Source organism: Pseudomonas sp. NPDC086251, from assembly GCF_044746405.1.
Classification (GTDB): Bacteria; Pseudomonadota; Gammaproteobacteria; order Pseudomonadales; family Pseudomonadaceae; genus Aquipseudomonas.
Genome location: NZ_JBIVBY010000008.1, coordinates 169,945 through 225,987, shown reverse-complemented (window position 1 = coordinate 225,987; position 56,043 = coordinate 169,945). Strand labels below are relative to the sequence as shown.

Sequence of the window (56,043 nt, the reverse complement as noted above, 5' to 3'; positions counted from 1 at the left end):
GCCGAGCCACAGCGAGGCACCGAACGAAAGGGGCAAAAGCCCTTGGTTACTTGGGGCTTTTCCAAGTGACACGCCGTAAGGGCGTAACCCATAGCCGCCGTTACCGCAGAAATGGATATGTACACCTGAAAGAGAATGGTCGGCTATCAGGCCGCCAAGACCTGTCCAAACCCTGAACACACACCCGGAAATATCGCCTACCATTGAAACCACCCCCCACCTGCCCCATCTAAGACCCATACCCCATTGCGCAGGTGCCCCATGAGCGACCAGCAAGAATTCCCTGAAGACCCGAGCGAATACGCCGACCCAGAGAACGCCGAACACCACTCCACCGGCAAAGGCCTCGCCCTGCCAGGCCAGAACCTGCCGGACAAGGTCTACATCATCCCGATCCACAACCGCCCATTCTTCCCGGCCCAAGTGCTGCCGGTCATCGTCAACGAAGAACCCTGGGCCGAAACCCTCGACCTGGTGAGCAAATCCGACCACCACTCCCTGGCCCTGTTCTACATGGACACGCCCCAGGAAGACCCGCGCCACTTCGACACCTCGGCCCTGCCGCTCTACGGCACGCTGGTCAAGGTCCACCACGCCAGCCGCGAAAACGGCAAACTGCAATTCGTCGCCCAGGGCCTGACCCGCGTGCGCATCCGCACCTGGCTCAAACACCACCGCCCGCCGTACCTGGTCGAAGTCGAATACCCGCACCAGCCCACCGAGCCGACCGACGAGGTCAAGGCCTACGGCATGGCGCTGATCAACGCGATCAAAGAATTGCTGCCGCTCAACCCGCTGTACAGCGAAGAGCTGAAAAACTACCTCAACCGCTTCAGCCCCAACGACCCGTCGCCGCTGACCGACTTCGCCGCCGCCCTGACCTCCGCCACCGGCAACGAACTGCAGGAAGTGCTCGACTGCGTGCCCATGCTCAAGCGCATGGAAAAAGTCCTGCCGATGCTGCGCAAGGAAGTTGAAGTCGCGCGCCTGCAAAAAGAGATTTCCGCCGAAGTTAACCGCAAGATCGGCGAGCATCAGCGCGAGTTCTTCCTCAAGGAACAACTCAAGGTCATCCAGCAGGAGCTGGGCCTGACCAAGGACGACCGCAGCGCCGACATCGAACAATTCGAACAACGTCTGGAAGGCAAAGTGTTGCCCGCCCAGGCGCAAAAACGCATCGAAGAGGAAATGAACAAGCTGTCGATCCTCGAGACCGGTTCGCCGGAGTACGCGGTCACCCGCAACTACCTCGACTGGGCGACCTCGGTGCCGTGGGGCGTGTACGGCGAGGACAAGCTCGACCTCAAACACGCGCGCAAGGTGCTGGACAAACACCACGCCGGCCTCGACGACATCAAGGACCGCATCCTCGAATTCCTCGCGGTCGGTGCCTACAAAGGCGAAATCAGCGGTTCCATCGTGCTGCTCGTGGGTCCGCCGGGCGTGGGTAAAACCAGCGTCGGTAAATCCATCGCAGAATCGTTGGGCCGGCCGTTCTACCGCTTCAGCCTCGGCGGCATGCGCGACGAAGCCGAGATCAAGGGCCACCGCCGCACCTACATCGGCGCGCAGCCGGGCAAACTGGTGCATGCGTTGAAAGACGTCGAAGTGATGAACCCGGTGATCATGCTCGACGAGATCGACAAGATGGGCCAGAGCTATCAGGGCGACCCGGCCTCGGCGCTGCTGGAAACCCTCGACCCGGAACAGAACGTCGAATTCCTCGACCACTACCTGGACCTGCGTCTGGACCTGTCGAAAGTGCTGTTCATCTGCACCGCCAACACCCTGGACTCGATCCCCGGCCCGTTGCTGGACCGGATGGAAGTGATCCGCCTGTCGGGTTACATCACCGAAGAAAAAATCGCCATCGCCAAGCGTCACCTGTGGCCCAAGCAACTGGAAAAGGCCGGTGTGTCGAAAGGCAGCCTGAGCATCAGCGACAGCGCCCTCAAAGCGTTGATCGACGGTTACGCTCGTGAAGCCGGCGTGCGCCAATTGGAAAAACAACTGGGCAAACTGGTGCGCAAAGCGGTGGTCAAGCTGATCGACGAACCGAAAGCCGTGATCAAACTCGGCCCGAAAGACCTCGAAGCCTCACTCGGGCATCCGGTGTTCCGTAACGAGCAAGTGCTGTCCGGCACTGGCGTGATCACTGGCCTGGCCTGGACCAGCATGGGCGGCGCGACCCTGCCGATTGAAGCGACGCGCATCCACACGTTGAACCGTGGCTTCAAACTCACCGGGCAACTGGGTGATGTGATGAAGGAATCGGCGGAAATCGCCTACAGCTACGTCAGCTCCAACCTGAAGTCGTTTGGCGGTGATCCGAAGTTCTTCGACGAAGCCTTCGTGCACCTGCACGTACCGGAAGGCGCGACGCCGAAAGACGGCCCGAGCGCCGGCGTGACCATGGCCAGCGCCCTGCTGTCCCTGGCGCGCAACCAGCCGCCGAAAAAAGGCGTGGCGATGACCGGCGAATTGACCCTGACCGGGCATGTCCTGCCGATTGGCGGGGTGCGCGAGAAAGTGATCGCGGCGCGGCGGCAGAAGATCTTCGAGTTGATCTTGCCGGAGCCTAACCGTGGGAGCTTTGAAGAACTGCCGGACTACCTGAAAGAAGGCATTACCGTGCACTTCGCCAAGCGTTTTGCGGATGTGGCGAAGATTCTTTTCTGAAAATGATGTAGCGCCTGCACGATTGCCTTCGCGAGCAAGCCCGCTCCCACATTTGACCGCGTATTTAGCGAGTCACGCGGTCAAATGTGGGTGCGGGCTTGCTCGCGAAGGCGTCGGCACTCACGACACTAATCCCGCCTCGTCACAATTTGTCGCATCTTCGGTTATGCTCGCCGTTCGTCGTGAATGCCGGAGCCGCTGATCTTATGTCCCCCACCCGCCTGTTCGTCCCCCTCAGCCTCGCGTTGCTGGCCGCCTGCGCCACGCAACCGAAACAGAACGTGACCGTGGAAAAACAAAGCGAATGCCCGGCGAAACTGCACAACGGGCAAAACCTGATACTGACGCTGCCGAGCAACCCGACCACGGGTTACCGCTGGGCGATCCAGGATTCGGCCGGCGGCGTGTTGCGCGCGCTCAGCCCCGAGGTCTACAGCAACCCTGAAGATGCCGGCGTGGTCGGTGCTGCGGGGATCTCGACCTGGCGCTTCCAGGCCTTCGCCACCGGTTCGGGGCGCTTGCGCTTGACCTCCCAGCAACCTTGGGCACCGGAAGTCCCGGCGGTGGAAACCTTCGACTGCGCGATCTCGGTCAACTGATCGTGGGCTGGCTGATTCTGGCGCTGATGGGCGCAGTGACCTTCCTTTACGGCCTCAGCGTGCACGCCACGCTGCTGTGCCTGATGGTGAAGCCGCTGCCGGTTCTGGCGCTGCTCGGCTGGATGCACGACGCACCGCCCAGCGAATACCGGCGCTGGATCAGCCTTGGATTGATGTTCTCCCTGCTGGGCGACGTGCTACTGGCGTTTCCGCAAGATTTGTTCGTGTTCGGTCTCGGGGCGTTTCTGGTCGCCCACCTGGCGTATCTGAAGGCGTATTTGAGCGATTGTCGGCGATTGGCGGTGTTGCCGCTGATGCTCGCGCTCGGCGTCGGAGCCCTGCTGCTGGGGATCCTGATTTCCCACGGGCTGGGGCCGTTGCTGATTCCGGTGATCGTCTACGGTCTGGCGATCAGCGCGATGCTCTGGCGGGCTCTGGCCCGGCTTGGCACCGACGTGCCCAAGCGCTCGGCGCTGCTGGCGGCGGCCGGTGCGGTGGCGTTTGTGTTTTCCGACAGCGTGATTGGCATCAGCCGCTTTGTCGTGCCGTTCGAGGCTGCGCCCTATGTGATTATCCTCAGCTACTGGCTGGGGCAATGGGGCATCACGGCGTCGGCGTTCGGTCCGAAACCGCGCTGAGCCCTTCGCGAGCAAGCCCGCTCCCACATTTGACCGCCTATTTAGCGAGTCACTCGGTCAAATGTGGGAGCGGGCTTGCTCGCGAAAGCGGTATCACTAATTACGCAATCCTCACAGCCTGGCCCGGCGGTTTATCAGACAACCCGCGCATCCACGCGCCAAGTTGGCTAAAATGCCGGCCTTTTCAACCGAAGCCGCTGGAACTGCCGTGAGCAAAGAACCCGATCGCCTTTTCGCCCAGCCTCTGGCCCAGGTGCCCGACTTCGCCTTTAACGAGGACGTGGTGCGGGTGTTCCCGGACATGATCAAGCGCTCGGTGCCCGGTTATCCGACCATCGTCGAAAACCTCGGCGTGCTCGCCGCGCAGTTCGCCCAGCCCAACAGCGTGCTCTACGACCTCGGTTCGTCGCTGGGCGCCGTGACCCAGGCCTTGCGCCGTCACGTGCGCACAGACGGTTGTCGCGTCATCGCTGTGGATAACTCGGCGGCGATGGTTGAACGCTGCCGCGAGTACCTCAACGGTCAGGATTCGATGTTCCAGGAGTTGCTGCCGGTCGACGTGATCGAAGGCGACATCCTCGCCCTCGAATTCCAGCCGGCCTCGGTGGTCGCGCTGAACTTCACCTTGCAATTCATCGCCCCGGAGCAGCGCACCGCGTTGCTCAGCCGCATCCGCCAGTCGTTGCTGCCCGGCGGCGCGTTGATCCTCTCGGAGAAGCTGCGCTTCAACGACCCTGAAGAACACGCGCTGCTCACCGACTTGCACGTGGCCTTCAAACGCGCCAACGGCTACAGCGAACTGGAAATCGCCCAGAAGCGCAGCGCCATCGAAAACGTCATGAAGCCCGACAGCCTCGAAGAACACCGCGAGCGCCTGTTGGCGGCCGGGTTCTCGAAAGTCGTGCCGTGGTTCCAGTGTCTTAACTTTGCCTCGTTGATTGCCTTGCCATGATTGATCTGTCCCCCCTCGCCCGCCGTCTGGCCGGTACTCCGCTGGCCGACTGGGCCAACACCCTGCAAGCGCAACTCGACAAGAAAATGGAAAAGGGTCACGGCGACCTGGAGCGCTGGCAGAGTGCGCTGGACGCCTTGCCGAAGATTCAGCCGAGCGAAGTCGATCTGCTCAACGGCCTGACGCTCGACACCGATTGCGACGCTGAAACCCGCGTGCAGATGCGTGCCGCGCTGATGGGATTGTCGCCTTGGCGCAAGGGGCCGTTCGACCTGTTCGGCGTGCATGTCGACACCGAATGGCGTTCGGACTGGAAGTGGTCGCGGGTCGCGCCGCACCTGGATTTGAAGGGCAAACGCATCCTCGATGTCGGCTGCGGCAACGGCTACTACATGTGGCGCATGCTCGGCGCCGGTGCCGACAGCGTGATCGGCGTCGACCCGAACTGGCTGTTTTTCTGCCAGTTCCAGGCGGTCCAGCGTTACCTGCCCGAGCCGAATGCCTGGCACCTGCCGTTCCCTTTCGAAGACTTGCCGCCGAACATGGAAGGCTTCGACACGGTGTTTTCCATGGGCGTTTTTTATCACCGCCGCTCGCCGATCGAGCATTTGCTGGCGCTGAAGGATTGCCTGGTCAAGGGCGGGGAACTGGTGCTGGAGACGCTGGTGATCGAAGGCGATCAGCAGCAGGTTCTGGTGCCGGAAGACCGCTACGCGCAGATGCGCAACGTGTGGTTCCTACCGTCGGTGCCCGCCCTGGAATTGTGGCTGCGCCGCGCCGGGTTCAGCGATGTTCGCTGCGTGGATGTCAGCGTGACCACCGTCGAGGAACAACGCGGGACGGAGTGGATGAAGTATCAATCGCTGAGCGATTTCCTTGATCCCGAGGACCACAGCAAAACGATTGAAGGCCTGCCAGCACCGATGCGCGCAGTGATCGTGGCCCGCAAATAAACCCCCTGATCTCCGCCACACAGAAGATCAAAATGTGGGAGCGGGCTTGCTCGCGAAAGCGGTTTAACATTCAACGGAAATGTTGACTGATCTACCGCTTTCGCGAGCAAGCCCGCTCCCACATTTGATTTGCATTTAGTCTGTGGGCTTGGCGCGTCGGGCTTTGAAGAACTCGCTCAGCACCGCGCCGCACTCTTCCGCCAACACCCCGCCTTCAAACAACACCCGGTGATTCAGAAAGCCTTGGGTAAAGAACTGCCCCTGACTCTGCACAATCCCCGCTTTCGGCTCCAGCGCGCCATACACCACCCGCGCAATCCGCGAATGCACGATCAACCCGGCGCACATGCTGCACGGCTCAAGCGTCACGTACAGCGTACTGCCGGGCAGCCGATAATTGCTGACGGCTTGCGAAGCAGCGCGGATCGCGACCATCTCGGCATGGGCGCTCGGGTCATTGCCGCTGATCGGGCAATTAAAGCCCCGGCCGATGATTTCTCCATCCTGCACCAGCACCGCGCCCACCGGCACTTCGCCAAGTGCCGCACCTTGGGCGGCGAGGGCCAGCGCCTCGCGCATAAAGTCGCGATCGCGGCTGCGGTCGATGATTGCCGTCGGGCGTATCTGCCGCATCACGCCACCTCGATAGCGGCCATCAGGCCGGTTTCCATGTGGTCGATCACATGGCAATGGAACATCCAGATTCCCGGGTTATCCGCCACCAGCGCCACTTGCGCGCGCTCGTTCTTGCCCAGCAGGTAGGTGTCGGTGAAGTACGGAATGACCTTGTGCCGGTTCGAAGCGATGACCTTGAAGCTCATGCCGTGCAAGTGGATCGGGTGCTGGTATTGAGTCATGTTCTTCAATTCGAAAATGTAACTCTTGCCCTTCTCAAGCTTGGCAATCGGGCGGTCGGCGCAGGTCTTGTCGGTGATGTCCCAGGCCTTGCCGTTGATCTGCCACAGGCTCGGCGGCTTGCCGTTGTCGACGTTGACCGACACCGAGCCCACCCATTCGAAATTGAAGTTGAGTTTCTCCGCGTTGGCCAGGTCCGGCTCGGCCACCGGGTTGGCGGGCAGCGCGGGTGGCCACTGGGTCGGCGCGTCGCTGTTGGCCACCGAGCGGAACGTGCCCACGCGCACCGGGCCGTTGCGCAAGGATAGCTCCTCACCGGCCGGCGGGGCCTTGATCGCCAGGCAGATGCGCATGCCGGGGCCGAGCCAGTATTCCTTGCCCAGTGGGCGGGGTTCGATGGGGTTGCCGTCCAGCGCGTAGATCTGCGCTTCGACGCCGGGGATGTTCAGGCGATAGGTCAGGGTGTTGTCGAGGTTGAGCAGGCGCACACGGGTGATCTGCCCGGCGGGCAAGTCGATCACCGCTTGCGCGACGCCATTGATGGTCGACAGTCGTCCCGCTGTACCGCCACGAGCCGCTTCACGCGGAATGCTGAACGCGACGAACGCGCCCTCTTCATCGACGTGCCAGCTCTTCAGGCTCAGAGTTTTTTCGTACTTGAAACCGGTCGGCTCGCGCTCTTCGATGATCAGCGGGCCGACCAGGCCACGGCCGAGTTCTTCGCTGCTGTTCACGTGCGGGTGATACCAGTAGCTGCCGGCATCGGGCACGCGGAACTTGTAGTCGAAGTATTCGCCCGGCAACACCGGAAGCTGCGAGACGTAGGGCACGCCGTCCATTTCCAGTGGCAGGCGAATGCCGTGCCAGTGGATGGTGGTGGCGACCGGCAGGTGATTGATGAAGCGCACCCGCAGCCATTCGCCCTGCCGCACGCGCAACTCGGTGCCGGGTGCCGAGGGGCCGAAGGCCCAGGCTTCGGTCTTGTGCCCGGCCACCAGTTCGACGTCCAGCGGCGCGGCGATCAGTTCGTAGTCGTGACCGGCGTCCGCGTCGGCCTTCTTGCCCAGCCAGTAACGCGACGCGCCACCGGCCCCCACGCCAACCACCACAAGACCGGCCAGACCACCGAGTATTTGTCGACGGGTAAAGGACATGAACTCAACTACCTCACGTATCAGCACCAGGCACGGGGCCTGCAAAAGGCGAATACGATACACCTGCGGTTGAGAAACAGTAAGGGCGGCGCGGCGACTGGTCACAGTCGATTCGTGGTCGATGATGCCCTGTAGGAGCGAGCTCGCTCGCGAAGGTCTGGAAAGCAACGCTCTCATTCAGGATGAACGCGTTATCGTTAACGTCTTTCGCGAGCGAGCTCGCTCCTACAGGCCGGTGATCAGGTGCACCACACCATCGTTGAGCATCATGACGCCTGGTACTCCCGCCATCATCAACGCTTGCCGATCCATCCGCGCCACATCGCGCAATTCCACCCGTACACGGGTCAGCGCCACTGGCTGCTGCGACTTGAGGTTATCCACTCCGCCCAGCGCCGCCACGACATTCGCTGGCAATCCGGAAACCGCCTGAGCAGCCACCTTCGGCTCATCCACCACCAGATCCGGCGTCAACGCTTTCCAGAACGCTCGCTGCATTTTTTCGAACATGGACAAGTTCTACTTTTCCGATGTGGCCAGACGCTGACACTACACCCCGGCGGAGCGCCAAACAGCATAACTATATAGTGCACCTTCCTTCAGCAAACGGGCCAATCTCGATAGTCCATACCTCAAGGATAGAGCGTGCATGAACACGATAGAAACCCGCCCATTGCCCAATGCCGCCGACAAGGCAGCGCTCAAGGCAATCGCCACCACCGTTATCCAGACCTGCCCCAGCCTGCAAGACACGGCGCATGAAGTCGCCAGCGACTTGCTGAAGAAATACGCCATCACCGGCCTCGACCCGGACCGGGTGTATTTCCACCGCTTCGATGCCTCGCAAAGCAGCTCGAAAGCCTTCACCGGCTGGGAGCATGTCCATGCGACGCCAACGTCGACCATGACCCTGACGCAACTGGTGATCCAGCGCTTTCGGGTCGGCGACCAGGACAATGCCGATTTACTGGACGTGTACGGAGGCTTCTACACCACAGGCCCGAACGCCGGCACCTTCAACGAAACCAACCAAGTGCGCCTGCACGGAAACGAGGTGCTGAAGGACTTTTGGAGTATCGATTTCAGCTCGTTGTACACCGAAAGGCTGACGGCCTTCTGGAACGATTCCGGCACCGATTTCCGCACCCTGGCCAAGTGCAATTTCTTGATCAAAGCCGTTCAGGCACGGGACAAACGCCAGCTAAGTGACGAGGATTTCCAGTTCGTCACCCATGCCGTCATCGGCCCGCTGACCTGGCCCGTCAGCCTGCCGATACTGCAAGCACAACACCCTTGCACGGGCAGCGTTCGTACCCTGGATGTCGCGGGCTACGTCGCGATCAACGCGCTTCGATTTGTCGCTGCCAACGGCCGGCAGATTGTCTACCTGCCCGGCGAAGCCGATGCCTTCCAGGTCATGGAAACCGCAACGGACATGCACTACTGGATGTTGTTGCAAATGAACAAGGCGCCTGCGCGCCAAGCGTTCATGACGCATTTTTCTCTGGCAGACCGTCAAGCTATCAGTGAGAACATCAACGATCTCCTGAGCCAGCTCGTCAGCACCTGGAGCCAATACGACCATCACCTGATCAACCCGCAAAACCAGCCCGTCACCGGCGACGCGTTCAGCTGGTTGCGCGACTCGACCAAGGACGCGATGTTCGCCGAGGCCGCACTCTCGCTGACCTCCAATGGTGATCTGCGCAAACAACTCTGGATCGGTTACCTCAGCGCTGGCGTCAAGGTCTTTGGCCCGATGGCGGTCGTCGGCTGGCCGGTCGCCTTGCCCGTGATCGGCGCCAGCATCGCCAACCTGGGCTTGAACATCGATCAGGCGGTCAATGCAAAAACGGCCGAAAAACGTAAGGCCGGCGTCCTGGGCGCGGTGCTCAGCGGCATTGATGTGCTGTTCAATTTGCTCGTTCTCAAGGGACCGGGTTCGCTGGCAGACGTCGGCCCCGAGGTTGACGCCGCTGAAGCCAGGGAGATGGCCGATCTGCTTGGATCGACGCAACCGGCAGAAGGCGCCGGGGCGGGGGCCGTTGAGCAAACACCGATCACAACCGGGTTACCCTCCGACAGTACCCCATCCGTCCCGGACAACTTCAAGATCGACGTACCGTTGAGTGATGACACGCTGATCCGTGAACCCGGCAAACTCCAGGGCATTCACCCACTCGCCTCCAACCCTTCCACCGCGATCAAGCTCAACGGCAGCGCCTATTACGTGCGTTACGAGAGCGACCTCAACGGCCGCGGAAACTGGGCCATTATCGACCCGGCCAACCCCAACGCGTTCACCGGTTCGATTCCTGTGCGCTTGAGCGCCGAAGGCAAGTGGGAAGTCATCCCGCGCCTGGGGTTGCAGGGCGGTATGGACGTGCCGCCCGCAGCCGGGCCCGTCATCCAGGAATGGGCGCGGTCGCCCGGCACACACATACCAGCCATCGAAAACACCGAGATGAGGGCATGGGCCCTCGGTGGCGCAGACGACGTCAGACCGGTGGCGGGCGCCGATGGCAGGACGACCAGCATGAGCCGCTTCGACCTGAGTCAGGAAACCGCTCGCAACAACCTGATTCGCGATGCCAACGCCTGGTATCAACTGAATCCACCGACGCCCCGCCTTCCGGTGTCTCCAGCGGCGCAGTTCACGACCTCCACCGAGCTGCTCGAAACCGCATTCGCGGAAAAACCGGGGCTGATCGTCGGTGAAAGCCGCGGCAGTATCGGCAGTAAACAGTTCCTGATCGAAAACATGCCTGAACTGGCGCGGCGCGGGGTCAAGACGCTGTACGTGCAGGAGCTGTTGGCGAACGTTAATCAGCTCGACCTGGACACCTTCGCCCGTACCGGTGAAATGCCCGAAGAGCTGGAAAGCTATCTGCGCAAACTCGACATCAAGGCCGGCAACGATCCCGACGGCCGATTCAACCTGACGCAACTGGTAAAGGTGGCCAATGCCCAGCGAATCCGGGTTCAGGCCATCGACATGTCGACGACCTATAACGTCAACAAAGCCGCCCTCGATCCGGAACCGGATCAGCAAATGGCCAGGAGCTTTTTCGCCAGCCAGGTCATCCGCTTCAATGAAGCAATAAAAGGCCCCGCCAACTGGGTGGCGTTGGTCGACCGGGAAAACATGACGACGTTCAGAGGCTACCGTGGCATCGGCGAACAAACCGATGCCCTGAGCATCCGCGTCGATGATGTAAAACCCGGCGTCGCACAACCCATCGCCGCCGATCCCGGACTGGCGATGGAGTACGCCGACTATCCGCAGGCCCCCGCCTATGAAGTCGAAGGACTGGCCGATCCGGACAGCCTCCAGGTGTTGATCAAAGGTGACTGGCGTGTGCAGATGGAAACGCCGTGGGCGTACCGAACCTCGCATGAGTTGCGAGCGTTGTTGCCAGAACCGGGGATGTTCACCTTCCAGCGCTACCGCAGCAGCGTGCTGGTGGTCTATCGCAACGCCGAAGGGCGCATGGCCGACAGTGTCATCCGCTCGACACCGGGTGGACGGTTCAATCTGGAGACCCCGCTCGCGCCAGCCTACGACTCCATGACGGTGGATAACTTCGAGGAACTGAAACAGGCATTGAGTGCACAAGGCATGCGGCCAATGGGCTGGCCGGCACTTCCAGACCTGGCGCAGACGAACCAGCTCCCCACCATCCCGGCCAGCTGGCAAGCCAACGAAGTGCTTGAAGGCGAAACACAGGTGACCGAACCCGGAAAATTCCAGGGCATCTATCGGCTCAATGCCAACCCTTCAACCGCCATCATGCTGGACCACGCCCCGTACTACGTGCGTTGGGAAGCCGACCTCAACGGCGGCGGGCACTGGGCCGTCATCGACCCGGAAAGCCCCCACGCGTTCTCCAACTCGATCCCCGTGCGCCTGAACGCCGAGGGTGAGTGGCAAACCCTGCCCCGGGTTGGGCTCAATGGCGGTGGCAAGACACCTCTGCTGCGCTTGCCCGCCTCGGAGTACGACATGCCCGAGCCGTTGAAGGCCGAACTGAAAAGCGGTGCGAACGGCCAGGACGACGAGTCGTTGCGCGACTTCTACGACAGCCTCAACGAGCACGATCCCTATCGGGATTTCAAGGCGATCAGAAAACGCCTGCACCTCGATGCCGTGCGCTTTTACGCCGAGCTTCAATTGCCCGCGCGTCCGCCGATCCCGACGCTTGCTCCCGAGGCCAGTGCCAAAGACATCATCGCGAAAACCCTCGAACATGCCCGAGGCCTGGTCATCGGCGAAAGCCATAGCTCCATCGCCAGCAAACAGTGGCTGATCGAGAACATGGAGTTGCTGGCCAACAAGAACGTGAAGACCCTGTACATGGAACATCTGCTGACCGACTTCCATCAAGCGACGCTGGATACGTTTTTCGAAACAGGGACGTTGGCGAAAGATCTGGAGAGCTACCTCAACGCGCTCGATGTCGGCAACATGACCGACCCGCTGGGGCGCGATACGTTTCTGCAACTGGTCAAACAGACGCGCCGTTTCAAGATTCGGGTGCAGGCCATCGATTGCATGGCGAGCTACCGGCTCAACGGTATGGAGAAGGTCGGATCCCTGGAACCTGCCGTTGAACCAACGGCGCGACAGAAAATGATGAACTACTTCGCCCGCTCGGTTATTCGCAGCGACCAGGCCCTGCGTGGCGCGCATAAATGGGTGGCGCTAATGGGCAACTCCCACTCCAACACCTTCGAAGGCGTGGCGGGGGTCAGCGAACTGGAAGAAGCCATCGGCATTCGCGTTGAAGATGTCGCCGAAGGTGCCGCGGTGGGCATCCAGGTCGACCCGGGAAGAATCCTGCCGCTGGGCGGAACCGCGTTTGATCGCAGCGCTTTGGTCAAAGGTGATTTGCGCCTGCGAATGGCAACACCCTGGACAGCGCAGACGATGCCGGAAATCGAAGCGGCCTTGCCCCAGCGCGGGATGTACACCTTGAAACTGCAACCCGGCATGACCTTCCTGGTTCACCGCAGCCGCAGCCATGCCATCGTGCGCACCCTCATCGAAAGCGATAACGGCCGCTTCTACATCGAGCGTCCGGACTGGCCGTCGGTCAGTGGCAAGCGCTACGCCAGCATCAAAGCGTTGCTGAACGGGTTGGATCAAATGGGCATGACACTGGCCGGCTGGTCGAAACCGCTGTAAAACGCCCACAAAAAAGCCGTGTGAAATCTGATTTCACACGGCTTTTGCTGTTGCAGCGCTCAAGCCATCAAGGCTGGTGCGGGATCATTCCCACTCAATGGTCGCTGGCGGCTTGCTCGACACGTCGTAAGTGACGCGGGAGATGCCTTCGATTTCATTGATGATGCGGCCGCTGACGGTTTCCAGCAGTTCGTAAGGCAGGTGAGCCCAACGCGCGGTCATGAAGTCGATGGTTTCCACGGCACGCAGGGCCACGACCCAGGCGTAACGACGGCCATCGCCGACCACGCCAACCGATTTCACCGGCTGGAACACTACGAAGGCCTGGCTGACTTTGTGGTACCAGTCGGCCTTGCGCAGTTCTTCGATGAAGATGTGGTCGGCACGACGCAGCAGGTCGGCGTATTCCTTCTTCACTTCACCGAGGATCCGCACGCCCAGGCCCGGGCCGGGGAACGGGTGACGGTAGACCATGTCGTACGGCAGGCCGAGTTCCAGGCCCAGACGACGGACTTCGTCCTTGAACAGCTCGCGCAGGGGTTCAACCAGCTTGAGGTTCATTTCTTCCGGCAGGCCACCCACGTTGTGGTGCGACTTGATCACGTGAGCCTTGCCGCTTTTGGCGCCAGCCGACTCGATCACGTCCGGGTAGATGGTGCCTTGGGCGAGGTACTTGATGTTGTCCAGTTTGTTCGACTGGGCATCGAAGACGTCGATGAAGGTACGGCCGATGATCTTGCGCTTCTTCTCTGGGTCGGACTCGCCTGCCAGATTGTCGAGGAACTGATCTTCAGCGTTGGCGCGGATCACTTTGACGCCCATGTTCTCGGCGAACATGGCCATCACTTGCTCGCCTTCGTGCAGACGCAGCAGACCGTTGTCGACGAACACGCAGGTCAGCTGGTCGCCAATGGCTTTGTGCAGCAGTGCGGCAACCACCGAAGAGTCAACGCCGCCGGACAAGCCGAGCAGTACGTTGTCGGTGCCGACCTGGGCGCGAATGTTGGCGATGGCGTCTTCAGCGATCTTCGACGGTGTCCACAGCGCTTCGCAGCCGCAGATGTCGAGGATGAAGCGCGAGAGGATGCGACCGCCCTGCTTGGTGTGGGTCACTTCCGGGTGAAACTGCACGCCGTAGTAGCCGCGAGCGTCGTCGAACATACCGGCAATCGGGCAGCTCGGGGTGCTGGCCAGGATGTGGAATTCCTGTGGCATCCTGGTGACCTTGTCACCGTGGCTCATCCACACGTCAAGGCCGAACAGGCCGTCGGCGTCGATATGGTCTTCGATGCCGTCGAGCAGGCGGCTCTTGCCGACTACGTCAACGCGGGCGTAACCGAACTCACGCAGCTCGGAACCTTCGACCTTGCCACCCAGCTGTTCAGCCATGGTTTGCATGCCGTAGCAGATACCGAAGACCGGTACGCCCAGGTCAAACACCGCTTGCGGGCAGCGCGGGCTGTCGGCGACGTGTACGGACTCGGGGCCGCCGGCGAGAATGACGCCTTTTGGAGCGAATTCGCGAATCGCTTCGTCATCCATATCGAACGGATGCAGTTCGCAGTACACGCCGATTTCACGCACGCGGCGGGCAATCAGCTGGGTGTACTGGGAACCGAAGTCGAGGATCAGGATGCGGTGAGCGTGGATGTCGAGGGCCATGATTCAGTCTCGTCTAAGTCATTCAGAAACAGTCGTGATTCAGAAACAACTCGGGGCTGAATAAAACAGCCCCGGTTACTTAACTTTTTTGCTTGAAGCCTCAACCTACGCGGTAGTTTGGCGCTTCTTTGGTGATTTGTACGTCGTGGACGTGGGACTCGGCCATGCCAGCGCCGGTGATCCGCACGAACTCAGGCTTGGTGCGCATTTCTTCGATGTCGGCACTGCCGGTGTAGCCCATCGAGGAACGCAGGCCGCCCATCAGTTGATGGATGATGGCGCTCAGGGAGCCCTTGTAAGGAACACGCCCTTCGATACCTTCCGGCACCAGCTTCTCGGCACCCGCGGAGGAGTCCTGGAAGTAACGGTCGGAGGAACCTTGAGCCTGGGACATGGCGCCCAGCGAACCCATGCCGCGGTAAGCCTTGTACGAACGACCCTGGAACAGTTCGATCTCGCCTGGCGCTTCTTCAGTACCGGCGAACATCGAGCCCATCATCACGCAGGAAGCACCGGCCACGATGGCCTTGGACAGGTCACCGGAGAAACGGATGCCGCCGTCGGCGATCAACGGCACACCGGTGCCTTCAAGGGCGGCGGCGACGTTGGCGATGGCACTGATTTGCGGGACGCCGACACCGGCGACGATACGGGTGGTGCAGATCGAGCCCGGGCCGATACCGACCTTGACGGCATCCGCGCCTGCTTCGACCAAAGCCTTGGCCGCCGCGCCGGTGGCGATGTTGCCGCCGATGACTTGCACTTGCGGGAAGTTGTCCTTGACCCAGCGAACGCGGTCGATCACGCCTTTGGAGTGACCGTGAGCCGTGTCGACCACCACCACGTCAACGCCGGCATTGACCAGTGCAGTTACGCGCTCACCGGTGTCTTTACCGGTACCGACCGCAGCGCCAACGCGCAGACGACCTTGATCGTCCTTGCTGGCCAGCGGGTACGCCTTGGCTTTTTCGATGTCTTTGACGGTCATCATGCCTTTGAGGGCAAACTTGTCGTCGACGATCAGGACTTTTTCCAGACGGTGCTTGTGCAGCAACTCGCGGACTTCGTTCTTGTTGGCGCCTTCACGTACGGTGACCAGGCGCTCTTTAGGCGTCATCACTTCACGTACGGTGGCTTCCAGACGCGTTTCGAAACGCACGTCACGGGAAGTGACGATGCCGACCAGGTCGCCATCGTGCAGTACCGGAACGCCGGAGATATTGTGCATGCGGGTCAGTTCGAACAGATCACGAACCGTGGCGTCAGCCTCGATGGTGATCGGATCCTTGACGACGCCGGCTTCGAACTTCTTGACCTTGCGAACTTCGGCAGCTTGCTGCTCGATGGTCATGTTCTTGTGGATGATGCCGATGCCACCTTCCTGAGCCATGGCGATTGCCAGACGGGCTTCAGTAACGGTGTCCATGGCGGCAGAAACCAGAGGAATATTCAGCTCGATGCCACGGGTTAGGCGGGTCTTGAGACTGACTTCGTTAGGAAGTACCTCGGAATAACCGGGCACTAGGAGAATGTCGTCGAATGTCAGAGCTTCTTGGCTGATACGCAGCATCGCGGGGGCTCCCGAGCGGGAAAATGGAAGCGCGCCATTATAGTCAGACACCCCCTCGGGTTCAATGTAAAACTCTGTCTATTATTGGCATTACTGACATACGGAATGGGGATGGCTGTTTTTTTGTAGGAGCGAGCTTGCTCGCGAGGGTCGTGAACGATGACGCGTGCTGTCTGCAGACACGCGTCGCCTGCGCGTTCATCGCGAGCAAGCTCGCTCCTACAGATGCTCATATTCGCGGTGATTCTGTGGGAGCTGGCCCGCCAGCAATGAACGATAACGCGGTCATTACAGCTCGACTTTGACCCAACTGACAGGTTGATCGAGCCAATCGGCAAATTCGTCGATGAAGCTCTGCTTGAACCCGGCCTCGGCCCAGTTGTTGAAAATGAACCCCAGGTTGGAAAAGCCGCATTCCTGCAAGAACAGAAAGCCGTTGATGTCATCTTCATGCCCGCATTCGGGGCAAGTGAAGTTATCGGTGCGCCCCGGCATCCACTCTTCCAGGCTTTCGAACAGCGCTTCGCCGATTTCCTTGCGGCACTCAGCGCAGCCCGCTTCGCTGAGGAAACCCTTGGCCGGCGTATAGATGCAACGCTTGGTGATGATCTCCAGGCCGTTGATCGGCTCACCGAACGGCAAGGCTTCCGGGTACAGGACCACGGCACGGGCACCGTCGCCGATGGCGTGCGCCATGCGATTGCCGGTGCGCCCGCAGGTGGTCAGTTCTTCCTTGATGATGTTCTTGCGCACCAGCCACCGCACGACCGCCCGTGCCCGGGGCTCGTGCACCGGCAGTGTGGAGATTTTCGGGACAATGATGCTTTGCGAATTCATGGCGACAGGCCTGATGCATTTAAATGAAAGATATTGCGCGGGAATCCTTGTAGGAGCGAGGCTTGCCCGCGAAGGCGATTCCACATTCAACATTATTGTTGACCATGAAATCGCCTTCGCGGGCAAGCCTCGCTCCTACAGGTTCAGTGTCGGCATTCAGTAGGTATAGGCCCGCCGAGAGGGTTTTTACAGTTCGACAACCACCGCCTGCGATGCACGGGTGGCCTTGGCGCGTGCGGCGTCGATCGACTCGTCGCGCGCCAGTGCGACGCCCATCCGGCGCTGGCCATTGACCTCAGGCTTGCCGAACAGACGCAACGCGGTATCCGGCTCGCTCAACGCCGCGCCCAGGTTGGCGAACGCCGTCTGGGTCGACTGCCCTTCCACCAGAATCACCGCCGACGCCGAAGGCCCGAACTGACGGATCAACGGAATCGGCAGACCGAGGATCGCCCGTGCGTGCAGGGCGAACTGCGACAGGTCCTGGGAAATCAGAGTCACCAGACCGGTGTCATGTGGGCGCGGCGAGACTTCGCTGAACCACACCTGATCACCTTTGATGAACAGCTCGACGCCAAACAGACCACGGCCACCCAAGGCTTCGGTCACGGCTTTGGCAACGCGCTCGGATTCAGCCAGGGCAACCGGGCTCATGGCTTGTGGCTGCCAGGATTCCTGGTAGTCGCCCTTCTCCTGACGGTGACCGACCGGCGCGCAGAAGGTAGTGCCGCCGACGTGGCGCACGGTCAGCAAGGTGATTTCGTAGTCGAAGTCGATGAAGCCTTCGATGATCACGCGACCTTTACCGGCACGGCCGCCTTCTTGAGCGTAATCCCAAGCGGTTTTCACATCGTCGATGCTGCGCAACAGGCTCTGGCCCTTGCCCGACGAACTCATCACCGGCTTGACCACGCATGGGAAGCCGAGGTCTTCGACGGCCTTGCTGTAATCCTCGAAGGTGTCGGCGAAGTGGTAAGGCGAGGTCGGCAGGTCCAGTTCTTCAGCGGCCAGGCGACGGATGCCTTCGCGGTTCATGGTCAGCTGCGTGGCGCGCGCGGTCGGGATCACGGTGAAGCCTTCGGCTTCCAGTTCTACCAGAGTGGCGGTGGCGATGGCTTCGATTTCCGGCACGATGAAGTGCGGCTTTTCGGCCTCGATCACGGCACGCAGCGCGGCGCCATCGAGCATGTTGATCACATGGCTGCGATGGGCGACTTGCATGGCCGGCGCGTTGGCGTAGCGATCCACGGCAATCACTTCAACGCCCAGACGTTGCAGCTCGATCACCACTTCCTTGCCCAACTCGCCACAGCCACACAGCAATACGCGGGTCGCGGTGGGCGACAATGGAGTTCCGATACGGGTCATCTCAGGTCCTCAAAGGAGCGGATCATCGAGGGAAGCGCGCTTCCCATGGGGAGAAAGCGCGGCATTTTACATGAACCGGCGGGTTTGGCTTCAGCTGACGACGGCCTGCTTGCGCAAGCGCCACGCCATGATCAGCCACACGGCCGTCACGCCGGCGAACTTCGATCCCATGGCGGTGAGAATGACGCCGGGGGTGAACGCGTCGATCATGCCGAAGAAAATGAAGGTATCGAGGGGAATGCTCAGGGCCGAACTTATCCACAGGCGATCGTGCAACGGGCGCTTGGTGATGCTGAACACCAGCCAGTCGATGCACTCGGACACCGCGAACGCCGTGGCGCTGGCCAAAGCGATGGACGGGTCAGACGTTACGTAGGACAGCACCAGCGCCGCCAGCATCGCCGCAATGGCGCCGTGGCCAAAACGGGTTTGCACCATGTCGCGCAAGATAAACACCAAACCGCCCCAGGCCGACCAGATGAGGTCCAGGTGCGGCGCGGTGGAAAAGGCGTAGTTGATCAGCACGACACTGCTGATGTAAGCGATCAGGAAGAGCATGGGGCGCGGGAATACCTGTCAATTTGGCGCACAGGGTACTTCAGGGATGGGGTTGGGCCAAGAGAGCCGAGGTTTACGTGATGACGCCTTCGCGGGCAAGCCTCGCTCCTACAGGTTCAGTGTGATCGTTGTAGGAGCGAGGCTTGCCCGCGAAGGCCGCACCTCAATGATCGGATTTCGCCCCGATCATCCACAGAATCCCGCTCGACTTGGCGCGCTCGTGGCACAAGCCCAGCACCTTGCGGCGTTCTTCGTTATCCATCCGGCTCCAGCGCGTGATCTCGTCCACCGTGCGCTGACACCCGGTGCAAATATCATCCTCATCCAGCGCGCAAATGCTCACGCAGGGAGAAAGGACCGGTCGTTCGGTGGCGCTCATTCTTCCTGCTCGACCAGATCGCGGGCATAACGCTGTGAGTTATGCACATAGTGTGCGGCGCTGGCTTCGAGCATCTTCTTCTGCTGCTCGGTCAGTTCACGCACCACCTTGCCGGGCGAGCCCATGACCAGCGAACCGTCGGGAATTTCCTTGCCTTCGCCGATCAGCGAATTGGCGCCGATGATGCAGTTCTTGCCGATTTTCGCGCCGTTGAGAATTACCGCATTAATACCGATCAGGCTGTAATCGCCCACGGTACAGCCATGGAGCATGGCGTTATGGCCGATGGTCACGCCGGTGCCGAGGGTCAGCGGGTAGCCCATGTCGGTGTGCATCACCGTGCCGTCCTGCACGTTGCTGTTCTTGCCGATCAGGATCAGTTCGTTGTCGCCACGCAGCACGGTGTTGAACCAGACGTTGGCGCCCTCTTCCAGTTTGACCTTGCCCACCAGCACGGCATTGGGTGCGATCCAGCTCTGCGGATGGGCATCGACGCGGGCGTCGCCCAGGCGGTATTTCATCTTATTGTCCTCAAGGCTCAGGTTGCCGCTGGGTTCTGGCCATTCGTGCGATGGCTTCAGGTGTTGATAAAACTGTTGGGCGGCTGATGCAGGCTGATTTTGGCGTCATAGAGCAAGTTGATCAACTCGACGATCATGATCGCCGTCAAGCCCCAGATTTTGTATTCGCCATAACGATAGCTCGGCACATACCAACTGCGACCCTGATAATCGATGCGGTGCGTGTGTTCCCGAGGGTCCTTGCGGAAAAATTCCAGCGGGACACTGAACACCGCGGCGATCTCGGCATCGTTGGCCAGGTACTCGACAAAATCCGGAATCACCCCGACATACGGCGTGACCTTGATGCCATGCAGGGAAATCAGCGGGCTGAGCGGGCCGATAATTTCCACCAGTCCGGGCGGCAGGCCGATTTCTTCTTCGGCTTCGCGCAAGGCAGTGAATATAAGGTCAGGGTCTTCGGGGTCGCGGCGCCCACCGGGGAAGGCAACTTCGCCGCCATGGGTCGAGAGCCCGCTGGCGCGCAGGGTCAGAACCAGTTCCGGCTCATCACTGCGCGTGATGGGGACCAGTACCGCGGCCTCAGGGAAACGTTTGTCGGTTTCCATTGTGCTTGGGGTGTGGTTGCTTACTCGATGCAGTAGCTCGTCCAGCATGAGACTTCTCGACTTATTTGCTACCTCGCATCATGCACCAATCGAACCGACCGCCCAACCCCATAACCGCTGCATGTCGCTAAACGACAACTTGCCGACAGACACCGCCGCACGCCAAGATAGGCGCAGCATTCAGGAACCCAAGCATGAAATTTTGCAGTCAGTGCGGCAACCCGGTCACCCAGCGCATCCCCGAAGGCGATTCGCGCCTGCGTTTTGTCTGTGACAGCTGTCAGGCCATTCACTATCAAAACCCCAATATCGTCGCCGGTTGCGTGGCGACCTGGGGTTCGAAGGTGCTGCTGTGCCGTCGTGCCATCGAGCCACGGCTCGGCTACTGGACCCTGCCCGCAGGCTTTATGGAGAACGGTGAGACCATCGAGCAGGCGGCCATTCGCGAGACCGCCGAAGAAGCCTGCGCCCGAGTGCGCAACCTGAGCATCTATACCTTGATCGACGTGCCGCACATCAGCCAGGTGCATGTGTTCTTTCGCGCCGAGCTGGTGGACCTGGATTTTTCCGCCGGCCCCGAGAGCCTGGAAGTGCAGCTTTTCGAAGAAGCCGACATCCCTTGGTCCGACCTGGCTTTCCGCACGGTGGGCCGTACCTTAGAATGCTTCTTCGCTGACCGGCGGACCGAGGTCTACCCCGTGCGGTCCGAATCGATCCCGCCGCTTGTCCAGGCTGTCATCACTTGATTTCAATTACGGAATTTTTGACGACGCTAAAAGATCGCAGCCTGCGGCAGCTCCTACAAAAACATCTATAAATTATTAGTAGTGACACCTCTTGGGGAATCGTTTCAATGCGCTGGTTGCTTGCCCTGTTTTGCTTGTCGTTCGTTGCGTTGTCCCAGGCTTCCACCGTGGTGACGCTGGACGGCAAACCCATCGAAAAGGTGTTGGTGCTCAAATCCGCCCATCAATTGCAATTGATCGCCGATGGCAAGCCGCTGCGAACCTACCGCATTTCCCTGGGCAAACAGCCCAGGGGCGCCAAGCTGATGGAAGGCGATAAACGCACGCCGGAAGGCTTTTATTGGGTGGACTGGCGCAAGGTCAGCGACCGCTTCAATCTGGCCATGCACATCTCCTACCCGAACGTGACTGACTCGGCGCGCTCCCGACGTGAAGGCGTCGACCCTGGCGGCATGATCATGATTCACGGCACCCCCGACACCTACGACTACCCGGAAAACCTGTTCCATACGCTGGACTGGACCGACGGTTGCATCGCCATGCGCAACATGGACATGCGCGAAGTCTGGGGGCTGGTGCCGGACGGCACGATGATCGAAATCCGCCCTTAGCGACTACCTTTTGTCGTTCATCGAAAAATAAATTCAAAAGATCGCAGCCTGCGGCAGCTCCTACAGAGTAGATACCAATTCTCACTGTAGGAGCTGCCGAAGGCTGCGATCTTTGCTTTCGAAATCGCCACTCCTAATACCACTTCAAACCAACCCCATCTCAGCAAGCCCATCAGGGCAGGCTTTCCCGCGCCTACAGCAAAGTGGTCTCATTGACATGGTATTTAAGTGGTATTAGCTTTCCCTCACAACCGGGCGACAACAATCCTATATCCGCATCGGACCAAACCTACATGAATGACCTTCAAGCCCTACGTCCTGACGACACCCAGCCCACGCCGTTGTACCTGCAACTGGCGCGCAACCTGGAAGCGGCGATTCATGCCGGCCAGTGGAAAGCCGAACAGGCCATGCCCTCGGAGCGCAATCTCAGCGAAGTGCTGGGCATCTCCCGCGTCACGGCCCGCAAGGCGTTGGAAGTGCTGTTCGAACAAGGCCTGATCCGCCGCAACCAGGGTTCGGGCACGTTCATCACCCCGCGCCTGGAACAACCGCTGTCGCGCCTTTCGGGTTTCAGCGAAATGCTCCGCCTCAAGGGCTTCGTTCCCGGCTCGCAATGGCTGGAGCGAGAAATCACCCCGCCCACCCATGAAGAACTGATTCGTCTCGGCCTCTCGCCCAACGACAAGGTCGCGCGGCTCAAGCGTCTGCGCAAAGCCGACGACACGGTGATGGCAATCGAGATGAGCACCCTGCCCGCCTCGATCATTCCCAAGCCGCAAGCGGTCGGCGATTCCCTCTACGAATACCTCGACGGCATCGGCAAACCGATCGTCCGCGCGCTGCAACACATCCAGGCAATCAACGCCTCGGACGAGTTCGCCGCGCTGGTCGGCATCGCCCCCGGCACCGCGATGTTGCTGATGACCCGAGTCGGCTACCTGGAAGACAACACGCCCATCGAAGTCACCGACACCTATTGCCGCAACGACTACTACGACTTTGTCGCAGAGCTTCGCCGCTAAGTATTGAGAGCTGATCATGTCCGAAGACAACATCCTCACCGCCAACGGCTGGGTACGCGGCCGGCTGATTCACGAGCACGGCAAGGTCGTGGCCATCGACGGCCAGCCGTGTGACCCGGCGGACAACGACTTGCCTTACCTGCTGCCAGGCTTTATCGATTTGCACGTTCACGGCGGCGGCGGCAAAGACATCATGGAAGGCGCAACGGCTTTCGAAACCATCACCAAAACCCATGTGCGTTTCGGCACCACGTCGCTGCTGGCCACCACCATGACCGCGCCGAGCGAAGAAATCTCCCGCGTGCTCAAGGACGTCGGCGAGTTCTACGAGCAGCGCCCGCAAGGCTGCGCCCGCGTGCTTGGCGTGCACCTCGAAGGCCCGTACATCAACCCTGGAAAACTCGGCGCCCAACCGAATTTCGCCCACACCGCCTTGATGGCCGAAGTTGAAGCATACTTGGCGCTGGCGCCGATCCGGGTGATCACCATTGCCCCGGAAATCGCCGGCCACGACGCCTTGATCCGCGCCCTCAGCCAACGTGGCGTGCGCATGCAAATCGGCCACACCCTCGGCAGCTATGAAGAAGGCGTCGCCGCGCTGGAGGCCGGCGCCAGCAGTTTCACCCACCTCTACAACGCCATGAGCCCGCTGCATCACCGTGAACCGGGGATCGTCGGCGCGGCACTGGCCCACGCCCAATACGCCGAACTGATTCCGGACTTGCTGCACGTGCACCCCGGCGCGATCCGCGTGGCCCTGCGTTCGATCCCGTGCCTGTATTGCGTCACCGATTCGACTGCCGCGGCGGGCATGCCCGACGGTGAGTACAAACTCGGCAGCCACACCGTGACCAAATGCCTGGGCGGCGTGCGCCTGCCCGACGGCACGTTGGCGGGCAGCACCCTGACCATGGACCAGGCGCTGCGCAATCTGGTGAAAATCGGTTTGCCGATCGCCGAGGCCTCGCAACGTCTTTCGCAATTCCCCGCCGACTACCTCGGCATCAGCGAACGCGGTCGCCTGCAACCCGGCGCCTGGGCCGACTGCGTGCGGCTGGATCGCTCACTCACACTCACCGCCGTCATGGTCGAAGGAGAAGACATTGACTTCAAAAATGCTTGAGGAGGCACTGTCCTCGTTCGAGGCCGTGCAAGCGCAATTGCAGCAACTCGACCCGCCGATGATCGAGATCGCCGGACGCCTGCGCCGTCAGCCACCGCAAGTGGCGATGACCGTCGCGCGCGGCAGTTCCGACCATGCAGCGAGCTACTTCGCCTACCTGGCCATGCAGCAATTGGGCTTCCCGGTGGCCTCGTTGCCGATGTCGGTGGTGACCATGCAGCAGGCGCCGTTGAAAGTCAGTGGTCAGGTCGCCTTCGCGTTTTCGCAGTCGGGGCAAAGTCCGGACCTGGTGAACAGTATGCGTTTGCTGCGCAAGCGTGGCGCCTTGAGCATTTCCATGGTCAATGCCGAGAGTTCGCCTTTGGAAGCCGCATGCGAATTCAGTCTGCCGCTGTGCGCCGGCACCGAAAGCAGCGTCGCCGCGACCAAGAGTTTTATCGCCACCCTCAGCGCCAGCGCCCGCCTGATCGCCCATTGGAAGGAAGACGCGGAACTGCTGGAAGCGGGCCTCGCCCTGCCGGAAGGTCTGCGCGACGCGGCGCAACAGGATTGGAGCGTGGCCATCGACGCGCTGCGTGATTGCCAACGCCTGATGGTGATCGGCCGTGGCGCCGGTTTCGCCATCGCCCAGGAAGCCGCGCTGAAATTCAAGGAGACCTCGGCGATCCAGGCCGAAGCCTTTAGCAGCGCTGAGGTCCGTCACGGCCCGATGGCGTTGATCGGCGAGAATTATCCGCTGCTGGTGTTCGCCCCACGCGGTGCCGAGCAAGCCGGTTTACTCAGCCTCGCGGCCGACATGCGTCAGCGCGGCGCACGGGTGCTGCTGGCGGCGCCGGATGACGTCGCCGAACGCAACCTTACCCTGACCCGCGCCGAGCATCCGGCCCTCGACCCGATATTGGCGATCCAGAGTTTCTACGTCATGGCCGCCGGTTTAGCCGTCGCCCGAGGCATGGACCCGGACCAGCCACGGCATCTGAGCAAAGTCACCCGCACCCACTGAGCCAAACGACAAATGCATCCCCCTGTAGGAGCTGGTAGGAGCTGTCGAGTGAAACGAGGCTGCGATCTTTTGATCTTGCCTTTGAAAATCAACGTCAAAAGATCGCAGCCTCGTTTCACTCGACAGCTCCTACCAGCTCCTACCCGCTCCTACAAGAGAGGGATGGGGGCGTTGATCTGAACTGTATTTTTAATGAGACCGAGCCATGCACAACAATAATAAAGAGCTGACCCTCAGCGCCCCGCTCAGCGGCCCGGTGCTGACGCTCGCCAAAGTCCCGGACCCGGTGTTCGCCAGTGGCGCCATGGGCGACGGGATCGCCATCGACCCGCTGAACGACACCCTTCACGCCCCCTGCGCCGGCGTCGTGGTGCACGTAGCCCGCACCGGCCACGCCGTCACCTTGCGCGCCGACAACGGCGCCGAATTGCTCCTGCACCTGGGCCTCGACACCGTCGAGTTGCAGGGCGACGGCTTCTCGATGCTGGTCAAGGAAGGCGCGCGCGTCGCCAACGGCCAACCACTGTTGCGCTATGACCTGGACAAGGTCGCGCAGCAGTGCAAAAGCCTGGTCAGCCTGATGATCTTGACCAACAGCCAGGACTTCCAGGCGCGACCGATCACACTGAAATCGGTGAAAGTCGGTGAGCCATTGCTGCACATCATTCGCCGACACGCCTCGGGCGCTGCGGAAGAAGCAGAGCCTTCGGGCGAGGAAATGGTCGGCCACGTCCGCATTGCCCATCGAGGCGGTTTGCATGCCCGCCCGGCAGCGCTGATTCGTCAGACCGCACACGGTTTCAAAAGCACCTCCCGACTGCATTTCGCCGGCAAATCGGCCACCTGTGACAGCTTGATCGGGTTGATGGGTTTGGCCATCGGCGAGCAGGATGAAGTGCAGATCAGTTGCCAGGGCCCGGACGCCGAAGCCGCGCTGCAAGCGCTGTTGATCGCGTTATCCACAGCCCTGGCCGAAGACAATCACGCCGCCGCGCCAACACCAATGGCCCGACGCAATCGGGATGCCGAAGCGGGCGTGTTGCACGGTGTCTGCGCCGCCCCCGGCCTGGTCGGCGGGCCGCTGTTTCGCTTGAACGCAATCAGCCTGCCGGTCGACGCCGGCGATCATTATCCCGAGCAGCAACTGCTGGCCCTCGATACCGCCCTGTCCGTCGTGCGCAGCGAAATCGACCAGACCTTGGCCCAAGCCCGGAAACACAAGAACACTGATGAAGAAGCGATCTTCGCCGCGCACCTCGCACTGCTTGAAGACCCGGCGCTGCTGGACGCCGCCCATCACTCCATCGACCAAGGCAGCGCCGCAACCCACGCCTGGAGTCAGTCCATCGACGTGCAGTGCGATGTTCTTCAGCAGCTCGGCAGCCCGTTGCTGGCCGAACGCGCCAACGATCTGCGCGATCTCAAGCAACGGGTGCTGCGCGCCCTGCTCGGTGAAACCTGGCATTACGAGGTGCCGGCCGGCGCCATCGTCGCGGCCCACGAACTGACGCCGTCCGACTTGCTGCAACTCAGCCAGCAAGGCGTGGCCGGGTTGTGCATGGCCGAGGGCGGCGCGACGTCGCACGTGGCGATCCTCGCTCGCGGCAAAGGCCTGCCGTGCCTGGTGGCCCTGGGTTCGACGCTGCTCGATCAAGAGCAAGGTCAATCGGTGGTGCTGGATGCCGACAGCGGTCGCCTCGAACTGATGCCGAATGCCGAGCGTTTGGCGCAGGTCCATAAGGCGCAACTCGATCATCAACAACGTCGCGCCGAGCAACAGGCTCAGGCGCACATCCCGGCGCTGACGCGTGACGGTGTGCAGATCGAAGTCGCCGCCAATGTCGCCTCCAGCGCCGACGCGGCTGATGCGCTGGCCAATGGCGCGGACGGTGTCGGCCTGCTGCGCACCGAGTTTCTGTTCGTCGATCGCAACACCGCGCCGGACGAACAAGAACAATGCGCCGCCTACCAAGCCGTACTCGACGCCATGGGCGACAAGTCGGTGATCATCCGCACCATCGACGTCGGCGGCGACAAGCAACTCGACTATTTGCCACTGCCGGTGGAGGCCAACCCGGTACTCGGCCTGCGCGGCATTCGTCTGGCCCAGGTGCGGCCGGAACTGCTGGATCAACAACTGCGCGCGCTGCTGCATGTGCGCCCGCTGTCACGTTGCCGGATCCTGTTGCCGATGGTCACCGAAGTCGATGAGCTGCTGCACATCCGCCAACGCCTCAATGCGTTGTGCACTGAACTCGGTGTGAGCGAGCGCCCGGAGCTGGGCGTGATGATCGAAGTTCCGGCCGCCGCGCTGCTGGCCGAACAGCTTGCAGAGCATGCGGACTTCCTGTCGATCGGCACCAACGACTTGTCCCAATACACCCTGGCCATGGACCGCGACCACGCCGGCCTCGCCTCCCGGGTCGACGCCCTGCACCCGGCCCTGCTGCGGCTGATCGCCCAGACCTGCGCCGGCGCAGCGGTGCATAAGCGTTGGGTCGGCGTCTGCGGCGCGCTCGCTTCTGATCCGCTGGCCACGCCGGTATTGATTGGCCTGGGCGTCAGCGAGCTGTCGGTGAGCCCGGTGCAAATCGGTGAAATCAAGGACCGCGTGCGCCACCTCGACGCCGCCGAATGCCGACGCACTGCGCTGGACCTGCTCAAGCTGAGCAGCGCCGCGGCGGTGCGTCACGCCTGTCATCAACAATGGCCTCTGAGCTGAACACAACAACAAGAATCCAGGGAGATCCGCCATGTACCACTACTTCATCGAAGGCTTGCAGCGCCTCGGTCGCGCGCTGATGCTGCCGATCGCGATCCTGCCGAATGCCGGCTTGTTGCTGCGCCTGGGCGACACCGACCTGCTGAACATCGCGATCATTCACGACGCCGGCCAGGTGATCTTCGCCAACCTGGCGATGATCTTCGCCATCGGCATCGCGGTCGGTTTCGCCAAGGACAACAACGGCACCGCAGGCCTCGCCGGTGTCATTGGTTACCTTGTGATGATCTCCACCCTCAAGGTGCTCGACGCGAGCATCAACATGGGCATGCTCGCCGGGATCGTCAGCGGCTTGATGGCCGGCGCGTTGTACAACCGTTTCAAGGACATCAAGCTGCCGGAGTACCTGGCGTTCTTCGGTGGTCGACGCTTCGTGCCGATTGTCACCGGGTTCGCGGCAGTCGGCCTGGGCGTCGTGTTCGGCCTGATCTGGCCACCGATCCAGCACGGCATCAACGACTTCGGCGTCCTGATGCTGGAAAGCGGCAGCCTCGGGGCCTTTATTTTCGGCGTGCTCAACCGCCTGCTGATCGTCACCGGCCTGCACCACATCATCAACAACATGGCATGGTTCGTCTTCGGCAACTTCACCGACCCCACCACAGGCGCACTGGTGACCGGCGACATCTCGCGCTACTTTGCCGGCGACCCCAAGGGCGGCCAATTCACCACCGGCATGTTCCCGATGATGCTCTTCGGCCTGCCCGCCGCGTGCCTGGCGATGTACCGCAACGCGCTGCCGGAGCGGCGCAAAGTCATGGGCGGGATTTTCCTGTCCATGGCCCTGACTTCGTTCCTGACCGGCGTCACCGAACCCATCGAATTCGCCTTCATGTTCCTCGCGCCGCCGCTGTATTTGCTGCATGCGCTGTTGACCGGCTTGTCCATGGCGGTCACCAACCTGCTGAACATCCACCTCGGTTTCACCTTCTCCGGGGGCTTCATCGACATGATCCTCGGCTGGGGGAAATCCACCAACGGCTGGCGGGTGCTTCCGGTGGGGTTGGCGTACGCGGTGATCTACTACGCGGTGTTCGATTTCTGCATTCGCCGGTTCAACCTGAAGACGCCGGGGCGTGAAGATGTTCCGGCGGGTGACAAAGTGGTGGTGGCGGAAAACGAACGGGCCGGGGCTTACATCAAGGCGCTGGGCGGTGCGCAGAATTTGATTACGGTGGGGGCGTGTACCACGCGCTTGCGGCTGGACATGGTCGATCGCAACAAGGCATCCGATGCAGCGTTGAAAGCGCTGGGTGCGATGGCCGTGGTTCGTCCGGGCAAGGGTGGGAGTTTGCAGGTGGTGGTCGGGCCGATGGCCGACAGCATTGCCGATGAGATTCGGCTGGCGATGCCCGCCTTGGGCCGCGCCCTAATCTCCACCCCTCCCGCGGCTGTCGATGCGCCGCAACCTGCGACGGTGGCGGCGTCCGAAGCGCAGCAATGGCTGAATGCATTGGGAGGTGGCGAGAATGTGTTGCAGATGGATTGCATCGCCATGACCCGGATTCGCCTGCAACTGGCGAATGGCAGAGCGTTGTCGGAGTGCGACCTAAAAGCGCTGGGGTGTCAGGGCGTGAGTCAGCTGGACGGTGGCGTTTGGCATTTGTTGGTGGGTGATAAGGCAGCGAGTTTGAGTGATGCGCTGGAGGTGTTGGTTAATCGTAGTGAGGTGAGTGCTAAGGTTTAGGGCTTTTTTGATTTGAGTACATATCCGTTATTTCGGTAACGGCTGTTATTGGTTCCGCCCTTACGGCGGGTCACTTGGAAAAGCGCCAAGTAACCAAGCGCTCTTGCCCCTTTCGTTCGGTGCCTCGCCTAGGCTCGGCATGCCCTCGCTCCGGTCCTGCTCCGTGGGCCCGCCGCCATCGGCCATCCATGGCCGGGGGCGGCTAACCCGGCATCCATGCCGGGTTGCCCACTGCGCAGAACCTGCGCTCGGCCTCACGAGGGGGCGCTCAGATCAAGATCAAGATCAAGATCAAGATCAAGAGCGATAGACGAGCTACCCCCCTGTAGGAGCGAGCTTGCTCGCGATGGTCGTCAACGATGACGCGTTTCAACAGGATAAACGCGGCGCCTATGAGTCCATCGCGAGCAGGCTCGCTCCCACAATGAAGCCGCATACACACTACGCGTTTCACCACTCAACAGGTCGAGCGTTAGCTCGCCTGCAAGCTTTTGATCTTGATCCACCCGCCCCTTCGGGAGGCTGAGTGGAGGTGTTCATCCGGGGAGTGGCGCGTAGCGCCGTTCGACGCAGTCGAACACGCTGCATGTAGGTCGTCGCGAAGCAGACCGGAGGGCAGTGTCCCCGGATGGACACCGGAGCGAAGGAACGCCGAGCCTAAGCGAGGGGCCGGACGCTGGGGCAAGACTTTTTGGTTCCTTTTGTGGCGTTTGACAAAAGGGACTCGCCGTAAGGGCGAAACCGTAAGTGGCCGTTACCGCAGGAATGGATATGTACACCTGCGAGAGATTGGTCGGCTACCAGGCCGCCATCGCTGGCAGGCCAGCTCCCACAGTTGGACTGTGTACATCCGTGAGAGATTGGTCGGCTATAAGACCGCCTTCGCGAGCAAGCCCGCTCCCACATTTGGACTGTGTATATCTGCGAGAGATTGCTCGGCTATAAGGCCGCCTTCGCGAGCAGGCCAGCTCCCACAAGGGTCGGGTCAAATCGGGGACAATAAAAAACCCGCTGACGAATCAGCGGGTTTCTTATGACAGCGGCAAGTGGATCAGAAATCCTCCAACCGCCACACCTCGTAAGCCGGTGTCTCGTAGGGATGACTCTGTTTCAAAGCCTCCACCACCGAGCGAATCAACTCATCCGCTACCACAAGCTCAACCTTCCATTCCTCAACCTGCTCGACCTGCCCCGCCTGACCAATGAACGGCTGACTGCCCTCCAGTGGACGAAACTGACCCAGGCCCAACACCTGCCATGCGCAGTGATCATAAGCCCCGATCCGCCCACCACCGGCAGCGAACACAGCACCCTTGACCACCTCGACATGACTGGCCGGAACAAAAAAGCTGAGCTTATACACGGCCCTTAATTCACCCACACACGAGCATTACGGAACATACGCATCCAAGGTGCGTCTTCGTTCCAGTCTTCCGAACGCCACGAGTTCTGCACCGCGCGGAACACCCGCTCCGGGTGCGGCATCATGATGGTCACGCGACCGTCGCGGCTGGTCAAACCGGTGATCCCGCGCGGCGAGCCGTTCGGGTTGGCCGGGTAGCTTTCGGTGACCTTGCCATGGTTGTCGACGAAACGCATCGCCACGCAACCCGACAGATCCGCTTCCAGCAACGCTTCTTCGCTGGCGAACTCGGCATGACCTTCACCGTGAGCAATAGCGATCGGCATCCGCGAACCGGCCATGCCCTGCAGGAAGATCGAATTCGACTCCTGGACCTGAACCATCGCCACACGGGCTTCGAACTGCTCGGAACGGTTACGCACAAAGTGCGGCCAGAACTCGCTGCCCGGGATCAGCTCGTGCAGGTTGGACATCATCTGGCAACCGTTGCACACACCGAGGGTGAAGCTGTCGGTACGTTCGAAGAAGCCCTGGAACGCATCGCGAGCACGGCTGTTGAACAGCGCGGACTTGGCCCAGCCTTCGCCGGCACCCAGCACGTCGCCGTAGGAGAAACCGCCGCACGCCACCAGACCTTTGAACTCGTTCAGGTCGACACGGCCGGCCAGAATGTCGCTCATGTGCACGTCGATCGCGTTGAAACCGGCGCGGTCGAATGCGGCGGCCATTTCCACCTGACCGTTGACGCCCTGCTCACGCAGTACGGCAACCTGTGGGCGAATGCCTTTCTTGATGTAAGGCGCGGCGACGTCCTGATTGACGTCGTAGCTCAGCTTGACGCTCAGGCCCGGGTTGTCTTCTTCCAGCAGCACGTCGAACTCTTGCTCGGCGCAGTCGGCGTTATCGCGCAGACGCTGAATCTGGTAGCTGGTTTCAGCCCAGGTACGTTGCAGCAGACGACGCTGACCTTCAAACACGGTTTCGCCGTTGAAGGTGATGTTGATCTGGCCATTGTTCATCGGCTGACCGATCACCGACACGCACTCGCCCAAACCGGCAGCGCTGAACTGCGCGAGGATGTCCGGGGTCGCGTCCTGGCGAACCTGGATCACCGCGCCCAGTTCTTCGTTGAACAGGATCGCGGCGATGTCGGCGGAGGTTTCGGCCAGACCGTCGAGGTTCAGGCTCAGGCCGCAATGACCGGCGAAGGCCATTTCGACAACGCTGGTCAGCAGACCACCGTCGGAACGGTCGTGGTAAGCCAGCAAGTGGCCGTCGGCGTTGAGGCCCTGGATCACCGCGAAGAAGGCTTTCAGGTCTTCGGCATCATCGACGTCCGGCGCTTGCGAGCCGAGCTTGCCGTGAACCTGGGCCAGGATCGAGGCGCCCATGCGGTTCTGGCCACGGCCGAGGTCGATCAGGATCAGGTCGGTGGTGCCTTTGTCCATGCGCAGTTCCGGCGTCAGGGTCTGACGAATGTCAGCCACCGGCGCGAAACCGGTCACGATCAGCGACATCGGCGAGGTGACCGTCTTGTCTTCGCCATTGTCGTTCCAGCGCGTGGCCATGGACATCGAGTCCTTGCCCACCGGAATGGTGATGCCCAGGTCCGGGCACAATTCCATGCCGACCGCTTTCACGGTGTCGTACAGACGCGCGTCTTCACCCGGGTGACCCGCCGCCGACATCCAGTTCGCCGACAGTTTGATGTCGGAGATCTTGTTGATGCGCGACGCGGCGATGTTGGTCAGGGTTTCGCCGATGGCCATGCGGCCCGACGCCGGAGCGTCCAGCAGTGCCAGCGGCGTACGCTCGCCCATGGCCATGGCTTCACCGGTGTAGACGTCGAAGCTGGTGGCGGTGACGGCAACGTCGGCCACCGGAACCTGCCACGGGCCGACCATTTGGTCACGGGCCACGAGGCCGGTGATGGTGCGGTCGCCGATGGTGATCAGGAAGCTTTTGCTCGCGACGGCCGGGTGATGCAGGACGCGTTCAACGCAGTCGGCAATGTCCAGCGTCGACGGATCGAAGTCGTCACCCAGTTCGTTTTCACGAACGGCCGAACGGTGCATGCGCGGGGCTTTGCCCAGCAGCACTTCGAGTGGCATGTCCACCGGGCTGTTGCCGAAGTGACTGTCGGTGACGGTCAGTTGCGGCTCGGCAGTGGCTTCGCCGACCACGGCGAAAGGGCAACGCTCACGTTCGCAGATCGCCTGGAAGCGTTCGAAGTCCGCCGGGCCTACCGCCAGAACGTAGCGTTCCTGGGATTCGTTGCTCCAGATTTCGTGCGGGGCCATGCCCGGCTCGTCGTTTGGAATGTTGCGCAGTTCGAAGCGACCGCCACGGTTGCCATCGTTGACCAGTTCCGGGAAGGCGTTGGACAGACCGCCCGCGCCGACGTCGTGGATGAAGCTGATCGGGTTCTTGTCACCCAACTGCCAGCAACGGTCGATGACTTCCTGGCAGCGGCGTTCCATTTCCGGGTTTTCGCGCTGTACCGAGGCGAAGTCGAGGTCAGCCGAGCTGGTCCCGGTGGCCATGGAGGAAGCGGCGCCGCCACCCAGGCCGATCAGCATCGCCGGGCCGCCGAGCACGATCAGCTTGGAGCCAACGGTGATCTCGCCTTTCTGTACGTGTTCGGCACGGATGTTACCCATGCCACCGGCCAGCATGATCGGCTTGTGGTAACCGCGAACTTCGTCGCCACGCGGGGTGGTGATTGATTGTTCGAAGGTCCGGAAGTAACCGGTCAGGGCTGGACGACCGAATTCGTTGTTGAACGCGGCGCCACCCAGTGGGCCTTCGATCATGATGTCCAGCGCGGTAACGATGCGCTCAGGCTTGCCGTACGGCACTTCCCACGGCTGTTCGAAGCCCGGGATCTGCAGGTTGGATACGGTGAAACCGGTCAGGCCAGCCTTGGGCTTGGCGCCACGACCGGTAGCGCCTTCGTCACGGATCTCGCCACCGGAACCGGTGGATGCGCCCGGGAACGGGGCAATCGCGGTCGGGTGGTTGTGCGTTTCGACTTTCATCAAAATGTGCACCGGTTCCTGCACCGCACCGTACTGGCGGGTTTCAGGGTCCGGGAAGAAACGGCCGGCGACGTTACCGACGATCACCGAAGCGTTGTCCTTATAAGCCGACAGAACGCCTTCGCTGTGCATCTGGTAGGTGTTCTTGATCATGCCAAACAGGCTTTTTTCCTGGCTCTGACCGTCGATGTCCCAACTCGCGTTGAAGATCTTGTGACGGCAGTGCTCGGAGTTTGCCTGGGCGAACATCATCAGTTCGATGTCGTGCGGGTTGCGCTTCAAGCCAACAAAGGCGGCGACCAGGTAGTCGATCTCGTCTTCGGCCAGGGCCAGGCCCAGCTCGGTGTTGGCTTTTTCCAGCGCGGCGCGGCCGCCACCCAGCACGTCGATCGCGGTCAGCGGTTTCGGCTCGGCGTGGCTGAACAGGCCGGCGGCTTGTTCAAGGCTGGCGAGGACGATCTGGGTCATGCGGTCGTGCAAGGCACCTTCGATCAGCTGCGCTTCGGCGTCGCTGAACTGGCCGGCCACGTAGAACGCGATGCCGCGCTCCAGGCGCTGGATCTTGCCCAGGCCGCAGTTGCGAGCGATATCGCTGGCTTTACTGGACCACGGCGAAATGGTGCCAAAACGCGGCAACACGAGGAACAGACGACCGGTCGGCTCTTGTACTGGAACACTTGGGCCGTACTTCAGAAGGCGCGCGAGCACCTGCTGTTCGTCGCCGGTCAGGACGCCGGTGACTTCGGCGAAGTGAGCGAATTCAGCATACAAGCCGCTGACAGCCGGGACCTTCTGGCTCAGTTGCTCAAGGAGTTTGCTGTGGCGAAAGGCAGAAAGGGCAGGAGCGCCGCGCAGGATCAACATCTTCGGGACAGCCTCGGGAAGGGGTGTGCTTTGAGGCCGTGCATTCTAGCCTAAACAGCCCGCGACATCACCCGAAACGGTACGGGCGGCTGCACCCGGACGTCGGGCCGGGTATTTGGGCGTTAAACAGATCACCGTCGAGGGTTATTTTTACTGTGACAAAATGCAGTGAAAGCCTATTCCTGCGGGCTCTGACCGGGTTTTTCGCTCTCTAGCAGAACCGCCCTTCGCTGTCGAGATATGGCGCTCGTGGTCCTTTGCGTATACTGCGCAGATGTTTTCCCCAACGGCTTTGCGTCCGCGGTACGCCAAATGGCTGATCGCAACCGGACTCTTCCTGGTGCTCAGTGGCTGTGTTGATAAACCCAACACGCTGGAGCGCGTAAAGGAGGACGGCGTGCTGCGGGTGGTTACCCGTAACAGCCCCGCCACCTACTTTCAGGATCGCAACGGTGAAACCGGCTTCGAATACGAGCTGGTGAAGCGCTTCGCCGACGATCTGGGGGTCGAACTCAAAATCGAAACCGCCGATAACCTCGACGACCTGTTCAATCAGGTCGGCAAGCCCAACGGGCCGGTGGTCGCTGCTGCCGGCCTGGTCAGCAGCGAGGCACGCAAAAAGCAGGTGCGGTTTTCCCACTCGTACCTGGAAGTCACCCCACAGATCATCTACCGCAACGGCCAATCGCGGCCGACGGATGCGGGCGATCTGGTCGGCAAGAAGATCATGGTGCTCAAGGGCAGCACCCACGCCGAGCAGTTGGCGGCGCTGAAAAAGAAATATCCCGGCATTGAATACGAAGAGTCCGACGCGGTTGAAGTCGTCGACCTGCTGCGGATGGTGGATGAAGGTCAGATCGACCTGACGCTGGTCGATTCCAACGAAGTCGCGATGAACCAGGTGTACTTCACCAACATCCGGGTCGCCTTTGACCTCGGCGATGCCAGCAACCAGAGCTGGGCCGTGGCCGCCGGCGAAGACAACAGCCTGCTCAACGAAATCAACAGCTACCTCGACAAGGTCAAGAAGAACGGCACGCTACAACGCCTGAAAGACCGCTATTACGGCCACGTCGATGTTCTCGGCTACATGGGCGCCACCACCTTCGCCCAGCATTTGCAGCAACGGCTGCCCAAGTACGAACAGCACTTCAAGGCGTACGCCAAGAAAGAGCAAGTCGACTGGCGCCTGCTGGCAGCGATCGGCTATCAGGAATCCCTGTGGCAAGCGGCCGTCACCTCGAAGACCGGCGTGCGCGGATTGATGATGCTGACCCAGAACACCGCCCAGGCCATGGGCGTGTCCAATCGACTCGACCCGAAACAAAGCATCATGGGTGGCGCCAAGTACCTGGCCTACATGAAGGATCAGCTGGACGAGTCGATTCAGGAACCGGATCGCACCTGGTTTGCACTGGCGGCCTACAACGTGGGCAGCGGCCACCTGGATGACGCGCGCAAACTGGCGGCGAAGGAAGGGCTGAACCCGGACAAGTGGCTGGACGTGAAGAAAATCCTGCCGCGCCTGTCGCAGAAACAGTGGTACAGCAAGACCCGCTACGGCTACGCCCGGGGCGGTGAGCCGGTGCACTTCGTGGCGAACATCCGTCGCTACTACGACATCCTGACCTGGGTCACGCAGCCGCAGCTGGAAGGCGATCAAGTGGCCGAGGGCAATTTGCACGTGCCGGGGGTCGACAAGACCAAGTCGAATCAGGAAACCCCACCGCTCTAGAGACCGGCCCCAATCAAATGTGGGAGCGGGCTTGCTCGCGAATGCGGTTCAACATTCAACATCTTAGTCGACTGTCATACCGCTTTCGCGAGCAAGCCCGCTCCCACATTTTGGTTTTGTGTTTGGCTTTAGGCTTTTGCTGCGGCCAGGATCAGCGCCTTCATTTCCGACACCGCCGACTTGAACCCGACAAACAACGCATGGGCCACCAGCGCATGGCCGATGTTCAATTCGTTGATGCCCTTGATCGCCGCCACCGCTTCAACGTTGTGATAGTGCAAACCGTGGCCGGCATTGACGATCAACCCCTGGGCCAGACCAAACGCCACGCCATCGGCAACACGCTTGAGTTCTTCCGCCACATCGGTCGGCGTCTCGGCGTCGGCGTAACGGCCGGTATGCAACTCGATCGCCGGCGCACCGACGCGCTTGGACGCCGCAATCTGCCGCTCGTCAGCATCGATGAACAGCGACACTTCACAGCCGATCTTCGCCAGGCGATCCACCGCTGCCTTGATCCGCGCCTCCTGCCCCGCGACGTCCAGGCCGCCTTCGGTGGTCAGCTCCTGGCGGGTTTCCGGCACCAGGCAAATGTGCGCCGGACGGATGCGTTCGGCGAACGCCATCATCTCTTCGGTAACGCCCATTTCGAAGTTCATGCGGGTCTGCAGCACGTCCTTGAGCAGCAACACGTCGCGCTCCTGAATGTGCCGGCGGTCTTCGCGCAGGTGCACGGTGATGCCGTCAGCGCCCGCCTCTTCCGCATCCAGTGCTGCCTTGACCGGATCCGGATAGCGCGTGCCCCGGGCCTGACGCAGGGTGGCAACGTGGTCGATGTTCACGCCAAGAAGAATGCGATTGCTGGTGGTCACGGAAGCGCTCCTGAAGATGGGAAAGTTCGGTGCACAGCATACACGGGGAATTTACGGCTTTCGAAACAACTCTCTGGAAACCAGCGGGCGACCGCCGAGATGCACAGCTAGTGCCTGACGCATCAAACGTTTGGCGGCAGACAGTGCGCCGGGTGCGGTCCAGTCGGCTTCGGACATGGCCAGCAGTTCCGTGCCGTTGAACAGACCGGGTTGCAGCAGATAAACCCGCTCCAGACCCGCATCCACTTGCAAACGATAGAGACCGTCTGGGGCAATGGGCTCGCCGTGGATGTCGGTGGTCAGGGCGAAGCCGTAACCCAAGTCATCCAGCAACCGCCATTCGAACGAGCGCAGCAACGGCTCCAGCGGACGGCCTTCGGCCAGAGCCAGCAATGTCGCGGCGTAGTGATCGAAGACCCCAGGATGCGGATCTTCAGCGGGCAGCAGGCGAATCAGCAGTTCATTGAGGTAGAGGCCGCTGAACAGCGCCTCACCATTGAGCCAGGTAGAAATGCCGGCACTTTCCATGCGGCCGACATTCTTCAACTCACCGCGACCACGAAACTCGACTTCCAGCGGCACGAACGGCCGCGCCAGTGTCCCGGCCTTGCCCCGCGCACTGCGCAGCACCGCCCGCAGCCGACCTTGCGGCGTGAGGAAATCCACCAAAGCGCTGCTTTCGCGGTAGGCACGGCTGTGGAGCACGTAGGCGAGTTGGCCAATGGGCTGGGACATGGAGTTCTCAATGAAGGAATGCAGTTTTTCAGACAACCCAAAACCAATGTGGGAGCGGGCTTGCTCGCGAAAGCGGTGTAACAGTCAACATCAACGCTGAATGTTACATCGTATTCGCGAGCAAGCCCGCTCCCACAAGGTTTCTCTGGTGTATCTGGAACCGAGTTACAAGTCGCCGTAACCCAGCGAACGCAACGCGCGCTCGTCGTCGGACCAGCCGCCTTTCACTTTCACCCAGAGGTTGAGCATGATCTTGGAGTCGAACAGCAGCTCCATGTCCTTGCGCGCCTCAGTGCCGATACGCTTGATCCGCTCACCCTTGTCGCCAATGATGATTTTCTTCTGGCCGTCACGTTCAACGAGGATCAACGCATGGATGTGCAGGGTTTTCCCCTGCTGCTTGAACTCTTCGATTTCCACGGTGATCTGGTACGGCAGCTCGGCGCCCATCTGGCGCATGATTTTCTCGCGCACCAGTTCAGCGGCGAGGAAGCGGCTGCTGCGGTCGGTGATCTGGTCTTCCGGGAAGAAGTGATCGTTCTCCGGCAGGTAACCGGCAATCACCCGCTCCAGCGCTTCGAGGTTGTGCCCGTGCTGGGCCGAGATCGGCATAATCTGCGCGTTCGGCAGCTGTTCCTGCAACCAGCTCAGGTGCGGCATCAGCTCGGCTTTGTCTTCGATGCGGTCGGTCTTGTTCAGCGCCACGATCAGCGGGCCGGTCACGTACTGGACGCGCTCGAGGACCATCTGGTCTTCGTCGGTCCACTTGGTGCGATCGACCACGAAGATCACTACGTCGACGTCTTTCAACGCCGCCGAAGCGGTCTTGTTCATGTAGCGGTTCAGGGCCTTTTCGCCGCCCTTGTGCATGCCCGGGGTGTCGACGTAGATCGCCTGCACGGCGCCTTCGGTCTTGATGCCCAGCATGTTGTGGCGAGTGGTCTGAGGCTTGCGCGAGGTGATCGCCAGCTTCTGACCGAGGATGTGGTTCAGCAGCGTGGACTTGCCCACGTTCGGACGGCCAACGATGGCGACATAGCCACAGCGAGTTGCAGTTGAATCAGTCATGGCCATTCTCCACGCCCAGGGCAATCAGTGCTGCGGCGGCCGCTACCTGTTCGGCAATACGACGGCTCACACCCTGACCTCGGCTTTTTTCATTCAGTAAGGTGATTTCACATTCGACGAAGAACGTCCGGCAATGCGGCTCACCCTGGATATCCACCACTTCGTAACGCGGCAGTTCGCAACCACGGGACTGCAAGAATTCTTGCAGGCGGGTTTTCGGATCTTTGTTGGTGTCGACCAGCGTCAGGCCTTCGAACTCACCGGCCAGCCAGGCCAGCACGCGTTCGCGCGCCATGTCCATGCCGGCGTCCAGGTAGATCGCACCAATCAGCGCTTCCAGGGCATCGGCCAGAATCGACTCGCGACGGAAACCGCCACTTTTCAACTCACCGGACCCCAGGCGCAGGTAATCGCCCAGATCGAAACCGCGGGCCAGTACGGCCAGGGTCTCACCTTTCACCAGGCGGGCGCGCAAACGCGACAGCTGGCCTTCGCGCGCCAGCGGGAAGCGATCGAACAGCGCCTCGCCCGCGACGAAGTTAAGAATGGCATCACCGAGGAATTCCAGGCGTTCGTTGTTACGCCCGGCAAAGCTGCGGTGAGTCAGGGCCAGGACCATCAGTTCCTGATCCTTGAAGGTGTAGCCGAGCTGACGCTCGAGACGGCTTAAGGAGACGCTCACGGTTTACCCACGCTGAGTTCGTGGTTGGATTCCACCGCCATCGCCGTGGTGCGGCGCAGGCTTGGGACACTTAACGCTGTGTTCAAAAATTACGTCCTGAATATCATTGTTTTCATGCTTCCGGTGCCGATTGTGCCGACTCCAGAAATGCATTCGGCGCTGTGTTCAACAGCGCCGTGTGTGATTACTTGATCAGGCCAACCCGCGAGAAATTCGGCAGGTGACTGAGTTTAGGTTCCGGCCAGCTCATCCAGACTGCGAAGGCCTTGCCGACGATATTCTTGTCGGGAACCATGCCCAGCAGATCCTTGGGAATGCTCGGATCATCCCAGTAGCGACTGTCGTTCGAGTTGTCGCGGTTGTCGCCCATCATGAAGTAGTGCCCGGCAGGCACGGTCCAGGTATGGTCCGGCGACGCCCGATAGCGGCTCATTTCCTTGCGGATCAGGTGCTCGGCGACGCCGAGTTTTTCCTTGTAGAGCTCGGCGCTGCCCAACGTGCCCGGCTCGGAACCGACCAGTTGTTCGGCGATCGACTCGCCGTTGACGAACAGACGCTTGTCAGCGGTGTAACGAATCTGGTCACCCGGCAGGCCCACCACACGTTTAATGTAGTTGACGTTCGGATCGCTCGGGTAGCGGAACACCATCACATCGCCGCGCTGCGGATCACCGACTTCGATGACTTTCTTGTCGATCACCGGCAGGCGGATCCCGTAAGAAAACTTGTTCACCAGAATGAAGTCGCCAACGTCCAGGGTCGGTTTCATCGATCCGGACGGAATCTGGAACGGCTCCACCAGGAACGAACGCAGGACCAGCACGATGAACAACACCGGGAAGAACGACTTGCCGTATTCGACCAGCAGCGGCTCTTTGTTCAGTTTCTCGACCACCACCCCGTCAGGCTGGCTGACGCTGCCCTGATAGGAGGCAATGGCAGCACGCCGACGCGGCGCCAGGAAAACCAGATCGAGCAACGCCAACAGGCCGCAGACGAACACGGCGATGACCAGCAACAGCGGGAAATTTAGTGACATAGGACCTAACTATCCAACCTGAGCACTGCAAGGAAGGCTTCCTGTGGAATTTCCACGTTACCGACTTGCTTCATGCGTTTCTTACCGGCCTTTTGCTTTTCCAGCAGTTTCTTCTTACGGCTAACGTCACCGCCGTAGCATTTGGCCAATACGTTCTTTCTGAGTGCCTTGACGGAGGTCCGCGCAATGATCTGCCCGCCAATGGCGGCCTGGATCGCGACGTCGAACATCTGGCGCGGAATCAGTTCTTTCATCTTCTCGGTCAACTGACGACCTTTGTAGTGCGCGTTATCCTTGTGCACGATCAGCGCCAGGGCGTCGACCTTGTCACCGTTGATCAGCACATCCAGTTTCACCAGATTAGCCGATTGATAACGATCGAAATGGTAATCCAGCGAAGCATAGCCACGGCTGGTGGATTTCAGACGGTCGAAGAAGTCCAGGACCACTTCGTTCATCGGCAAATCGTAGGTCACCTGGACTTGGGTACCGAGGAACAGCATGTCGTGCTGCACGCCACGCTTCTCGATACACAGGGTAATGACGTTGCCCAGGTGCTCTTGCGGCACAAGAATATTGGCCCGCACGATCGGTTCACGCATGTCTTCGATCGAGGACAGGTCCGGCAGCTTCGACGGGTTATCGACGTAAATCGTTTCACCGGTTTTCAGCAACAGCTCGAAAATTACCGTCGGCGCCGTGGTGATCAGGTCCAGGTCGTACTCGCGCTCCAGGCGCTCCTGGATGATTTCCATGTGCAGCATGCCGAGGAACCCGCAACGGAAACCGAAGCCCAGGGCGTCGGAGCTTTCCGGGGTGTACTGCAGGGACGAATCGTTGAGCGTGAGCTTTTGCAGGGCTTCACGGAAATCTTCGAAGTCGTCGGAGCTGACCGGGAACAGGCCGGCGTACACCTGCGGCTGAATGCGTTTGAAACCTGGCAGCACGTCAACGTCGGGGGTGGAGCTCAAGGTCAGGGTGTCACCGACCGGCGCACCGTGGATGTCCTTGATGCCGGCAATGATGAAGCCCACTTCGCCGGCCTTCAGGTCAACGGTCGCGGTGTGTTTCGGGTTGAAGACACCGACGCTGTCCACCAAGTGGATCTTGCCGGTGGACTTGACCAGGATCTTGTCGCCCTTCTTCACCCGACCGTGACGCACGCGTACCAGGGAGACAACGCCCAGGTAGTTGTCGAACCAGGAGTCGATGATCAACGCTTGCAGCGGATCTTCGTAGTTACCGGTTGGCGCAGGAATGGTGGCAACCAGACGTTCGAGCACTTCGTCGACGCCCAGGCCAGTCTTGGCGCTGCACTCGACCGCATCGGTAGCATCGATGCCGATGATTTTCTCGATTTCTTCTTTGACGCGGTCCGGATCGGCCTGTGGCAGGTCGATCTTGTTCAGGACCGGCATCACTTCCAGGCCCTGCTCGATCGCCGTGTAGCAGTTGGCAACCGACTGCGCTTCAACGCCCTGACCGGCATCGACCACCAGCAACGCACCTTCACAGGCCGCCAGCGACCGGCTGACTTCATAGGTGAAGTCAACGTGGCCCGGGGTGTCAATGAAGTTCAGCTGGTACTTGATGCCGTCTTTGGCGGTGTAATACAAGGTGACGCTGTGGGCCTTGATGGTGATCCCGCGTTCACGTTCCAGGTCCATGGAGTCCAGCACCTGGGCTTCCATTTCGCGCTCGGCAAGGCCGCCGCACATCTGGATGAAGCGATCGGCCAGCGTCGACTTGCCATGGTCAATGTGGGCGATGATGGAGAAATTGCGGATATGACTCAAATCACTCACGGATCAACACTCAAAAAGGCTGCAGGCATAGCCCGCCGAAAAATAGCCGGGAATTGTACCTGATCCACGGCGCAAGCGTCACGTTCGCAGGTCAGACGGCGCGTACAAAAACGCCCCGGTCTTGCGACAGGGGCGTTTTTGCTCATCAGCCAGGCCGAAAAATACCCGGAATCAACCGGCGCGGCGCAACATCCAGAGCCCGGCCAAGGCGCACACACTGGCCGGCAACAGCACCGCCACCAGCGGCGGGAAGCCGAACACCAGGCTCGAAGGCCCCAGCAGATCCTGGACGATGCGGAAGGTGAAGCCCACCAGCACACCGGTGAACACTCGCTGACCGAGGGTGACCGAGCGCAGCGGACCGAAAATGAACGAGATCGCCATCAGTACCAGGGCCGCAGTGACCAACGGCTGCAATACCTTGACCCAAAATGCCAGCCAGTAGCGGCCATTGCTCAGCCCCTGGTCAGCCAGGTAGTGGATGTAGCCCCACAGACCGGTTATCGACAGCGAATCGGGCGACATCACCACGGTGCTGAGCAATTGCGGGCTCAGCGCCACGTTCCAGCGCTCGACCGGCGCGGTGACCACTTCCGTCCTTTTTTCGTGGAACAGGGTGGTCGTGACGTCGCTTAGCTGCCAGTGATCCTTGTCGAATTCCGCGCGCTTGGCGAAGCTCGACGACAGCATGTGGCGTTGATCGTCGAAGCGATAACGGGTGACGCCATACAGCAAGCCATTGGGCTGCACCGAGTTGACGTGAATGAACTCGTCACCCTGACGGTGCCACAGGCCGTGCTTGGCGCTTTGCGCATCGCCGCTGCCCTGAGCCAGTGAGCGATTGGCCTGAGCCGTGACTTCCGTGGCCGGCGCGATGTACTCGCCGATGAGAACCCCCACCACCATCAACACCAGCATCGGCTTCATGACCGCCCAGACGATTCGCCCGATCGATACACCCGCAGCCCGCATGATGGTCAGCTCACTGTGGCTGGCCAGGCTGCCGAGGCCGATCAGGCAACCGATCAGCGCCGCCATCGGCAACATGTCGTAAAGACGACGCGGCGCGGTCAGCAGGACATAGCTCAGCACATCGACCAGGGTGTAGGTGTCGCTGACTTCGCTCATCTCGTCGATGAAGGCAAACAGCGTCGCCAGACCGAGAATGATCCCCAGCACGGCCAGAATGGCGACGAATACGCTGCTACCGATGTAGCGATCGAGCTTAACCACGGGCCACCTCCAGCGCGCTGCGACGACTCGCCAGCTTCAACTGCAGGGTTTCCCAATAGAGCAAGCCCAGGCCAATGGCCAGGAAGATTGCATGCACCCACCACAGGCCCAGCGCGGGCGGAATCTTGCCCTTTTCGAGGGCGCCGCGAGCGGCAATCAGGATGCTCAGGTAAGCCATATAAAGAAGAATCGCCGGCAGCAGTTTGAGGAAACGGCCTTGACGCGGATTGACCCGCGACAGCGGCACCGCCATCAGGGTCACGATGAACACCAGCAATGGCAGGGACAAGCGCCACTGCAATTCGGCGTTCGAACGGATGTCGTCATTGTCCAGCAAGGAACGGGTCGTCAGGGCATCACGATCAGTGACTTCGTCGCTGACGTCCGGTTTAGGCAGCAATACGCCGTACTCGTCGTACTTGATCGCCCGGTAGTCGGCCTGACCCGGATTACCGTCGTAGCGATAGCCGTTGTCGAGAATCAGGTAGCGATTACCGTCGGGGCGGATTTCCTGACGACCTTTCTCGGCCACCAGCACGGAAATCCCGCGATCCTTATTGTCTGAATTGACGTTCTTTTGCGAGATGAAGACGCCACCGAGGTTGATGCGGTCATCCGACAGCGTTTCGGTGTAGGTCACCCGGGTACCGTCACGCAGCGCCTGGAAGCGGCCCGGCTCAAGGGTGTCGAATTCAGTCAGCGCGTCCTGCTTGTTCAGCAGCAACTGGAACTGATTGGCCCCTTGCGGCGCCAGGCTCAGGCTCAGCCACGCCACGACGAGCGCGACCAGCGTGGCCGGAAACAGGGTCATGGCAAACAGACGTTGCTGACTCATGCCAGTGGCCGAGAGCACGGTCATTTCACTTTCCAGGTACAGCCGGCCATACGCCAGCAGAATCCCCAGGAACAGCCCCAACGGCAGGATCAGCTGCAGGAAACCCGGCAGGCGAAAACCCATGATCAAAAACAGTGAGCCCGGATCCAGCAGGCCCGAAGCCGCCTGGGCGAGGTATTTGATGAAGCGACCGCTCATGATGATGACCAGCAGCACGGCGCTGACGGCGCTCAAGGTCAACAGGACTTCGCGGGACAAATAACGGAAGACAATCAAACCAGACACTCCAGGGTTGTCAGGCTAAGGCGGCCAAACAAGCAAACGTATCAGACAGCCCGCAGGGCAGAGCCGCCGAAAAAGATGGCGCATTATCCTGTGATTGGGTGCACCTGTCACTGCGCAATGCATAGGCATGAAGACTGCAGGAGCGAGCTTGCTCGCGAAGGTCGTCAACGATAACGAGGGAATCCTGACACCCCGTGGCGCTCTCGGGTTTTTCGCGAGCGAGCTCGCTCCTACAAAGGCCGCAAATCATTGAAGATCGTACAACCGAGGGTTGTCAGGCGCCGGTAGCGAGGTTCAAACTGCGGCCTTTGTCGCAAGCCGTGACTTGCGTCTTTCTATTTATAAGCAAGCTCGAACGCCTTTCCTCGAGCACTTGCGTGTTGACCCAATCATTCAGGGACCCGGACATGGAACTGGTTGTAAAAAGCGTTAGCCCAGAAACGTTGAAAACCGCCACGCTGGTCGTCGCCGTCGGCGAAGGCCGCAAGCTCGGTGCCGTGGCCAAACAGCTCGACGAACTGAGCGGCGGCGCCATCAGCGCTGTGCTCAAGCGCGGCGACCTGGCCGGCAAGGTTGGCCAAAGCCTGTTGCTGCACAGCCTGCCTAACCTCAAGGCCGAACGCGTGCTGCTGGTGGGTGTGGGCAAGGACGAAGAGCTGGGCGATCGCCCGTTCCGTAAAATCGTCGCCGGCATTCTCAACACCCTGAAAGGCCTGGGCGGCAGCGATGCAGTGCTGGCCCTGGACGAAGTCGTGGTCAAGGGCCGCGACAGCTACGGCAAGACCCGCCTGCTGGCCGAAACCCTGGTGGACGGCGAATACACCTTCGACCAGTTCAAAAGCCAGAAAGCCGAGCCGCGCGCCCTGAAGAAAGTCACCCTGGTGACCATCAAGGCGGCACAGGCTGAAATCGAACGCGCCGTGGCCCACGCCACCGCTATCGCCAACGGCATGGCATTCACCCGCGACCTGGGCAACCTGCCGCCGAACATCTGCCACCCGACGTTCCTGGGCGAACAAGCCAAGAACCTGGGCAAAGAATTCAAGAGCCTGAAAGTCGAAGTCCTCGATGAGAAGAAGATCAAGGACCTGGGCATGGGCTCGTTCTACGCCGTTGGCCAGGGCAGCGCCCAGCCGCCGCGCCTGATCGTCATGCAATACAACGGCGGCAAGAAGTCCGAGAAGCCGTACGCACTGGTCGGCAAAGGCATCACCTTCGACACCGGCGGTATCAGCCTGAAGCCGGGCGCCGGCATGGATGAAATGAAGTACGACATGGGCGGCGCTGCCAGCGTCTTCGGTACCCTGCGCGCCGTGCTCGAACTGAAACTGCCGATCAACCTGGTGTGCATCCTGGCCTGCGCCGAGAACATGCCGAGCGGCAACGCTTCGCGCCCGGGCGACATCGTCACCACCATGAGCGGCCAGACCGTGGAAATCCTCAACACCGACGCCGAAGGCCGTCTGGTGCTGTGCGATGCCCTGACCTACTCCGAGCGCTTCAAGCCCCAAGCGGTGATCGACATCGCCACCCTGACCGGCGCTTGCGTCGTCGCCTTGGGTTCCCACACCTCGGGCCTGCTGGGCAACAACGATGAACTGATCGGCCAGCTGTTGAGCGCCGGCCAGTCCGCCGACGACCGCGCCTGGCAACTGCCGCTGTTCGATGAGTATCAAGAACAGCTGGACAGCCCGTTCGCCGACATCGCCAACATTGGCGGCCCGAAAGCCGGCACCATCACGGCGGCCTGCTTCCTGTCGCGTTTCACCAAGAACCTCAACTGGGCGCACCTGGACATCGCCGGCACGGCCTGGACCAGCGGCGGCAAGGACAAGGGCGCCACTGGCCGTCCGGTTCCCCTGCTGACTCAATACCTGCTGGATCGCGCCAAAGCCTGACACCGATGACCCTGGGCGGCGTTGCTTGCGGGCAGCGCCGCGCTCGGTCAAGGAACCGCAATGACCAAAGTCGACTTCTATATCCTGCCCAGCGCCGATCCTTCGGCGCGGCTGGATTTCGCCTGCAAGCTCACCGAAAAAGCCTGGCGCATGGGCCATCGCATCTACCTGCATTGCAGCGATGCCGCCCAGCGCGAGGATCTCGATGCGCGCCTGTGGGCCTTCAAGGGCGAAAGCTTCGTGCCCCACGGCCCCGCTGAAAACGAACCGGATGGTTTGATTGTGTTGGGTCTTGGCGATGACTGCGGTCAGCATCAGGGCCTGCTGGTCAACCTCGACCTGAAAGTCCCGGCCTTCGCCCAGCGTTTCGCCCGCGTGGCGGAAGTGGTGGTGGAAGATCCGACGATTCGACAGGCCGCGCGGGAGAGTTTCCGTTTCTACCGCGAACAGGGCTATCCTCTGCAAGATCACCGTTTACAGCGACTCTGAGCATTCCGATGGACACTCCAAAACCGCAACAACAGTCCGCGCACCTGCTGGACGACCTTGAGTCGATCCGCCAACTGCTCGGCGATGACAACCTGCAACCACCGCTGCTGACCGACACGGTCGAAGACGGTGATCAGGAACAGATTCCGATGTTGTTCGATACGGTCGCCGCCGCGCCCCAGCCTGTCGAACCGACACCACCCGCCCCCGCCGCCCCACCGGCTCCGGTCGTCAGCAAGAACCCCGATGACCTGTTGCACCTGGACAGCGAACTGCGCGCCGCCGCGCAATTGATCATGCAAGACGTGATCGACGACTTCGCCCCGCACATCGAAACCGAAATCAAACGCCGCCTCAGCGCGCGGCTGGAACGGTTGTTGAGCCAATACAACGACTGACCCTCGCGTGTACGCGGACCGCTTTTTGTAGGAGCGAGGCTTGCCCGCGAAGGCGTCCTCGAGATCGCCTTCGCGGGCAAGCCTCGCTCCTACAAGGAAGGCGATCTCAAGGACGCCTTCGCCGGCAAGCCTGGCTCCTACAAAAGATCGCGTTCGCCATCAGCTGCTTAGATAGCGCCCGATCAAGGCGATCCCGCTTGCCAGCACCAACCACGTCACCAACCGCACGAACGCTTCGCGGGACAGGCGCAAGGTCAACCGCCGACCGATCCACAGCCCCAGCGCCATGGCCGGCAACAAACACAGCGCCAGCATCAACAGCGGAAAATCGGCATAAACACCCGCGATAGCAAACAGGCTCAACCGCACCACCGTGCTGCAGCTGATCAACGCACTTTGCGTCGCCCGGGCCGCGTCCTTGGGCAAGCGACTGTTCAAATAGATCGCATACAAAAAGCCGCCACTGCCAAACAGCGCCCCGAACATCCCGCCCACCGTGCCCATCGGCACCGCCCAACCCGCTGATAATTGCGTCGGACGGGTTTTCACCCACAGGCTATAAATCGCATAAGCGCTGATAAACAGCCCCATCAACAGCAGCAACAGGTCGGATTTGAGGTTCAGCAGAAAAATCACCCCCAACGTGCAACCCAGCGCCATGCAAGGCAGCAACCGCAGCAACTCCGGCCTCGCCACATCGCGCCGAGAGGGCAGCAGATTGCCAAACGCTGCGACGAAATCCAGCAGCACCAGCAACGGTACGATCTTCGACAGCGGCATGAACAGAATCAGAATCGGCCCGGCCACCAGCGCCGTGCCGAAACCGGCGATGCCGAACACGATGTAGGCCAGGGCAATGCCCAACCCGATCACCAGCCAACCCACCGCCCCGAATGGCCATTGGTTTAACAACTCAAGCACGCTCATCCGCACATCTTCCTTGAATACTGAAGCTGAAGTTAAACCTGTGGGAGCGAGCCTGCTCGCGAATGCGGATTAACTTCAACATTAATGTGGCTGACACACCGCATTCGCGAGCAGGCTCGCTCTCACAAGGGATTTGTGCTGACTCATGGAGATTGATCATCAAATGCCTTTAAACTGCGCCCCATGATTAAAGATCCCTTTGCAAGACTCGGCCTGGACCGTGAAGTCCTGACTGTCAGCCAGCTCAACGGCCGCGCGCGGGTGTTGCTCGAAGACGTGTTCAGCAACATCTGGGTCGAAGGCGAAATCTCCAACCTCGCCCGCCCGGCGTCCGGCCACGTGTATTTCACCCTCAAGGACAGCGGCGCCCAGGTGCGTTGCGCACTGTTCCGGCAGAACGCGGCGCGGGTTCGCCAGGCGTTGAAGGACGGCCTGGCGGTCAAGGTGCGCGGCAAGGTCTCGCTGTTCGAGGGCCGTGGCGACTATCAACTGATCCTCGACACCGTGGAGCCGGCCGGCGATGGCGCGCTGCGCCTGGCATTCGATGCCCTGAAAGAAAAGCTCAGCGCCGAAGGCCTGTTCAGTGCCGAGCGCAAAGTGCCGCTGCCGGCGCACCCGCAACGCATCGGCATCATCAGCTCGCCCACCGGCGCAGTGATCCGCGACATCATCAGCGTGTTCCGCCGCCGTGCGCCGCAGGTTCAATTGACGCTGATCCCCACGGCCGTGCAGGGCCGCGAAGCCACCGCGCAAATTGTCCGCGCACTGAAACTGGCGGATGCCCGTGGCTTCGATGCGCTGATCCTGGCCCGTGGCGGCGGTTCGCTGGAAGACCTCTGGTGTTTCAACGAAGAAGCCGTGGCCCGTGCCGTGGACGCCTGCGTGACGCCAATCGTCAGCGCCGTCGGCCATGAAACCGACGTCTCGATCAGCGACTTCGTCGCCGACGTCCGCGCGCCGACGCCCTCCGCCGCCGCCGAATTGCTCGCACCGGATTCCAGCGACCTGGTACGTCGGGTCGAAAGCCTGCATCGACGGTTGGTGATGCGCATGCGCGACCGCTTGATGCGAGATCGCCTGCGCCTGGAAGGCATCTCCCGTCGCCTGCGTCATCCCGGTGAACGCCTGCGCCAGCAAGCGCAGCGCCTGGATGACCTGGACATGCGCATGCGCCGCGCCTTCGAACGCAGCCTCAACACCCGCCGCGAACGGCTGATTCGCCTGGAAACCCGCCTCGCCGGGCAACATCCGGGCCGCCAATTGGCGATGCTGCGCCAGCGCCTCGACAGTCTCGCCGAACGCCTGCCCCGCGCCATGCGCGAAGGCTTGAAGGGCCGCCGCCTGCAACTGCAAAGCCAGATGCAGACGTTGCATGTGGTCAGCCCCTTGGCCACCCTCGGTCGTGGCTACAGCATTCTGCTGGACGAACGCGGCAACGCGATCCGCAACGCCGCGCAGACCCACACCGGCCAACGCCTGAAAGCCAAACTCGGTGAAGGCGAACTGCAAGTGCGGGTCGAAGACAATCACCTGACGCCCGTCACCCTTTCTTTACTGGATTGATCCATGCCGCGCTTTTTAGCTCCGCTGCTGTTGCTGTGCCTGACCTTCAACGCCCACGCCGACAGCTACATCACCCGTCTGTTGAACAAACCGGTGCCGGGCGGCGTGGCCGTGGTGGACCTGGGTTCCGCTGCCCAGGCGCCAAAAGCCAGTTATCAGGGCAAACCGGTGCTGGTGGTCAAGGAACAGAACAACTGGCTGGCGATTGTCGGCGTGCCGTTGACGGTCAAGCCGGGGACACAACAGGTCAGCAGTGGCGGGCGTAATCTGAGCTTTACCGTCGGCAACAAGAAATACCCGGAACAGCGCATCACCCTGAAAAATACACAGCAGGTCAATCCAGACCCGGAAAACCTCAAGCGCATCGAACGCGAGCTGGCCGAGCAGATTGCCGCCTACCGCACCTTCAGCCCGAACACGCCGAGCAATTTACTGTTGGACAAACCGGTCAACGGGCCGCTGTCGAGCAAGTTCGGCGTGCGCCGGTTCTTCAACGGTGAAGAGCGTAATCCTCACTCGGGCCTGGATTTCGCCGTGGGCGCAGGCACACCGATCAAGACCCCGGCGGCGGGCAAGGTGATTCTGATCGGCAACTACTTCTTTAATGGCAACACGGTGTTTGTCGACCATGGCCAAGGGTTTATCAGCATGTTTTGCCACATGTCGAAAATCGATGTGCAGGTCGGGCAGCAAATGGCGCGTGGCGGAGTGGTGGGCAAGGTGGGTTCGACCGGGCGGGCGACCGGGCCGCATATGCACTGGAATATCAGCCTGAATGATGCGCGGGTTGATCCGGCGATTTTTATTGGGGCGTTTCAGCCCTGAATAGTTGCTGATGCGGCTGGCCTCTTCGCGAGCAAGCCCGCTCCCACATTTGATCGGTGTGAACACATATTTTGTGGACGCCGAAAATCTAATGTGGGAGCGGGCTTGCTCGCGAAGGGGCCATCACTGACGCCATTATTCCGCATCAAGGTCCTCAATCCCATGAACCTCCCGATCCGCCAGGCAACGATTGATCCACCCCTGGGTTTCCTCTGAAAACCCGGTCAATTCGCCCGGTGTGATCAACTCCCGCGCACACAACCCAAGCAAGTGCGAGCGCGCCTCATGCCGTGAGAACCTGAAAACGCCAAACGCCCAATACAGCTCCTTTTGCCCGGCCTTGAGCAATTCTTCACTGGCCTCTATCCGCTCATACGGCGCCAGGCTTTTATCCAGCACCGTGCGCTCGACCTCTTGCATGATCCGGACACACATCCGCTCATGGGCCAATGGGCGCAGCGCGCTATAAAGCTTCCAATCCGACTCGTTCATTGCCGACTCCTGCCTGCCAGTCGTCTGTTGAAGCTTTAAGAATAGCCGCGCTGAACGGCCCCATCAGCCGCCGCCTTCGATTGCGCATCACTCAAACCTCGCGCAAGCATCCTCAGCATGAACGCCATACAGAACAATAAAATCGCGGCAAACAGGCTTTTTCGAGTATTCCTCTCAATTTTTTTCGACTGCTTGCCATCCTTCTCCCTCGCGGTTAGGGTTGAAGGCATGAAAACCTCTCACACCCTCATTCAGCTTCGCCAGCACCGCAGCCTGTGCCTTGTCAGCGCACGACTGCCGGGCTGAATCGCGGTGCCTCGTCCCACGCTTTATCCTCTTAACTTTTGATCCACCGGCAGGCCGCCTTTTTTCGGCCCACACAATAAGGATTTCCCGATGAGCATGCTCAAAGACCCGTCTTCGAAATACCGCGCGTTCCCGACCATTGATATCCCGGATCGCACCTGGCCCTCGAAGACCATCACCGCCGCGCCGATCTGGTGCAGTTCGGACTTGCGTGACGGCAACCAGTCGCTGATCGAGCCAATGGACGCGGTGAAGAAGCTGCGTTTCTGGAAAACCCTGGTGTCGGTGGGCGTGAAAGAAATCGAAGCGTCATTCCCGGCCGCTTCGCAAACCGACTTTGACTTCGTGCGCACCCTGATCGAAGGCAACCACATCCCGGACGACACCACCATTCAGGTGCTGACCCAGGGTCGTGAAGACTTGATCGAGCGCACCTTCGAATCCCTGCGCGGCGCGAAAAAAGCCATCGTTCACCTGTACAACGCCACCTCCCCTTCCTTCCGCCGCATTGTCTTCAACCAGGACAAGGACGGGATCAAGGAAATCGCTGTGAGCGCGGCCAAGCTGTTCGTCAAATACGCCGCCCAGCAGCCAGACACCGAGTGGACCTTCGAGTACTCGCCGGAAACCTTCAGCGCGACCGAACTGGAATTCGCCAAGGAAGTCTGCGACGCCGTGATCGAAGTGTGGAACCCGACGCCTGAGCACAAGATGATCCTCAATCTGCCGGCCACCGTCGAATGCGCCACGCCGAACATCTATGCCGACCAGATCGAATGGTTCGGCCGTCACATCAATCGTCGTGACAGCGTGATCATCAGCCTGCACACCCACAACGACCGTGGCACTGGCGTTGCGGCCACCGAACTGGGCCTGATGGCCGGCGCGGACCGTGTCGAAGGCTGCCTGTTCGGCAACGGCGAACGCACCGGTAACGTCGACCTGGTGACTGTCGCGTTGAACCTCTACACCCAGGGCGTCGACCCTGAGCTGAACTTCTCCGACATCGACGGCGTGCGCAAAGTCGTCGAAGAGTGCAACCAGCTTCCGGTGCACCCACGTCACCCGTATGTCGGCGACCTGGTTCACACCGCGTTCTCCGGCTCCCACCAGGACGCCATCCGCAAGGGATTCGCCCAGCAGAAACCGGACGCCCTGTGGGAAGTGCCGTACTTGCCGATCGACCCGGCCGACATCGGCCGCAGCTACGAGGCGGTGATTCGCGTCAACAGCCAGTCGGGCAAGGGCGGTATCGCTTACCTGCTGGAACAGGAATACGGCATCAACTTGCCGCGTCGCATGCAGATCGAATTCAGCCAGGTCGTGCAGCGTGAAACCGATCGCCTGGGCCTGGAGATGACGGCCCAGCAGATCCACGCGCTGCTTCACAGCGAGTACTTGCAGGCCAACACCCCGTACGCGCTGGTCAGCCATCGTCTGCAGGAAGAAAACGGTCACAGCGCCGTGGAAGTGGAAGTCTCCGGCCAAGGCCAGGGCGAAACCAACCTGCATTGGCGCGGCAAGGGCAACGGTGCCCTGGAAGCACTGGTGGCCGGCCTGCCGATTCCGGTGGAAATCATGGACTACAACGAACACGCCATCGGCGCGGGCACCAATGCCAAAGCGGCGGCCTACATTGAACTGCGGGTGAACGGCGAGCGTGCGGTGCACGGTGTGGGTATCGATGAAAACATCACCACTGCCAGCTTCAAGGCACTGTTCAGCGCGCTGAATCGCTCGCTGAGCCAGCCGGAAGCGAAAGCGGCGTAAGCCTTCGCTGAACTGTCAAAGGCCCCTTGGTGTGAACCTTGGGGCCTTTTTGTTTGCCTGGTGTTTTTGCGTTGTTGGTTATGGCCCCTTCGCGAGCAAGCCCGCTCCCACATTTGAACGCGTTTGACCGGACAACTCGGTCAAATGTGGGAGCGGGCTTGCTCGCGAAGGGGCCAGGTCAGCCAGCGAAGATCTCAGGTGAATTCGAAGGTATCGGCATCCAGATTCGCCGGAAACCGCGTGCGATAAGCCTGAAGGTCGGCAGCATTCAGAACCACCTGAAACACCCCATCCGCCTCCCCCGCACTGAGCAACGTCTCACCCTGGAAATCCAGCACCTGACTGTCGCCGGTATACGCGAAGCCCTTGCCATCGGTCCCGATGCGGTTCACCGCCGCCACGTAGCACAGGTTTTCAATCGCCCGCGCCGGCAGCAAACGGTTCCAGTGCAGACGCCGAGCACCCGGCCAGTTGGCGGTGTACAGCAGCAGATCGGTGTCCTGAGCGTCGCGGCTCCACACCGGAAAGCGCAGGTCGTAGCAAATCAGCGGCCGCACGCGCCAGCCCTTGAGCTCGAACTGCACCTGACGTTCACCGGGCGTGTAGTGATTGTGCTCGCCGGCCATGCGGAACAGGTGGCGCTTGTCGTAATGCAACACCTCCCCGTCCGGTCGCGCCCACAACAGGCGATTGCGGTGGCTGCCGTCAGCCGCCTGGACGATCAGGCTGCCGGTAATCACCGCGTCCAGCTTCGCTGCCTGAACGCGCAACCATTTACTGGTCGGACCGTTTTCCGCCTCGGCGAGGGTTTCCGACTCCATGGAAAAACCGGTGGTGAACATCTCCGGCAGGATAATCAGATCAGCCCCGCGAGCCTGCTCGAACAGTTGCTCGAAATGCTCCAGATTGGCCTGGCGGTCATGCCAGGCCAAGGCAGTCTGGATCAGCGCGATGTTCAGATTGGGCAGTGCACTCAGATCACGCATAGTTTTTCCGCCGCTTCACGCAGGGTCTCCTCACGTTTGGCGAAGCACAAGCGCACCAGGCGCTGGCCTTCGGGTGGGGTCTGGTAGAACACCGAGATCGGGATGCTTGCCACGCCATGTTCGCGGGTCATCCACAGCGCCATCTCGACGTCGTTGAGGTCCGGGCGGATCTGCGAGTAATCGACCAACTGGAAATAGGTACCGGTCACGCGGGTAAAACTGAAGCGCGACGGCGTCAGCAAATCGCAGAACAGGTCACGCTTGGCCTGATAGAACGCCGGCAGTTGTTCCACATGTTCCGGGTGCTCGGCCATGAAGTCGGCCAACGCATATTGCAGCGGCGTCACGCCGCAGAAACTGACGTACTGGTGCACCTTGCGCAGCTCTGCGGTGAGCGCCGGTGGCGCGACCACGTAGCCGGTTTTCCAGCCAGTGACGTGGTAGGTCTTGCCGAAGGAACTGACCACGAAGGCGCGTTGATACAGCTCTTCGTGATTGAGCACGCTGGCGTGCGGCACCCCGTCGTACACCAGGTGTTCGTAGACTTCGTCGCTGACCACATAGATGTCGCGGTCGCGGATCAACGCCGCCAATTGCTCCAGCTCGGCACGGCTGATCAGTGCGCCGCTGGGGTTGTGCGGGGTGTTGAGGATGATCATCCGCGTGCGTGGCGTAATGGCTTCGCCGAGTTTCTGGAAGTCGATGGAGAAATCGTTCAGGCCCAGTTGCACGTGCACGCAACGACCACCGGCCAGCTCCACCGAAGGCTCGTAGCTGTCGTAGGCCGGATCAAACACGATGACTTCGTCACCACTGTGGATAACTGTCTGAATCGCACAGAAGATCGCCTGGGTCGCGCCGGGGGTGACCGTTACTTCGTGATCGGCATCCACATTGACGCCGTAACTGCGAGCAATTTTCGCCGCAATCTGCTGACGCAACGCCGGCAGGCCGGTCATCGGTGAATACTGGTTGTGGCCGCTGGCAATGTGCCGACCGACCGCATCGCACAGGGCCTGCGGCGCATCGAAATCGGGAAACCCCTGGGACAGGTTCAGCGCCCCGGTTTGTGCCGCGAGCTGAGACATCTGAGTGAAGATAGTGATGCCGACATTCGGCAGCTTACTGGTGATCATCGTTGAGTCCCTGCTCTACACCCGGCTCTAACGGCGGCACGGGAGAGCCCGAGGATAGCCCATCCGACGCCCATAAAAAAAGGGCGCCATAAGCGCCCTTCTTTAACCCGATCCTGTAGGAGCGAGGCTTGCCCGCGAAAGCCACACCGCGGTACATCGGTAGACCGCGTCATCGTTCTTCGCGGGCAAGCCTCGCTCCTACGG

At 60.9% G+C, this 56,043-nt stretch carries 46 protein-coding genes and 1 pseudogene; 20 read left to right on the top strand and 27 right to left on the bottom strand.

Annotated elements, in window-relative coordinates; translation table 11 throughout:
• Positions 1-204, bottom strand: a pseudogene (locus tag ACIPL2_RS12565) (hypothetical protein); the annotation flags it as partial.
• A 57-nt stretch (positions 205-261) separates the two neighbouring features.
• On the opposite strand from ACIPL2_RS12565, the gene lon reads away from it, so the two are divergent.
• From lon to cmoB, 5 genes are all read left to right on the top strand, one after another.
• On the top strand, positions 262-2,679 hold the full coding sequence (lon, locus tag ACIPL2_RS12560; RefSeq protein WP_401356594.1) for an endopeptidase La: 2,418 nt from the start codon (positions 262-264) through the stop codon (positions 2,677-2,679).
• A gap of 206 nt (positions 2,680-2,885) precedes the next feature.
• On the top strand, positions 2,886-3,278 hold the full coding sequence (locus ACIPL2_RS12555) for a protease inhibitor I42 family protein (protein WP_401356591.1): 393 nt from the start codon (positions 2,886-2,888) through the stop codon (positions 3,276-3,278).
• A gap of 2 nt (positions 3,279-3,280) precedes the next feature.
• On the top strand, positions 3,281-3,916 hold the full coding sequence (locus tag ACIPL2_RS12550) for a lysoplasmalogenase (RefSeq protein WP_401356588.1): 636 nt from the start codon (positions 3,281-3,283) through the stop codon (positions 3,914-3,916).
• A 172-nt stretch (positions 3,917-4,088) separates the two neighbouring features.
• Positions 4,089-4,868 (top strand): carboxy-S-adenosyl-L-methionine synthase CmoA, encoded by a 780-nt coding sequence (gene cmoA, locus ACIPL2_RS12545; RefSeq protein ID WP_401356585.1) that lies wholly within the window; start codon positions 4,089-4,091, stop codon positions 4,866-4,868.
• Complete coding sequence (gene cmoB, locus ACIPL2_RS12540) at positions 4,865-5,821, top strand: tRNA 5-methoxyuridine(34)/uridine 5-oxyacetic acid(34) synthase CmoB (protein WP_401356582.1); 957 nt, start codon at positions 4,865-4,867, stop codon at positions 5,819-5,821. The genes cmoA and cmoB overlap by 4 nt, the downstream gene beginning before the upstream one ends.
• Before the next feature lie 135 nt (positions 5,822-5,956).
• Here the strand turns inward: cmoB and tadA are convergent, their stop codons facing one another.
• The 3 genes from tadA to ACIPL2_RS12525 form a co-directional block, all read right to left on the bottom strand.
• Positions 5,957-6,454 (bottom strand): tRNA adenosine(34) deaminase TadA, encoded by a 498-nt coding sequence (gene tadA, locus ACIPL2_RS12535; RefSeq protein ID WP_401356579.1) that lies wholly within the window; start codon positions 6,452-6,454, stop codon positions 5,957-5,959.
• Positions 6,454-7,830: a multicopper oxidase family protein gene (locus ACIPL2_RS12530; RefSeq protein WP_401356576.1), complete on the bottom strand. Its 1,377-nt coding sequence runs from the start codon at positions 7,828-7,830 to the stop codon at positions 6,454-6,456. Before ACIPL2_RS12530 ends, tadA begins: the two co-directional genes overlap by 1 nt.
• Positions 7,831-8,055: 225 nt before the next feature.
• On the bottom strand, positions 8,056-8,340 hold the full coding sequence (locus ACIPL2_RS12525) for a PTS glucose transporter subunit IIB (protein WP_401356573.1): 285 nt from the start codon (positions 8,338-8,340) through the stop codon (positions 8,056-8,058).
• A gap of 139 nt (positions 8,341-8,479) precedes the next feature.
• Between ACIPL2_RS12525 and ACIPL2_RS12520 the strand changes: the two genes are divergently transcribed.
• Positions 8,480-13,015: a membrane-targeted effector domain-containing toxin gene (locus tag ACIPL2_RS12520; RefSeq protein ID WP_401356570.1), complete on the top strand. Its 4,536-nt coding sequence runs from the start codon at positions 8,480-8,482 to the stop codon at positions 13,013-13,015.
• Between the two features lie 84 nt (positions 13,016-13,099).
• Here the strand turns inward: ACIPL2_RS12520 and guaA are convergent, their stop codons facing one another.
• The 8 genes from guaA to ACIPL2_RS12480 form a co-directional block, all read right to left on the bottom strand.
• Positions 13,100-14,677: a glutamine-hydrolyzing GMP synthase gene (gene guaA / locus ACIPL2_RS12515; RefSeq protein WP_008147787.1), complete on the bottom strand. Its 1,578-nt coding sequence runs from the start codon at positions 14,675-14,677 to the stop codon at positions 13,100-13,102.
• A 100-nt stretch (positions 14,678-14,777) separates the two neighbouring features.
• Positions 14,778-16,247 (bottom strand): IMP dehydrogenase, encoded by a 1,470-nt coding sequence (gene guaB / locus ACIPL2_RS12510; protein WP_401356565.1) that lies wholly within the window; start codon positions 16,245-16,247, stop codon positions 14,778-14,780.
• 288 nt (positions 16,248-16,535) lie between these two features.
• Entirely contained in the window at positions 16,536-17,084 is a 549-nt protein-coding gene (locus ACIPL2_RS12505) for a sugar ABC transporter ATPase (RefSeq protein WP_401356562.1), read from the bottom strand.
• Positions 17,085-17,270: 186 nt separating this feature from the next.
• Positions 17,271-18,452 (bottom strand): formate-dependent phosphoribosylglycinamide formyltransferase, encoded by a 1,182-nt coding sequence (gene purT, locus ACIPL2_RS12500; RefSeq protein WP_401356559.1) that lies wholly within the window; start codon positions 18,450-18,452, stop codon positions 17,271-17,273.
• Positions 18,453-18,542: 90 nt separating this feature from the next.
• Entirely contained in the window at positions 18,543-19,010 is a 468-nt protein-coding gene (locus ACIPL2_RS12495) for a preQ0 transporter (RefSeq protein ID WP_401356556.1), read from the bottom strand.
• A 163-nt stretch (positions 19,011-19,173) separates the two neighbouring features.
• Positions 19,174-19,389 (bottom strand): DUF1289 domain-containing protein, encoded by a 216-nt coding sequence (locus ACIPL2_RS12490; RefSeq protein ID WP_401356554.1) that lies wholly within the window; start codon positions 19,387-19,389, stop codon positions 19,174-19,176.
• Positions 19,386-19,910, bottom strand: coding sequence for a gamma carbonic anhydrase family protein (locus ACIPL2_RS12485; RefSeq protein ID WP_401356551.1), 525 nt, complete (start codon positions 19,908-19,910; stop codon positions 19,386-19,388). The genes ACIPL2_RS12490 and ACIPL2_RS12485 overlap by 4 nt, the downstream gene beginning before the upstream one ends.
• A 56-nt stretch (positions 19,911-19,966) precedes the next feature.
• Positions 19,967-20,566 (bottom strand): CoA pyrophosphatase, encoded by a 600-nt coding sequence (locus ACIPL2_RS12480; RefSeq protein WP_401356549.1) that lies wholly within the window; start codon positions 20,564-20,566, stop codon positions 19,967-19,969.
• 146 nt (positions 20,567-20,712) lie between these two features.
• On the opposite strand from ACIPL2_RS12480, the gene ACIPL2_RS12475 reads away from it, so the two are divergent.
• The 7 genes from ACIPL2_RS12475 (at position 20,713) to nagE (ending at position 29,495) form a co-directional block, all read left to right on the top strand.
• Positions 20,713-21,264, top strand: a complete 552-nt coding sequence (locus tag ACIPL2_RS12475) for an NUDIX hydrolase (protein ID WP_401356547.1) — start codon at positions 20,713-20,715, stop codon at positions 21,262-21,264.
• 107 nt (positions 21,265-21,371) lie between these two features.
• Positions 21,372-21,875, top strand: coding sequence for a murein L,D-transpeptidase family protein (locus ACIPL2_RS12470; RefSeq protein ID WP_401356545.1), 504 nt, complete (start codon positions 21,372-21,374; stop codon positions 21,873-21,875).
• Positions 21,876-22,168: 293 nt separating this feature from the next.
• Complete coding sequence (locus tag ACIPL2_RS12465; protein WP_401356543.1) at positions 22,169-22,900, top strand: GntR family transcriptional regulator; 732 nt, start codon at positions 22,169-22,171, stop codon at positions 22,898-22,900.
• Between the two features lie 16 nt (positions 22,901-22,916).
• Positions 22,917-24,023, top strand: a complete 1,107-nt coding sequence (gene nagA / locus ACIPL2_RS12460) for an N-acetylglucosamine-6-phosphate deacetylase (RefSeq protein WP_401356541.1) — start codon at positions 22,917-22,919, stop codon at positions 24,021-24,023.
• Positions 24,004-25,026, top strand: a complete 1,023-nt coding sequence (locus ACIPL2_RS12455; RefSeq protein ID WP_401356539.1) for an SIS domain-containing protein — start codon at positions 24,004-24,006, stop codon at positions 25,024-25,026. The genes nagA and ACIPL2_RS12455 overlap by 20 nt, the downstream gene beginning before the upstream one ends.
• A 205-nt stretch (positions 25,027-25,231) precedes the next feature.
• Positions 25,232-27,748 carry a phosphoenolpyruvate--protein phosphotransferase gene (gene ptsP / locus ACIPL2_RS12450; RefSeq protein ID WP_401356537.1) on the top strand — a complete coding sequence of 839 codons (2,517 nt, stop codon included), beginning with the start codon at positions 25,232-25,234 and terminating at the stop codon, positions 27,746-27,748.
• Between the two features lie 31 nt (positions 27,749-27,779).
• Positions 27,780-29,495 (top strand): N-acetylglucosamine-specific PTS transporter subunit IIBC, encoded by a 1,716-nt coding sequence (gene nagE / locus ACIPL2_RS12445; protein WP_401356534.1) that lies wholly within the window; start codon positions 27,780-27,782, stop codon positions 29,493-29,495.
• A 1,051-nt stretch (positions 29,496-30,546) separates the two neighbouring features.
• Here nagE and ACIPL2_RS12440 read toward each other — a convergent pair.
• Together ACIPL2_RS12440 and purL are read right to left on the bottom strand one after the other, a co-directional pair.
• Positions 30,547-30,858 carry an NGG1p interacting factor NIF3 gene (locus tag ACIPL2_RS12440; protein WP_401356532.1) on the bottom strand — a complete coding sequence of 104 codons (312 nt, stop codon included), beginning with the start codon at positions 30,856-30,858 and terminating at the stop codon, positions 30,547-30,549.
• A gap of 5 nt (positions 30,859-30,863) precedes the next feature.
• The gene (purL, locus tag ACIPL2_RS12435; RefSeq protein WP_401356530.1) at positions 30,864-34,760 is read right to left on the bottom strand and encodes a phosphoribosylformylglycinamidine synthase; all 3,897 of its coding nucleotides are present in this window, start codon (positions 34,758-34,760) and stop codon (positions 30,864-30,866) included.
• A gap of 274 nt (positions 34,761-35,034) precedes the next feature.
• Here purL and mltF point away from each other — a divergent pair, with 274 nt between their 5' ends.
• Entirely contained in the window at positions 35,035-36,495 is a 1,461-nt protein-coding gene (gene mltF, locus ACIPL2_RS12430) for a membrane-bound lytic murein transglycosylase MltF (protein ID WP_401356528.1), read from the top strand.
• 128 nt (positions 36,496-36,623) lie between these two features.
• On the opposite strand, the gene pdxJ is transcribed toward mltF, so the two are convergent.
• From pdxJ to lptF, 8 genes are all read right to left on the bottom strand, one after another.
• Complete coding sequence (gene pdxJ / locus ACIPL2_RS12425) at positions 36,624-37,367, bottom strand: pyridoxine 5'-phosphate synthase (protein ID WP_401356526.1); 744 nt, start codon at positions 37,365-37,367, stop codon at positions 36,624-36,626.
• Between the two features lie 51 nt (positions 37,368-37,418).
• A complete protein-coding gene (gene recO, locus ACIPL2_RS12420) occupies positions 37,419-38,102 on the bottom strand; it encodes a DNA repair protein RecO (protein WP_401356523.1) in 684 nt (227 codons plus the stop codon).
• 165 nt (positions 38,103-38,267) lie between these two features.
• Entirely contained in the window at positions 38,268-39,170 is a 903-nt protein-coding gene (gene era, locus ACIPL2_RS12415) for a GTPase Era (protein ID WP_059403406.1), read from the bottom strand.
• Positions 39,163-39,852, bottom strand: coding sequence for a ribonuclease III (gene rnc, locus ACIPL2_RS12410; protein ID WP_059403405.1), 690 nt, complete (start codon positions 39,850-39,852; stop codon positions 39,163-39,165). Before rnc ends, era begins: the two co-directional genes overlap by 8 nt.
• A 184-nt stretch (positions 39,853-40,036) precedes the next feature.
• Entirely contained in the window at positions 40,037-40,891 is an 855-nt protein-coding gene (gene lepB, locus ACIPL2_RS12405) for a signal peptidase I (RefSeq protein ID WP_123365728.1), read from the bottom strand.
• Positions 40,892-40,896: 5 nt separating this feature from the next.
• On the bottom strand, positions 40,897-42,696 hold the full coding sequence (lepA, locus tag ACIPL2_RS12400; protein ID WP_401356520.1) for a translation elongation factor 4: 1,800 nt from the start codon (positions 42,694-42,696) through the stop codon (positions 40,897-40,899).
• A 171-nt stretch (positions 42,697-42,867) separates the two neighbouring features.
• Positions 42,868-43,929: an LPS export ABC transporter permease LptG gene (gene lptG / locus ACIPL2_RS12395; RefSeq protein WP_401356518.1), complete on the bottom strand. Its 1,062-nt coding sequence runs from the start codon at positions 43,927-43,929 to the stop codon at positions 42,868-42,870.
• A complete protein-coding gene (gene lptF / locus ACIPL2_RS12390) occupies positions 43,922-45,040 on the bottom strand; it encodes an LPS export ABC transporter permease LptF (RefSeq protein WP_401356515.1) in 1,119 nt (372 codons plus the stop codon). The genes lptG and lptF overlap by 8 nt, the downstream gene beginning before the upstream one ends.
• Before the next feature lie 416 nt (positions 45,041-45,456).
• On the opposite strand from lptF, the gene ACIPL2_RS12385 reads away from it, so the two are divergent.
• From ACIPL2_RS12385 to ACIPL2_RS12375, 3 genes are read left to right on the top strand one after another with little or no spacing between them, the layout of a single operon-like run.
• The gene (locus tag ACIPL2_RS12385; protein ID WP_401356513.1) at positions 45,457-46,947 is read left to right on the top strand and encodes a leucyl aminopeptidase; all 1,491 of its coding nucleotides are present in this window, start codon (positions 45,457-45,459) and stop codon (positions 46,945-46,947) included.
• 60 nt (positions 46,948-47,007) lie between these two features.
• Positions 47,008-47,436, top strand: coding sequence for a DNA polymerase III subunit chi (locus tag ACIPL2_RS12380; protein WP_401356510.1), 429 nt, complete (start codon positions 47,008-47,010; stop codon positions 47,434-47,436).
• An 8-nt stretch (positions 47,437-47,444) separates the two neighbouring features.
• Positions 47,445-47,834: a DNA polymerase III subunit chi gene (locus ACIPL2_RS12375; protein ID WP_401356508.1), complete on the top strand. Its 390-nt coding sequence runs from the start codon at positions 47,445-47,447 to the stop codon at positions 47,832-47,834.
• A 159-nt stretch (positions 47,835-47,993) separates the two neighbouring features.
• Here the strand turns inward: ACIPL2_RS12375 and ACIPL2_RS12370 are convergent, their stop codons facing one another.
• Complete coding sequence (locus ACIPL2_RS12370) at positions 47,994-48,761, bottom strand: sulfite exporter TauE/SafE family protein (protein WP_401356506.1); 768 nt, start codon at positions 48,759-48,761, stop codon at positions 47,994-47,996.
• A gap of 183 nt (positions 48,762-48,944) precedes the next feature.
• Here ACIPL2_RS12370 and xseA point away from each other — a divergent pair, with 183 nt between their 5' ends.
• Together xseA and ACIPL2_RS12360 are read left to right on the top strand one after the other, a co-directional pair.
• Complete coding sequence (xseA, locus tag ACIPL2_RS12365) at positions 48,945-50,324, top strand: exodeoxyribonuclease VII large subunit (protein WP_401356504.1); 1,380 nt, start codon at positions 48,945-48,947, stop codon at positions 50,322-50,324.
• 3 nt (positions 50,325-50,327) lie between these two features.
• Positions 50,328-51,149: a peptidoglycan DD-metalloendopeptidase family protein gene (locus ACIPL2_RS12360; protein ID WP_401356501.1), complete on the top strand. Its 822-nt coding sequence runs from the start codon at positions 50,328-50,330 to the stop codon at positions 51,147-51,149.
• 135 nt (positions 51,150-51,284) lie between these two features.
• Here ACIPL2_RS12360 and ACIPL2_RS12355 read toward each other — a convergent pair whose 3' ends face one another.
• Positions 51,285-51,641 (bottom strand): hypothetical protein, encoded by a 357-nt coding sequence (locus ACIPL2_RS12355; RefSeq protein ID WP_401356499.1) that lies wholly within the window; start codon positions 51,639-51,641, stop codon positions 51,285-51,287.
• A 35-nt stretch (positions 51,642-51,676) separates the two neighbouring features.
• Positions 51,677-51,871, bottom strand: a complete 195-nt coding sequence (locus ACIPL2_RS12350; protein ID WP_401356497.1) for a hypothetical protein — start codon at positions 51,869-51,871, stop codon at positions 51,677-51,679.
• Positions 51,872-52,037: 166 nt separating this feature from the next.
• Between ACIPL2_RS12350 and leuA the strand changes: the two genes are divergently transcribed.
• A complete protein-coding gene (gene leuA / locus ACIPL2_RS12345) occupies positions 52,038-53,717 on the top strand; it encodes a 2-isopropylmalate synthase (RefSeq protein ID WP_401356494.1) in 1,680 nt (559 codons plus the stop codon).
• A gap of 194 nt (positions 53,718-53,911) precedes the next feature.
• Here leuA and ACIPL2_RS12340 read toward each other — a convergent pair whose 3' ends face one another.
• Both ACIPL2_RS12340 and ACIPL2_RS12335 read right to left on the bottom strand, forming a co-directional pair.
• Entirely contained in the window at positions 53,912-54,703 is a 792-nt protein-coding gene (locus ACIPL2_RS12340) for an amidohydrolase (RefSeq protein ID WP_401356491.1), read from the bottom strand.
• Positions 54,691-55,839, bottom strand: coding sequence for a pyridoxal phosphate-dependent aminotransferase (locus tag ACIPL2_RS12335; RefSeq protein WP_401356489.1), 1,149 nt, complete (start codon positions 55,837-55,839; stop codon positions 54,691-54,693). The genes ACIPL2_RS12340 and ACIPL2_RS12335 overlap by 13 nt, the downstream gene beginning before the upstream one ends.
• Positions 55,840-56,043 lie beyond the last annotated feature (204 nt).

Coding starts and splice junctions, on each gene's coding strand:
- ACIPL2_RS12370 (WP_401356506.1), bottom strand. CDS start 48,761: ATGAGCGTGCTTGAGTTGTTAAACCAATGGCCATTCGGGGCGGTGGGT.
- ACIPL2_RS12375 (WP_401356508.1), top strand. CDS start 47,445: ATGGACACTCCAAAACCGCAACAACAGTCCGCGCACCTGCTGGACGAC.
- recO (WP_401356523.1), bottom strand. CDS start 38,102: ATGTCCCAGCCCATTGGCCAACTCGCCTACGTGCTCCACAGCCGTGCC.
- ACIPL2_RS12335 (WP_401356489.1), bottom strand. CDS start 55,839: ATGATCACCAGTAAGCTGCCGAATGTCGGCATCACTATCTTCACTCAG.
- purL (WP_401356530.1), bottom strand. CDS start 34,760: ATGTTGATCCTGCGCGGCGCTCCTGCCCTTTCTGCCTTTCGCCACAGC.
- tadA (WP_401356579.1), bottom strand. CDS start 6,454: ATGCGGCAGATACGCCCGACGGCAATCATCGACCGCAGCCGCGATCGC.
- nagE (WP_401356534.1), top strand. CDS start 27,780: ATGTACCACTACTTCATCGAAGGCTTGCAGCGCCTCGGTCGCGCGCTG.
- nagA (WP_401356541.1), top strand. CDS start 22,917: ATGTCCGAAGACAACATCCTCACCGCCAACGGCTGGGTACGCGGCCGG.
- ACIPL2_RS12380 (WP_401356510.1), top strand. CDS start 47,008: ATGACCAAAGTCGACTTCTATATCCTGCCCAGCGCCGATCCTTCGGCG.
- purT (WP_401356559.1), bottom strand. CDS start 18,452: ATGACCCGTATCGGAACTCCATTGTCGCCCACCGCGACCCGCGTATTG.
- ACIPL2_RS12340 (WP_401356491.1), bottom strand. CDS start 54,703: ATGCGTGATCTGAGTGCACTGCCCAATCTGAACATCGCGCTGATCCAG.
- lepB (WP_123365728.1), bottom strand. CDS start 40,891: ATGTCACTAAATTTCCCGCTGTTGCTGGTCATCGCCGTGTTCGTCTGC.
- ACIPL2_RS12350 (WP_401356497.1), bottom strand. CDS start 51,871: ATGCCTTCAACCCTAACCGCGAGGGAGAAGGATGGCAAGCAGTCGAAA.
- ACIPL2_RS12490 (WP_401356554.1), bottom strand. CDS start 19,389: ATGAGCGCCACCGAACGACCGGTCCTTTCTCCCTGCGTGAGCATTTGC.
- lon (WP_401356594.1), top strand. CDS start 262: ATGAGCGACCAGCAAGAATTCCCTGAAGACCCGAGCGAATACGCCGAC.
- ACIPL2_RS12495 (WP_401356556.1), bottom strand. CDS start 19,010: ATGCTCTTCCTGATCGCTTACATCAGCAGTGTCGTGCTGATCAACTAC.
- guaB (WP_401356565.1), bottom strand. CDS start 16,247: ATGCTGCGTATCAGCCAAGAAGCTCTGACATTCGACGACATTCTCCTA.
- ACIPL2_RS12530 (WP_401356576.1), bottom strand. CDS start 7,830: ATGTCCTTTACCCGTCGACAAATACTCGGTGGTCTGGCCGGTCTTGTG.
- ACIPL2_RS12520 (WP_401356570.1), top strand. CDS start 8,480: ATGAACACGATAGAAACCCGCCCATTGCCCAATGCCGCCGACAAGGCA.
- ACIPL2_RS12385 (WP_401356513.1), top strand. CDS start 45,457: ATGGAACTGGTTGTAAAAAGCGTTAGCCCAGAAACGTTGAAAACCGCC.
- ACIPL2_RS12465 (WP_401356543.1), top strand. CDS start 22,169: ATGAATGACCTTCAAGCCCTACGTCCTGACGACACCCAGCCCACGCCG.
- guaA (WP_008147787.1), bottom strand. CDS start 14,677: ATGGCCCTCGACATCCACGCTCACCGCATCCTGATCCTCGACTTCGGT.
- ACIPL2_RS12360 (WP_401356501.1), top strand. CDS start 50,328: ATGCCGCGCTTTTTAGCTCCGCTGCTGTTGCTGTGCCTGACCTTCAAC.
- ACIPL2_RS12470 (WP_401356545.1), top strand. CDS start 21,372: ATGCGCTGGTTGCTTGCCCTGTTTTGCTTGTCGTTCGTTGCGTTGTCC.
- ACIPL2_RS12480 (WP_401356549.1), bottom strand. CDS start 20,566: ATGCTGGACGAGCTACTGCATCGAGTAAGCAACCACACCCCAAGCACA.
- ACIPL2_RS12475 (WP_401356547.1), top strand. CDS start 20,713: ATGAAATTTTGCAGTCAGTGCGGCAACCCGGTCACCCAGCGCATCCCC.
- cmoB (WP_401356582.1), top strand. CDS start 4,865: ATGATTGATCTGTCCCCCCTCGCCCGCCGTCTGGCCGGTACTCCGCTG.
- xseA (WP_401356504.1), top strand. CDS start 48,945: ATGATTAAAGATCCCTTTGCAAGACTCGGCCTGGACCGTGAAGTCCTG.
- leuA (WP_401356494.1), top strand. CDS start 52,038: ATGAGCATGCTCAAAGACCCGTCTTCGAAATACCGCGCGTTCCCGACC.
- ACIPL2_RS12355 (WP_401356499.1), bottom strand. CDS start 51,641: ATGAACGAGTCGGATTGGAAGCTTTATAGCGCGCTGCGCCCATTGGCC.
- cmoA (WP_401356585.1), top strand. CDS start 4,089: ATGCCGGCCTTTTCAACCGAAGCCGCTGGAACTGCCGTGAGCAAAGAA.
- ptsP (WP_401356537.1), top strand. CDS start 25,232: ATGCACAACAATAATAAAGAGCTGACCCTCAGCGCCCCGCTCAGCGGC.
- ACIPL2_RS12505 (WP_401356562.1), bottom strand. CDS start 17,084: ATGAATTCGCAAAGCATCATTGTCCCGAAAATCTCCACACTGCCGGTG.
- ACIPL2_RS12525 (WP_401356573.1), bottom strand. CDS start 8,340: ATGTTCGAAAAAATGCAGCGAGCGTTCTGGAAAGCGTTGACGCCGGAT.
- ACIPL2_RS12555 (WP_401356591.1), top strand. CDS start 2,886: ATGTCCCCCACCCGCCTGTTCGTCCCCCTCAGCCTCGCGTTGCTGGCC.
- ACIPL2_RS12485 (WP_401356551.1), bottom strand. CDS start 19,910: ATGAAATACCGCCTGGGCGACGCCCGCGTCGATGCCCATCCGCAGAGC.
- era (WP_059403406.1), bottom strand. CDS start 39,170: ATGACTGATTCAACTGCAACTCGCTGTGGCTATGTCGCCATCGTTGGC.
- mltF (WP_401356528.1), top strand. CDS start 35,035: ATGTTTTCCCCAACGGCTTTGCGTCCGCGGTACGCCAAATGGCTGATC.